General features: G+C 41.7%; 54 protein-coding genes and 1 tRNA gene (1 of these 55 only partly in view). 37 read left to right on the plus strand and 18 right to left on the minus strand.

What is annotated here, in order from left to right; all coding sequences use genetic code 11:
• Positions 1-58 precede the first annotated feature (58 nt).
• From BS333_RS15545 to BS333_RS15555, 3 genes are all read left to right on the plus strand, one after another.
• On the plus strand, positions 59-442 hold the full coding sequence (locus BS333_RS15545) for a hypothetical protein (RefSeq protein WP_033003340.1): 384 nt from the start codon (positions 59-61) through the stop codon (positions 440-442).
• 83 nt (positions 443-525) lie between these two features.
• Positions 526-990, plus strand: coding sequence for a hypothetical protein (locus BS333_RS15550; RefSeq protein ID WP_152428744.1), 465 nt, complete (start codon positions 526-528; stop codon positions 988-990).
• A 194-nt stretch (positions 991-1,184) separates the two neighbouring features.
• Positions 1,185-1,706 (plus strand): hypothetical protein, encoded by a 522-nt coding sequence (locus BS333_RS15555; RefSeq protein ID WP_021708525.1) that lies wholly within the window; start codon positions 1,185-1,187, stop codon positions 1,704-1,706.
• 272 nt (positions 1,707-1,978) lie between these two features.
• On the opposite strand, the gene BS333_RS15560 is transcribed toward BS333_RS15555, so the two are convergent.
• Together BS333_RS15560 and BS333_RS15565 are read right to left on the minus strand one after the other, a co-directional pair.
• Entirely contained in the window at positions 1,979-4,831 is a 2,853-nt protein-coding gene (locus BS333_RS15560; protein ID WP_021708526.1) for a DUF1565 domain-containing protein, read from the minus strand.
• 373 nt (positions 4,832-5,204) lie between these two features.
• Positions 5,205-7,346 carry a CHASE3 domain-containing protein gene (locus tag BS333_RS15565; RefSeq protein WP_021708527.1) on the minus strand — a complete coding sequence of 714 codons (2,142 nt, stop codon included), beginning with the start codon at positions 7,344-7,346 and terminating at the stop codon, positions 5,205-5,207.
• A 312-nt stretch (positions 7,347-7,658) separates the two neighbouring features.
• Here BS333_RS15565 and BS333_RS15570 point away from each other — a divergent pair, with 312 nt between their 5' ends.
• The 18 genes from BS333_RS15570 to BS333_RS15650 all read left to right on the plus strand — a co-directional run bounded on the left by BS333_RS15570 (position 7,659) and on the right by BS333_RS15650 (position 28,112).
• A complete protein-coding gene (locus BS333_RS15570; RefSeq protein ID WP_033003341.1) occupies positions 7,659-8,063 on the plus strand; it encodes a hypothetical protein in 405 nt (134 codons plus the stop codon).
• Positions 8,064-8,487: 424 nt separating this feature from the next.
• Positions 8,488-8,907, plus strand: coding sequence for a D-ribose pyranase (gene rbsD, locus BS333_RS15575; protein WP_021708529.1), 420 nt, complete (start codon positions 8,488-8,490; stop codon positions 8,905-8,907).
• A gap of 23 nt (positions 8,908-8,930) precedes the next feature.
• Positions 8,931-10,436 carry a ribose ABC transporter ATP-binding protein RbsA gene (rbsA, locus tag BS333_RS15580; protein WP_021708530.1) on the plus strand — a complete coding sequence of 502 codons (1,506 nt, stop codon included), beginning with the start codon at positions 8,931-8,933 and terminating at the stop codon, positions 10,434-10,436.
• Positions 10,433-11,416 carry a ribose ABC transporter permease gene (gene rbsC / locus BS333_RS15585; protein ID WP_021708531.1) on the plus strand — a complete coding sequence of 328 codons (984 nt, stop codon included), beginning with the start codon at positions 10,433-10,435 and terminating at the stop codon, positions 11,414-11,416. Before rbsA ends, rbsC begins: the two co-directional genes overlap by 4 nt.
• Before the next feature lie 105 nt (positions 11,417-11,521).
• Complete coding sequence (gene rbsB, locus BS333_RS15590) at positions 11,522-12,400, plus strand: ribose ABC transporter substrate-binding protein RbsB (RefSeq protein WP_021708532.1); 879 nt, start codon at positions 11,522-11,524, stop codon at positions 12,398-12,400.
• A gap of 92 nt (positions 12,401-12,492) precedes the next feature.
• The gene (gene rbsK, locus BS333_RS15595; RefSeq protein ID WP_021708533.1) at positions 12,493-13,413 is read left to right on the plus strand and encodes a ribokinase; all 921 of its coding nucleotides are present in this window, start codon (positions 12,493-12,495) and stop codon (positions 13,411-13,413) included.
• A 15-nt stretch (positions 13,414-13,428) separates the two neighbouring features.
• Positions 13,429-14,436: a substrate-binding domain-containing protein gene (locus BS333_RS15600; protein ID WP_021708534.1), complete on the plus strand. Its 1,008-nt coding sequence runs from the start codon at positions 13,429-13,431 to the stop codon at positions 14,434-14,436.
• A 347-nt stretch (positions 14,437-14,783) separates the two neighbouring features.
• On the plus strand, positions 14,784-15,569 hold the full coding sequence (locus tag BS333_RS15605) for a hypothetical protein (RefSeq protein WP_021708536.1): 786 nt from the start codon (positions 14,784-14,786) through the stop codon (positions 15,567-15,569).
• A gap of 387 nt (positions 15,570-15,956) precedes the next feature.
• Positions 15,957-16,238: a hypothetical protein gene (locus BS333_RS15610; RefSeq protein ID WP_021708537.1), complete on the plus strand. Its 282-nt coding sequence runs from the start codon at positions 15,957-15,959 to the stop codon at positions 16,236-16,238.
• Entirely contained in the window at positions 16,222-16,890 is a 669-nt protein-coding gene (locus BS333_RS15615) for a hypothetical protein (RefSeq protein ID WP_021708538.1), read from the plus strand. Before BS333_RS15610 ends, BS333_RS15615 begins: the two co-directional genes overlap by 17 nt.
• Before the next feature lie 3 nt (positions 16,891-16,893).
• Positions 16,894-17,955 (plus strand): WD40 repeat domain-containing protein, encoded by a 1,062-nt coding sequence (locus tag BS333_RS15620; RefSeq protein WP_021708539.1) that lies wholly within the window; start codon positions 16,894-16,896, stop codon positions 17,953-17,955.
• On the plus strand, positions 17,955-18,116 hold the full coding sequence (locus BS333_RS22100) for a hypothetical protein (protein WP_021708540.1): 162 nt from the start codon (positions 17,955-17,957) through the stop codon (positions 18,114-18,116). The genes BS333_RS15620 and BS333_RS22100 overlap by 1 nt, the downstream gene beginning before the upstream one ends.
• A gap of 46 nt (positions 18,117-18,162) precedes the next feature.
• Positions 18,163-18,375 (plus strand): hypothetical protein, encoded by a 213-nt coding sequence (locus BS333_RS15625; protein WP_021708541.1) that lies wholly within the window; start codon positions 18,163-18,165, stop codon positions 18,373-18,375.
• Between the two features lie 388 nt (positions 18,376-18,763).
• A complete protein-coding gene (locus BS333_RS15630) occupies positions 18,764-20,458 on the plus strand; it encodes a hypothetical protein (RefSeq protein ID WP_021708542.1) in 1,695 nt (564 codons plus the stop codon).
• A 2-nt stretch (positions 20,459-20,460) separates the two neighbouring features.
• Complete coding sequence (locus BS333_RS15635) at positions 20,461-21,570, plus strand: TolB-like translocation protein (protein ID WP_021708543.1); 1,110 nt, start codon at positions 20,461-20,463, stop codon at positions 21,568-21,570.
• A 635-nt stretch (positions 21,571-22,205) separates the two neighbouring features.
• Entirely contained in the window at positions 22,206-26,384 is a 4,179-nt protein-coding gene (locus tag BS333_RS15640) for an OmpA family protein (protein WP_237359117.1), read from the plus strand.
• A 126-nt stretch (positions 26,385-26,510) separates the two neighbouring features.
• Positions 26,511-27,887, plus strand: a complete 1,377-nt coding sequence (locus BS333_RS15645; RefSeq protein ID WP_033003361.1) for a leucine-rich repeat domain-containing protein — start codon at positions 26,511-26,513, stop codon at positions 27,885-27,887.
• Positions 27,888-27,899: 12 nt separating this feature from the next.
• On the plus strand, positions 27,900-28,112 hold the full coding sequence (locus tag BS333_RS15650; RefSeq protein WP_021708546.1) for a hypothetical protein: 213 nt from the start codon (positions 27,900-27,902) through the stop codon (positions 28,110-28,112).
• Positions 28,113-28,157: 45 nt separating this feature from the next.
• Here the strand turns inward: BS333_RS15650 and BS333_RS15655 are convergent, their stop codons facing one another.
• Positions 28,158-29,078, minus strand: coding sequence for a M14 family metallopeptidase (locus tag BS333_RS15655; RefSeq protein WP_021708547.1), 921 nt, complete (start codon positions 29,076-29,078; stop codon positions 28,158-28,160).
• Positions 29,079-29,260: 182 nt separating this feature from the next.
• Between BS333_RS15655 and BS333_RS15660 the strand changes: the two genes are divergently transcribed.
• A complete protein-coding gene (locus BS333_RS15660; RefSeq protein WP_021708548.1) occupies positions 29,261-30,172 on the plus strand; it encodes a DUF808 domain-containing protein in 912 nt (303 codons plus the stop codon).
• 154 nt (positions 30,173-30,326) lie between these two features.
• Here BS333_RS15660 and pyrC read toward each other — a convergent pair whose 3' ends face one another.
• Both pyrC and BS333_RS15670 read right to left on the minus strand, forming a co-directional pair.
• The gene (gene pyrC, locus BS333_RS15665; protein WP_021708549.1) at positions 30,327-31,355 is read right to left on the minus strand and encodes a dihydroorotase; all 1,029 of its coding nucleotides are present in this window, start codon (positions 31,353-31,355) and stop codon (positions 30,327-30,329) included.
• 155 nt (positions 31,356-31,510) lie between these two features.
• The gene (locus BS333_RS15670; RefSeq protein ID WP_081638570.1) at positions 31,511-31,675 is read right to left on the minus strand and encodes a YqaE/Pmp3 family membrane protein; all 165 of its coding nucleotides are present in this window, start codon (positions 31,673-31,675) and stop codon (positions 31,511-31,513) included.
• Between the two features lie 210 nt (positions 31,676-31,885).
• Between BS333_RS15670 and BS333_RS15675 the strand changes: the two genes are divergently transcribed.
• Entirely contained in the window at positions 31,886-33,703 is a 1,818-nt protein-coding gene (locus BS333_RS15675) for a hybrid-cluster NAD(P)-dependent oxidoreductase (RefSeq protein ID WP_021708550.1), read from the plus strand.
• 147 nt (positions 33,704-33,850) lie between these two features.
• Here BS333_RS15675 and nadE read toward each other — a convergent pair whose 3' ends face one another.
• The gene (gene nadE, locus BS333_RS15680; protein WP_021708551.1) at positions 33,851-34,681 is read right to left on the minus strand and encodes an ammonia-dependent NAD(+) synthetase; all 831 of its coding nucleotides are present in this window, start codon (positions 34,679-34,681) and stop codon (positions 33,851-33,853) included.
• A gap of 284 nt (positions 34,682-34,965) precedes the next feature.
• On the opposite strand from nadE, the gene BS333_RS15685 reads away from it, so the two are divergent.
• Positions 34,966-35,487 carry a nicotinate-nicotinamide nucleotide adenylyltransferase gene (locus BS333_RS15685; RefSeq protein WP_021708552.1) on the plus strand — a complete coding sequence of 174 codons (522 nt, stop codon included), beginning with the start codon at positions 34,966-34,968 and terminating at the stop codon, positions 35,485-35,487.
• A gap of 7 nt (positions 35,488-35,494) precedes the next feature.
• A complete protein-coding gene (locus tag BS333_RS15690; protein WP_227739110.1) occupies positions 35,495-35,998 on the plus strand; it encodes a hypothetical protein in 504 nt (167 codons plus the stop codon).
• A gap of 13 nt (positions 35,999-36,011) precedes the next feature.
• Here the strand turns inward: BS333_RS15690 and BS333_RS15695 are convergent, their stop codons facing one another.
• Complete coding sequence (locus BS333_RS15695; RefSeq protein WP_021708554.1) at positions 36,012-36,620, minus strand: hypothetical protein; 609 nt, start codon at positions 36,618-36,620, stop codon at positions 36,012-36,014.
• A 365-nt stretch (positions 36,621-36,985) separates the two neighbouring features.
• Between BS333_RS15695 and BS333_RS15700 the strand changes: the two genes are divergently transcribed.
• The 3 genes from BS333_RS15700 (at position 36,986) to BS333_RS15710 (ending at position 39,455) form a co-directional block, all read left to right on the plus strand.
• Positions 36,986-38,095, plus strand: a complete 1,110-nt coding sequence (locus BS333_RS15700; protein ID WP_021708555.1) for a 1-acyl-sn-glycerol-3-phosphate acyltransferase — start codon at positions 36,986-36,988, stop codon at positions 38,093-38,095.
• 252 nt (positions 38,096-38,347) lie between these two features.
• A complete protein-coding gene (locus tag BS333_RS15705) occupies positions 38,348-39,199 on the plus strand; it encodes a patatin-like phospholipase family protein (RefSeq protein WP_021708556.1) in 852 nt (283 codons plus the stop codon).
• A 1-nt stretch (position 39,200) separates the two neighbouring features.
• Complete coding sequence (locus BS333_RS15710) at positions 39,201-39,455, plus strand: hypothetical protein (protein ID WP_033003369.1); 255 nt, start codon at positions 39,201-39,203, stop codon at positions 39,453-39,455.
• 37 nt (positions 39,456-39,492) lie between these two features.
• Here BS333_RS15710 and BS333_RS15715 read toward each other — a convergent pair whose 3' ends face one another.
• Entirely contained in the window at positions 39,493-40,104 is a 612-nt protein-coding gene (locus BS333_RS15715) for a hypothetical protein (protein WP_033003362.1), read from the minus strand.
• Positions 40,105-40,227: 123 nt separating this feature from the next.
• Positions 40,228-40,527: a DUF406 family protein gene (locus BS333_RS15720; RefSeq protein WP_033003370.1), complete on the minus strand. Its 300-nt coding sequence runs from the start codon at positions 40,525-40,527 to the stop codon at positions 40,228-40,230.
• Between the two features lie 510 nt (positions 40,528-41,037).
• Here BS333_RS15720 and BS333_RS15725 point away from each other — a divergent pair.
• On the plus strand, positions 41,038-41,499 hold the full coding sequence (locus BS333_RS15725) for a TetR/AcrR family transcriptional regulator (protein ID WP_021708560.1): 462 nt from the start codon (positions 41,038-41,040) through the stop codon (positions 41,497-41,499).
• A 183-nt stretch (positions 41,500-41,682) separates the two neighbouring features.
• On the opposite strand, the gene BS333_RS15730 is transcribed toward BS333_RS15725, so the two are convergent.
• The 6 genes from BS333_RS15730 to BS333_RS15755 all read right to left on the minus strand — a co-directional run bounded on the left by BS333_RS15730 (position 41,683) and on the right by BS333_RS15755 (position 46,379).
• A complete protein-coding gene (locus BS333_RS15730) occupies positions 41,683-42,465 on the minus strand; it encodes a heme ABC transporter ATP-binding protein (RefSeq protein ID WP_033003371.1) in 783 nt (260 codons plus the stop codon).
• On the minus strand, positions 42,465-43,502 hold the full coding sequence (locus BS333_RS15735) for a FecCD family ABC transporter permease (RefSeq protein WP_021708562.1): 1,038 nt from the start codon (positions 43,500-43,502) through the stop codon (positions 42,465-42,467). The genes BS333_RS15730 and BS333_RS15735 overlap by 1 nt, the downstream gene beginning before the upstream one ends.
• Positions 43,503-43,510: 8 nt before the next feature.
• A complete protein-coding gene (locus BS333_RS15740; protein ID WP_021708563.1) occupies positions 43,511-44,347 on the minus strand; it encodes a heme/hemin ABC transporter substrate-binding protein in 837 nt (278 codons plus the stop codon).
• Positions 44,348-44,443: 96 nt separating this feature from the next.
• Entirely contained in the window at positions 44,444-44,863 is a 420-nt protein-coding gene (locus tag BS333_RS15745) for an ExbD/TolR family protein (protein ID WP_021708564.1), read from the minus strand.
• Complete coding sequence (locus tag BS333_RS15750) at positions 44,860-45,564, minus strand: MotA/TolQ/ExbB proton channel family protein (RefSeq protein WP_021708565.1); 705 nt, start codon at positions 45,562-45,564, stop codon at positions 44,860-44,862. The genes BS333_RS15745 and BS333_RS15750 overlap by 4 nt, the downstream gene beginning before the upstream one ends.
• Positions 45,564-46,379 carry an energy transducer TonB gene (locus BS333_RS15755; protein ID WP_021708566.1) on the minus strand — a complete coding sequence of 272 codons (816 nt, stop codon included), beginning with the start codon at positions 46,377-46,379 and terminating at the stop codon, positions 45,564-45,566. Before BS333_RS15755 ends, BS333_RS15750 begins: the two co-directional genes overlap by 1 nt.
• 324 nt (positions 46,380-46,703) lie before the next feature.
• On the opposite strand from BS333_RS15755, the gene hutX reads away from it, so the two are divergent.
• From hutX to choV, 8 genes are all read left to right on the plus strand, one after another.
• Positions 46,704-47,219, plus strand: coding sequence for a heme utilization cystosolic carrier protein HutX (hutX, locus tag BS333_RS15760; protein WP_021708567.1), 516 nt, complete (start codon positions 46,704-46,706; stop codon positions 47,217-47,219).
• Between the two features lie 22 nt (positions 47,220-47,241).
• The gene (hutZ, locus tag BS333_RS15765; RefSeq protein ID WP_021708568.1) at positions 47,242-47,775 is read left to right on the plus strand and encodes a heme utilization protein HutZ; all 534 of its coding nucleotides are present in this window, start codon (positions 47,242-47,244) and stop codon (positions 47,773-47,775) included.
• Positions 47,776-47,965: 190 nt separating this feature from the next.
• The gene (locus BS333_RS15770; protein WP_021708569.1) at positions 47,966-48,244 is read left to right on the plus strand and encodes a peptidylprolyl isomerase; all 279 of its coding nucleotides are present in this window, start codon (positions 47,966-47,968) and stop codon (positions 48,242-48,244) included.
• Positions 48,245-49,379: 1,135 nt separating this feature from the next.
• The gene (gene betB, locus BS333_RS15775) at positions 49,380-50,840 is read left to right on the plus strand and encodes a betaine-aldehyde dehydrogenase (protein WP_021708570.1); all 1,461 of its coding nucleotides are present in this window, start codon (positions 49,380-49,382) and stop codon (positions 50,838-50,840) included.
• Between the two features lie 13 nt (positions 50,841-50,853).
• The gene (gene betA, locus BS333_RS15780; protein ID WP_021708571.1) at positions 50,854-52,566 is read left to right on the plus strand and encodes a choline dehydrogenase; all 1,713 of its coding nucleotides are present in this window, start codon (positions 50,854-50,856) and stop codon (positions 52,564-52,566) included.
• Between the two features lie 56 nt (positions 52,567-52,622).
• Positions 52,623-53,558: a choline ABC transporter substrate-binding protein gene (locus tag BS333_RS15785; RefSeq protein WP_021708572.1), complete on the plus strand. Its 936-nt coding sequence runs from the start codon at positions 52,623-52,625 to the stop codon at positions 53,556-53,558.
• An 87-nt stretch (positions 53,559-53,645) separates the two neighbouring features.
• Complete coding sequence (gene choW, locus BS333_RS15790) at positions 53,646-54,488, plus strand: choline ABC transporter permease subunit (RefSeq protein WP_021708573.1); 843 nt, start codon at positions 53,646-53,648, stop codon at positions 54,486-54,488.
• Position 54,489: 1 nt separating this feature from the next.
• Positions 54,490-55,665 carry a choline ABC transporter ATP-binding protein gene (gene choV / locus BS333_RS15795; protein ID WP_021708574.1) on the plus strand — a complete coding sequence of 392 codons (1,176 nt, stop codon included), beginning with the start codon at positions 54,490-54,492 and terminating at the stop codon, positions 55,663-55,665.
• Between the two features lie 419 nt (positions 55,666-56,084).
• On the opposite strand, the gene BS333_RS15800 is transcribed toward choV, so the two are convergent.
• From BS333_RS15800 to BS333_RS15810, 3 genes are all read right to left on the minus strand, one after another.
• Positions 56,085-56,159: transfer RNA gene (locus tag BS333_RS15800), tRNA-Gly, on the minus strand.
• Between the two features lie 216 nt (positions 56,160-56,375).
• Positions 56,376-57,017, minus strand: a complete 642-nt coding sequence (locus tag BS333_RS15805; protein WP_033003363.1) for a murein L,D-transpeptidase catalytic domain family protein — start codon at positions 57,015-57,017, stop codon at positions 56,376-56,378.
• Positions 57,018-57,586: 569 nt separating this feature from the next.
• Positions 57,587-57,671: the 3' end of a putative bifunctional diguanylate cyclase/phosphodiesterase gene (locus tag BS333_RS15810; protein WP_021708576.1), read on the minus strand. Its footprint extends 2,276 nt past the window's final position; 85 of the gene's 2,361 nt are visible here — the last part of the coding sequence; its start codon lies beyond the right edge, outside the window; its stop codon occupies positions 57,587-57,589.

A 57,671-nucleotide genomic window follows, 5' to 3' on the forward strand; every position in this document is an offset into this window, starting at 1 on the left:
TTCGCTTTTATTTAATGTGATTAACTCGAACAAGTTTGATAGACAATATAGTGATGTAATGACAAATAAAAGAAATAAATCGGGTATTTATGGTAAAGCCATAAAATTCATCGAGCTAAGAGACTGGCTTAATAAAACATTCACTATGGGAGCCTATGATGATCCACAGAGCTCAATCAACTTAGTTGACGACAAAACATTAGCAATATCTTCCCCTATGCATATTGCAAGATTTGTCTATATTGCCCCTTTTGTATTGGCATTCTGGGGGGTGTTTTTTTCATTAGCCAGCTCTTTTGGTCCAAGCAAAGGCCAAATTGAATACGCAAATTACAAGGTTGGAGAGCGACAAGAAACTATAGATCAGGGAGGCGTCATTCTTTCAGAAAATTTATATTTATATTATGAGGCAATGGTGGGGGATGATGGAAAAGTTCATTAAAAGAATACATAAATGCGATTATGACTTATGGCTCTGAAGGTAGAAAAAGTGGGCTTTATGAAAGAATCTTTATGTTGGGATTTATGTTTATAATTTCTTTAGCCGCTACCATTCTTTTCCTTCGTATTCCACGAATGGCAGATCTCTATTTTGATCGTCAACGGCAGATCGTTTACACCTGGCGCAATGGGAAAGTCGCTGCCTGCCATTTTGATAATTTAGGTTATCGAGAGACCGTCTACGGTCTGGACCTATTTTTGTATAGGGAGCATAAAAAAAAGCAATATTGGCCAACGAGAGTAACCGTTCAGCCAACAGGTCGAGTCCATTTCAATAGAGAAGATGACAGTACCGCTTTTATGGTTCAAGTGTTCAATTTTATGGATAAAGGCAAAAGCGCGGTGATTACCGGTGATCGATTTGAACGCAAGCCCGCAAGATTTTATTTACGCGTTGATAAAAAACCAGAGAACTTTGAGCAACGAGTAGCAGAACTTTTAAAGCGTGATCATGAATTGCCAGAGCTTTATACTAAACACCTATTTTAAAGTCATTAGATTTACTTTGAATTGAAATCAGAAATAGAGCGGCTGTTTGGCCGCTCTCGTAATATTTTTTGAAGAAGCAGACAAAGGCTAGGTGATAAGCTGGTGAAAACAATTCTCATCGAAAATGAGGCCGTAGATTATTCCAAAGATGTGCCGCAATGAGTCTTTCTAGTTAAAGAGGGTATATATTTAAAATGGATAGCATGATCACATACATTGAAAATTGCAAAGAATTATCACTGACAGCACGAGTGTCTGTAGCGCTTAAAGTGTTTGAAAGTTATTGCCAAGAACAATCATTAGATCACCCAATGATTACTGAGTTTCTTGACTACTTATGGAAATGGCCATTGATCGACGACCCAGATCGGTTTGAACCTTGGGAGTCATCTAAACCTTTTTTAGTTAATTTCGGTTTTGGTCTTGAGCCAAATAGTGAATTAGAGCACTTGCTTTCCCAAGCAAACATAACTGAACGTGTTTTTCGTGAAATTGTCAGCGGTATCGTTGACATATTATGGGACAGCTTCTGGGGAGCAAGTGAAAATGAGCTCTCTTTGAACGCTTTGCATAAAGTAATTCTACATGCATCTATTAAAGTATTACCTAACATTACGCCTTTTAAGTTTTCGAGGTTTTCAGAAAATCATGGTTGGGGGATGAAGTTAACACCTGATGAAGTCAAGTATTGGAGACTGTGTGCTAATGATGTCTAAGTCATGAGATATCCAATTGTGGTGTGGGAGCCATGATATTGTAGGTATCGTCCCTGAAAGAGTGTCCTTACCAAGCATCTGATTTAATCGCTCAACGTAAGAACGAAACATTTAAGTAAAATATAGGGCTGCGGTTTGGCCGCTCTCGTAATATCTTTTGAATAAGAAGACAAAGGCTAGGTGATAAGCTGGTAAAAGCAAGGAAGCTTCAGTGGTAAGTCGTTTAACGCCACCACATCCGCTCCCCTTATTGTCAAACATCTACGTCGATATTATTTCGCTTGCGTGGTGAACGACCAAATTGGCCCTCTCATTATTTGCTCATCTTGACGAGTATCAACACGCCAGTAATATGTTGTGCTGTTCGTGAGACCACTGATTTTATAGCCAGAGCCTACAGGAGAAACCGGCTTCAATGATGTGGGAGTTGTACCTAAAAACACCGTGATATTCTGGCTGGTTGCTTTCACGTTAAAGCGTAAATCTAAACTTAATGGAACATCTTTTGAATCATTAAATGGCACAGGGTTACTCGGTGTAATGCTTTGATGACCAGGAAGCCAGTAATCAAGGGCATTTCTCTCGTAAGCGCCGATATCTGGCGCATTACCCACATACTCTAATGTCATAAAGCGAGTGTTGCTTGAACCCGCATCGACAATAACACTGTTTTCCGTTGGTCTAAAATCGCCCCACAGCGGACCTTCTAAATTGTCCAGTACAGCACTCAATGAACCAGTGAGATTTGAGTCAGTGACACCCGGTACCAGAAGTTGTTCTGGTGTACCTGATTTTCTGCCCACTAAACTCCCAACCAAGTTATTCATAGTTTCTGAATTGTGGTTTATGCCTCCAGCATTTTCTTTGTTAAAAATAATCAGATCAGAGGTATGGTTATTAAATGCTAAGTTATTATAAGTGCCTTGGAAGTCGCCTTTAATGATAGAGAAGTTCGTATCCCAAATCACATTATGATGGACAATGCCGTCGTGCCCAGTCGTTGCTGCGCCCTCCACACCATCAAAACGAATCCCTGCTTTGGGCGAACTATGTACCCAGTTATAGGCAATTTCAGTACCGGCTTGCTCATTGATACCGACATTAATGGCAGCACCATCATGTTGCAAGAGACTGGTATTGTAGACGTGATTCCCTATCACTTTCGATTCGGCTCCAACTCTGACACCTTCAGAATTACCTGCTGTATGGAATGTATTATTGCTAAAGGTAATGTCACGACTCTGCTGAGCCATGTTGATTGAGCCTTCACCACCTGTGCCTAAATTGGAGTAATCAATGTCATGAATAAGGTTATTATCAATCAGGTTTCCTTGTTCTTTGATCATTTCGATTGCAGGGCCGTCAGTATACGCAAAGTAACTGTTAACAATGCGGTTGTTGGTCTGAATGATATTCTTGTTATTATTGATGAATTTTATAGTTTCTGGACGAGTCAAACTGCCCAGCATTCGCTTTGAATAGGCGTAATGCGTTGCTTCTATATCGTCAAATGTTATGTTGTGTGAGTTGATGACTGTAAACGCTGTTGCGAAGAAATCTATATTCTTCATCAAAATATGACTTGAGTTACGTATTGTTAGGCCATAGGTTTGCGTTTTTCCTCGAATGACGAGTTGATTAGGGTCCTGACCATCGGGAGCCCATAAGTATAAGGTTTTGCTGAATCGGTCAAAGAACCATTCATTTGGGCTATCAAGTAGCGCCAGTTTACCTTCTAAGTAATAATGACCCTCTTCATATTTAACACTTTTGTTTTGCCAAAATGACGCGTTAGTTAAAATATTAGCGGCATTTTTCATCGCGGGACCAGAACCAGAAAAATCATGACTGTAGGTGAATGTATTACTACCGGGTGTATGCTCAGAAATGACCTGTGCCCAATTTAGCCAAGAACCGATATTAAGAATCGCAATAGCACCTGTGGCATCTATCCCTGAAGCTGCCAATGATTGCTCATTCACACCTACAGGCAAATGAACGTATTCTTTGCCCGAGTTTTTTACCGAAATGCTCTCATATGGACGCTCATCAATCATGACTCCAAGTTGGCTCTGAGGTGATTGATGACGCCATGTCGCTTTCATATCCCACAAAGAGCCATCACTTAACTGCGCATTAGGCCAACGTGCGGGCATGACGACTTGATCGTCAATAAACAGTTGCCAAATGTCTTGTGTTAATTGCGTTTTGTATATTTGCCCGCTATGAATCGACCATGGTTGCGTTATTTCAACGCTGCCATCCAGTACCGCACCGTTTCCTCGGACAATAATTGGTTGACTTGCCGTAGCATGAATTTTGTCGATGACCTGAGCGTGTTGATAGCGGCCCGCCATCATTTCTATTGTTTGCCCTGGTGAAGCTTGATTGAGCGCCTTTTTTAAAGTGAAGAAGGGGGAAGTAAACGAACCATCATTTCCGTCATTGCCATTTGGACTTACATACCAATTCGCGGTGACATCTGAGCATAACTCTGCACTCTCAACTAAAGAGCCGTCTGGGCACTCAATGATAGGCGGTTTTACAGGGCAGTCGTTTACTGTGTCAACAACAGATCCATCATCACAAATAATCGGTTCCGTTGGTGGTGTGATTGGACATGCTACCCCCTGCCAGAACCAAGAGCCGTTTGAGGGTGTCTCCCAGACTCCTGGGCTGTTTTTGGCTTCAAAGCATTGATTAAGATAAATAACCACATCACCATTCTCGACCTGGGTTTCACCTTTCACCCACGGTATGGCAGTTGTGTCTGTAGTCGGAGAATCATCCACACACACGCCATCGATAAGCTGCTGATTTTCATTACAGACTGGCGGCTCTGGTGGTGTGACGCATTCATTATCAATTAGCTCTGTTCCATCAGGGCACGCTGGTGGAACCGTGGGGGATGAGCAAGAAACGGAAATCCAAAACCAAGTAGACTGCTTTGAAGGCGTCTCCCAAGGGCCAGGGCTATTTTGTGCTTGATAACACTCACCTTGATAGACCACCACATCGCCATCATTAACTTGAGTTTCGCCTGCTACCCACTCTATTTCAGCGGAGAGAGCTGGCAATGTGAATAGCCAAATCAGAAAGATTAAATTCCTTATTTTACTTTTCATAACAATCCCTATTATTAATTTCTAATCATGTATTTGTTTGAGTGCTAATTAATAAGTTAGCTAATGATCTATTGGTCAATAGGTGAAGTAATTGGCAATGCGACGTACCTCTAATCACAACGACTCAGGCTGTGACCTTATTTCCATAACATCCTTTTGTAAGCTCTCATATCCATCCCCAAGTAACATATCATCAGGACTCAAGTAACCCCGCTCTGAATCAAGTATCTTGAAGTCACTTGGGTATAGAGAGCATGGGGGCATTGTGACAGGTAAAGGGAGGCTTTGCGGTGGCATAGTATGCGCAAAATACAGAAAAGAGTATGAGAAGGGATTGAACTGTCATAAATTGAATTTTTTATCAATATTGACTTCAACGTGATACTAAAGTAAAGCGAGAGAGTATGTGCTCCAGTGTTTTTGCTTGTTGTGCTAGTTGTTCCGCTGCTGCAGCACTTTCATGTGCAATACTGTTATTTTGTTGAGTAACCGTATCAATGTCGGAGATACCCCTATTAATCTCTTCCGCACCAATTGCTTGCTCTCGACAGGCACCAGCAATTTCCGAGACAAGTTCAGTGGTTTGCTGAATACTTTCAAAAATATTGTCCAAGCTCTGAGCGGTTTTTTGAGCAATTTGACTGCCATTAGCGGTCTTGTTTACTGAACTAGCAATTAACTTTGAAGCTTGCTCAGCAGCTTCACTGCTGCGTGATGCTAAATTTCTAACCTCATCTGCTACCACTGCAAACCCTCGTCCTTGCTCACCCGCACGAGCTGCTTCTATCGCTGCATTTAATGCCAGCAGATTGGTTTGTTGTGCAATATCATCAATAGTACTGATGAATTCTGATATGATTTCACTCGCTTTGGAAATCTCACCCATTGCATGAATCATATTTGACATGTTCGATTTACCTGTATTTGCTGCTTCTCTAGCACTCACAGTTAGGTTTTGAGCCAGCTCGGCATTACAAGCGTTACTACTAATCTTCGTCACGAGTTCGTTCAGTGAGATCGCTATACCCTCTAGGCTTTGAGCCTGTTTGGATGTGCTTTGGGAAAGATTAAAACTTGTTTCTGATACTCTTTCATTGCCTTGTGTGATGGCACTGCTGACGTACTGTGTTTCGGAGAGCACTTCATTTAGGTTGTCGTTCATCTCTTTTAAAGCAACGCCAAGCAAATCGTCATTCGATGCCAAATTAACATGATGGTTTAAATCGCCAGAGGAGATATTTTGAGCGAGATGTGCTTTATCATTCAGTGATTTCACCATATTCAGCATTTCTGCATAAATCCCTTGGGCTTTGATATCGGAATTGGTATCAATGTTGAGTTTCCCAAGTGCTACAGATTTAACCATCTCTGCAATAAAAGTTGGTTCTCCACCAAGCACGCTCATAACATGTCGAGTCAGCAAGAGTGCAACAACTATTCCAATAAGGATTGCGAAGATCGTGCCTACAGTAGATACGAAGATTACTAGATGTTGCGTACTTTCTAGTGACTCCATTCGACTTGCCATTAACGTATTCTCTCTCTCTTTGAAAAGCTTTATCTGTTCACGAAACTTATCAAAGTAGACCTTCCCCTTGGCTTGACCAACAATATCAGCCATATCGTCCATTGTTTTGGCATCACCAATTTCTCGACGAAGTGTTATCTGGGGCTCAACGACACGACTCATCCACTGATCAATGGTCTGCTTCGCTTCCCTTAATAATACGACTTGTTGAGGGTTATCAGATACTGTCTGAGAAAGTTCATTCATAAGATGATAAAACTGAGACTTGCCCTGATTGAGAGGCTCTAGGAACTGTTCATGTCCAGCGAGTAGAAACCCTCGCATTCCTGTTTCCATGTTAACAGCGGCAAGTACTATCGATTTGGCTTTACTTATGACTTTATAGGTGTGCTCCACCCAGTCATTTAACGTTGTTACTTCATTAAAATTACTACTATTATCGGCCTTTGTTCGACGTTGTTGAAGTAGCACTTTCTCTCGTTCAATAAAGGTGTCCATTTGGCGTCGGAATTTATCGAAAAATGTCTTGCCTTGTGCCTGCTGGATTAAGGTTGCCATGTCATTCATGGTTTGCGCATCACCAATCGTTTGTCGTAGCTCAATTGTCGGTTCGGTGACATTCAATTGCCATTGTTTAATCGTATCGGCAATTTCGCTGAGTAAAAGAACCTGTTGAGGGTTATCTGACACTGTATTACTGAGTTTTTTAATCAGTGCATTAAATCTTTCGCCACCATTGACGTATGGCTCGAGAAAAGATTTTTTTCCTGCAAGTAAATAACCATGTACTCCCGTTTCCATATCAACGGCTGCAGCTTCAAGACTTGATGCTTCGGCAAGTACATTGTGAGTGTGGTTAACCCATTTCAAATCATCATTAAGTGATTTAACACTAAAAAATACGGTGGTTGTAACTAATAGCATTAAACCAAGGATTATTGCATAGCTAGAAAGCAATTTAGCTCTGAAGCTGAAGGGGTTATTCATATATGCTCTCTTTTTGATAGATTAGCTATTTTGGATTTAATGTTAGTACAGTAATTAGGGTGTTAAGACTATCTGGATCAAGCTTTTGAATGTAATTGAATAGCAATATACTCAGCATCTTGAGGTTACTTGGGTAGAGCGGTTGTGAATTGAATTCCGAAATCGGTTTCAAGCCCGTTTTAACGTGACGTTATTTTACAAATTTTTCGATTTTTATCACGTTACTTGGCTTATTTTTTGTTGGTTTTTGTTTAGCCATTTACACTCTTTTATCTTTCTATTTTTGTTTAAGTTATTGATAAGTTGGGTTTTATGAGTGTTTTGAAAATTCTGTGCTTCGGTGTGTTCAGCCTGATGTGGTCATTTTTTAGTATGGCCGAATCAGATACAACAGACGTCTTCTGTGCTTCAATTGATGGTAGGGAGTGGGACTGGCTTTATGAAGACGATGGTACTTATACCAGCGTGGAAGGAAAATGGGGTAAACACACATTAGACCCTGTCCTTACACCTTTTCCACTTACCAGCTTTGGTTACTTCGATATTCATTACAATCGTTATCAAGCACTGCAAAACCGCTGTGATGTTATGGGTATGGTTGCCCAGCCGGCCTTGGATCGTTTCAGCGATTGGAAAATATTTCGGATTGAGATGCCAAGCGGTGAAAAGGTATTCGCTCAAGGTTTTTACACGATAAATTATGACTTTCGACTTTAGCGCTTTGCAGGTTGGTTGAGTATCTTGAGGTCATTTGAGTATACCCAAGTAACCTCAAGATACTGTGTTCAGCGAGATGACCTTAGCTCTCAGGCGCGGCAATGATATCGAAGATATAGTCGCTCTGAATCAAGCACCTTGAAGTCACTTGGGAATATATTCTTGCTTATGACCTCACTCATCTTCTTTTTTTGCGAGAAAATATCGAAACGTTTCGATATTAAACTGTGACACCCATAACCTTTTATAAAAAAATTATTACTCTATAACAGATCCTACTCACACCTTGCTGTTCTGATTCTAGCGATTTCTGACAATCATTTTATTATGCCATCGAAACGTTTCGATGAGCTTTATGTCAATTACCAATGGGCCAAGATAGACACTCGAAATTCTATAAACGTGCCAATGAAAGGTCGATGAAATGAAAAAAAGCACCCTGTTTAACTCAGAAATCTCTTATTTGGTGGCAACCTTGGGCCATTCCGATGAGATAACCATTTGTGATGCTGGTTTACCTATTCCTGAACATGTTCAACGTATTGATTTAGCTTTAACTCACGGTGTTCCTGGCTTTTTAGAAACGGTTCGCGTGATTTTGTCTGAGTCCCAAATCGAAGGGGTCATTATTGCTGAAGAGTTTGCCACCGTTAGCCCTGCTCACCATGAGGCGTTGCTCGCGGAGTTAGCGGTAGAAAGCTCCCTGAGCGGTAAGGAAATCAGCATTAATTACTTATCGCATGAAGACTTTAAAGCGCGCACACAGCAAAGTCGTGCCGTGATTAGAACAGGGGAGTGCACACCTTATGCGAACGTAATTTTCCAAGCTGGTGTGGTGTTTTAAGTCACAATCTTTGAGGACCAATTATGACTCAAACCATATTACAACTGAGTGAAATCGAAAAATCTTTTCCTGGTGTTAAAGCTTTGGATAAAGCCAGTCTTAATGTTTATTCAGGCCGAGTGATGGCGCTTATGGGGGAAAATGGGGCAGGTAAGTCGACCTTAATGAAAGTGTTAACGGGCATCCATCAAATGGAAGGTGGCAGCATTCGATACCAAGACCAACCTCGTGCATTCAAAGGCCCACGTGATTCCCAAGAAGCGGGCATCAGCATCATTCACCAAGAACTGAATTTGATCCCTGAGCTTACGATTGCCGAAAACATTTATCTTGGGCGTGAGTTCACGAGTGCAATGGGGCGTATTCAGTGGGATAAAATGCATACAGAGGCCGATAAGCTACTAAAACGCCTCAATGTAAAACATTCATCGAGAACCTTACTCGGAGATTTAAGTCTTGGTGAGCAGCAAATGGTAGAAATTGCTAAAGCGCTGTCGTTTGAATCTAAAGTCATCATTATGGACGAACCCACCGATGCGTTGACAGACAAAGAGACTGAATCTCTATTCAAAGTCATCAACGAATTGCGTGGCCAAGGCTGCGGTATTGTTTACATCTCGCATCGACTCAAAGAAATCTTTGAAATCTGTGATGATATTACGGTGTTACGTGATGGTAAGTTCATTGCGGAATGTCGAGTACAAGACACCAATGAAGACGACCTAATCGAGATGATGGTTGGCCGTAAATTAGAAGAACAATACCCACGAGTGGATGTGCATTATGGTGACGTGTGCCTTGATGTGATCGGTTTAACCGGATGCGGTATTCATAATGTCAGCTTCACACTCAAACGTGGTGAAATCCTAGGTATATCTGGTTTGATGGGAGCTGGACGCACAGAATTGATGAAAATCCTTTATGGGGCTTTACCGAGTGAGCGTGGCGTTATTCGTTTGAATGATAAAACCATTAACCCTACTAGCCCACAGGATGGTTTGGCTCATGGCATTGCGTACATTTCAGAAGACCGTAAAGGGGATGGCTTGGTCTTGGGTCTGTCGGTCAAAGAAAACATGTCTTTGTGTGCTTTAGATAAGTTCAGCAAGGGTCTACACATTCAGCATGATGCAGAAATCACTGCAGTGGAAGACTTTATTAAGTTGTTCAACATCAAAACCCCAACGTGCAATCAAATTATTGGCAATCTATCTGGTGGTAACCAACAAAAAGTTGCGATTGCTAAAGGGTTAATGACCAAACCTAAAGTGCTTATTCTGGATGAGCCCACTCGTGGTGTCGATGTCGGTGCTAAGAAGGAAATTTATCAACTGATCAATAAATTTAAAGCAGCAGGTATGAGTATCATCCTTGTTTCCTCTGAAATGCCAGAAGTACTGGGGATGAGTGATCGCATCATGGTTATGCATGAAGGCCGAGTGACAGGCGAATTTGATGCAAAAGACGCCGATCAAGAAAAACTACTTGCTTGTGCCGTAGGCAAAAAGATAAATGAGGAAGCAGCATGAGTACCAATACTATGAGCAAACCAAACGAGATGGGCAGTAAAAAGCGATTGACGAAAGAATGGCTCATTGAACAAAAGTCACTGATTGCGTTGCTATGTTTGATTGTCGTGGTGTCATTTTTAAACCCCAACTTTTTTACAGTGGACAACATTCTTAATATTCTGCGCCAAACCTCAGTGAACGCGATTATCGCAGTAGGTATGACGCTCGTTATCCTCACTGCTGGCATCGATCTGAGCGTGGGGTCGGTACTGGCGTTATGTGGTGCTTTTGCAGCAAGTATGATTGCTCTTGAAGTCCCTGTTCTTATTGCGGTCCCAACGGCTTTGTTTGCTGGAGCGGCACTTGGTGCGATCAGTGGGCTCATCATTGCTAAAGGTAAGGTTCAAGCCTTTATTGCCACTTTAGTTACGATGACATTATTACGAGGTGTGACCATGGTTTATACCGATGGTCGTCCAATTTCAACAGGCTTTACCGAGACGGCAGATGCATTTGCCTGGTTTGGTACTGGCTATGCGCTCGGTATTCCGGTTCCAGTTTGGCTAATGGTGATGGTGTTCGCAGCGGTGTGGTATTTACTTAATCACACTCGTTTTGGTCGCTATGTGTATGCGTTAGGTGGAAATGAATCTGCGACGCGCCTTTCTGGAATTAACGTTGACCGAGTGAAGATCGGTGTCTACGCCATTTGTGGCATGTTAGCCGCACTCGCGGGGATGATTGTGACCTCTCGCCTATCTTCTGCACAGCCTACCGCAGGTATGGGTTATGAGCTTGATGCGATTGCGGCGGTTGTGCTTGGCGGTACCAGTTTAATGGGAGGAAAAGGTCGTATTATGGGGACACTGATTGGTGCACTTATTATCGGCTTCTTAAATAACGCGCTAAACCTGCTTGATGTGTCTTCATATTACCAAATGATTGCCAAAGCCGTGGTTATTTTGCTGGCGGTATTGGTAGACAACAAAAACAAATAATCTACAACAATGAATCCACAACGACGAATACATTAAAACTACATCCTGAATACAAACTGAGCCAGAGGATATGTGCTGGCTCACCCTACGCAAAGGACTAAAACGATGAAAAAACTCGCTACTTTTATTTCTGCTGCTCTGATTTCTTCAACTATATCGGTGGCGGCGCAAGCACAAGATACGATGGCAATCGTGGTATCCACTCTGAATAATCCGTTCTTTGTGACGATGAAAGATGGCGCAGAAGCTAAGGCCAAAGAGTTGGGTTATGACTTAATTGTCTTGGATTCGCAAAATGACCCAAGTAAAGAACTTTCCAATATAGAAGATCTTACCATTCGCGGTGTAAAAGCGATTCTGATCAACCCAACAGATTCTGATGCTGTGTCGAATGCGATCCGCATGGCCAATCGTTCTAATATCCCAGTGTTGACTTTAGACCGAGGTGCAAGAAGAGGGGAAGTGGTGAGTCACATCGCTTCGGATAACGCTGCTGGTGGTAAAATGGCAGGGCAATTCATCATGGAAAAAGTAGGCGAACAAGCCAAAGTGATTCAATTAGAAGGCATCGCAGGGACTTCAGCGGCACGTGAACGTGGTGAAGGTTTTATGTCTGCGGTCCATGGCAGCAAGATGAGGTTACTCGCCAGCCAGCCTGCTGATTTTGACCGGACGAAAGGTTTGAATGTGATGGAAAACTTATTGGCAGCGAACGCAGAGGTTCAAGCCGTTTTTGCTCAGAATGATGAGATGGCACTTGGTGCGCTTCGTGCAGTGCAAGCGGCGGGTAAAAAGGTCGCGATTGTCGGCTTTGATGGCACCGAAGACGGCATTGCTGCGGTTAATCGAGGTAAACTGGCTGCGACTATTGCGCAGCAACCCGAGCTTATTGGTGCTTTAGGCGTAGAAACGGCAGATAAAGTATTAAAAGGTCAGAAAGTGGAGAGTTACATCCCTGTTCCACTAAAAGTGATAACTCAGTAATTTTTCTAATGAAGCGACGAGATGATCCAATAAATGGGTTGGATTATCTCAGTCTAAAAATAAAAGGTTCGTTGAGAACCAAGGATGACAATATGAATAAGTTAGTGGTGCTAGGTAGTATTAATGCTGACCATGTACTTCAAGTGCCTTCTTTTCCTCGACCTGGTGAAACGCTACATGGTCGTAACTATCAAGTTATTCCGGGTGGTAAAGGAGCGAATCAAGCCGTCGCTGCTGCACGATTAAACGCTGATATTGGATTTGTCGCAAGCGTTGGGGATGACGCGTTTGGCATTAACATTCGTGAGAGCTTCAAAATAGACGGCATCAATATCACGGGCGTAAAAATGCAGCCAAACTGCCCAACAGGAATGGCGATGATTCAAGTCTCAGACAGTGGTGAGAACAGTATTTGTATTTCAGCAGAAGCCAACGCCAAACTGACCGCTGAAGCGATTGAATCGGATCTCGACCGGATTCGTCATGCAGACTACCTACTCATGCAATTAGAGACACCAATGTGTGGCATAGAGCAAGCCGCACGAGCAGCCAAAGACGCCAAGACCAAGGTGATTCTTAATCCAGCACCAGCGCGTCAACTGTCTGATGCGTTGCTGACCTGTATTGATATGATCACGCCCAATGAGACGGAAGCTGAAATCCTCACAGGCGTTACGGTATACGATAATACCAGTGCTCAGGAAGCCGCCAACGTTTTGCATGAAAAAGGCATTGAAATCGTCATCATTACCTTGGGTGCCAAAGGGGTTTGGTTAAGTCAAGGAGGCTGTGGAGAGCTTATTCCAGGCTTCTTCGTTGATGTCACGGACACCACGGCAGCTGGAGATACTTTTAATGGCGCATTAGTTACTGGTTTATTAGAAGATTTACCTTTAGAATCAGCGGTTAAGTTCGCTCATGCTGCTGCCGCTATTTCGGTCACTCGCTTTGGGGCACAAACCTCCATTCCAAATCGTGCAGAGGTTGAAGCGTTTTTGAATCAACATTCATAACTAAGGAGCCATAACATGGCAACGATGAAAGACATCGCAAAACTTGCAGGAGTTTCCACTTCAACCGTGAGCCATGTTATTAACAAGACCCGTTTTGTCAGCGAAGAGATCTCAGCTCGAGTAAATAACGCGGCAAAAGAACTCAATTACTTCGCGCCATCGGCATTGGCGCGAAGCCTCAAAGTGAACCGAACCAAAACCATTGGCATGCTTGTGACTACGTCGACCAATCCATTCTTTGGTGAAGTCGTTAAAGGTGTTGAACGCAGTTGCTATAAAAAAGGCTACAGTCTGATCTTGTGTAATACGGAAGGCGATAATGAGCGTATGAGAGACTCGATCAACACTCTATTGCAAAAACGTGTTGATGGCCTGATTTTGATGTGCTCTTCGTTGGAAGGAGAGCGCATCGATGTCTTTGAGCGCTACCAAGACATTCCTGTTGTTGTGATGGATTGGGGGCCTATGCTGTTTACAAGTGATAAGATTCAAGATAACTCCTTGCAAGGAGGTTACTTGGCAACTAAATACCTGATTGATTGTGGCCACAAAAAGGTAGGGTGTATTACTGGGCCATTGGTCAAGCATCAAGCTCAAATGCGTTATGAAGGCTTTAAGCGTGCAATGGTGGAAGCAAAGCTGGAATTTAACGCAAACTGGATTATTGAGTCTGATTTTGAATGCGAAGGAGGTTATCAAGCCTTCCATAAAATGCGAGATAACGGCCCGTTACCCAGCGCGATTTTTGTCTCTAATGATATGATGGCAATGGGCGTTTTGAATGCAGCAAATGAGTTAGGTATTCAAATCCCACAAGAGCTTTCAATCATTGGCTACGATGATATCCATATCGCGAAATTTATGTCGCCCGCTTTAACCACGATTCATCAGCCTAAATATCGTCTAGGACAAGCCGCAGTCGAAACATTGTTGCGTAAATTGGAGCAGCAGTCTGAACAAGCCCAAGTGTTACAATTAGAGCCTACTCTGGTTGAGCGAAAAAGTGTGAGGCGTCTTATTTAAGAGTCCTATTATACCCAAGTGACCTCAAGCTGAACACAGCATCTTGACGTTTTCTGAGCATATTAGGCTGTTTGGACATATTAGACGATTTAAATGTATTAGGCCGTTTGGATGCATTAGAAAGATTAAATGTATCAGAAAGATTGAATGCATTAATCTACGGGCGCTATTCTGTTCAAATAACTCAATATGAGCGGTGTCTTTGTTATTTTTTGTTGTATTTTTATAAGTTCCCTTCTTTTTTTGTTTTGTAAGTGACTTGGGTTTTGAGTTCGAGTAGATTGACCTCGTGAATGCAACTGTTGCCATTTCATATTTAAAAATAATCAAAATACTAGGAATTTATTATGAAGCTAATAAATAAAGCCCTCGCTTTTTCGATAACGTCAGCACTCTCATTTAGCGCTTTGTCTGCACAGTGTGATTTTTCAGCTTTGATACAGGAAGTCTCATTAGGATCAGAGCAACAAAACCTTTCACAATATTTTGCACCAGCATTGCTGCAAGATTTTAAAAAAGCCAAAACACGCGAATACAACATGATGGTTTATCTGCAAGAGTCGATGGAGCAGATAAGTTCGGAGGGCAAACAGCCTTCTACTGATCTTTTCATGAGTTTTATTTCTGAACATATTGCAGGTATTGCTCAAAGCTCTGAAACAGATCCATTCGATCTACAGTCAGTGAATGCTGCTGCCGAGCGTTTTAAAGCTTATATTGGATCGATTCACTCACTGGATGATGCTGCATTTTTTGATGCCTTTATGTCTGGTGAGTATCGTCAAGAAAGTTACTATTATGACTTTTTCCAACAAGCGGTGAATAAACTAGACGATACAATTAAAAATAATGACATTAATGATTGTTCTGTTAATTTCGAACTTAATCTTGAATTGCCTGAGAATATTGGCAGCCAATATCATTATGATCAAACATTACAGGTAACGATGGATGATTCGACAAACAAGATTTCTAGCTCGGATCTTTTGAAGGTTATGTTTGATTTTTCAGGCGCCGCTTACGATGCATTTGAATTGCCAGAAGAGGCAGATAATGGAGTCGACTTTAGTTTGTTCCCATCTGAGCACCTTTATACGGACTCTAATAGTTGGTTTCCTAGTACAGGATACTAATCAGTAAATAACATTCAGTAGCATGTTCTAAAATGCATGTTACTGAATACTATCCTTAATGTGATATCCGTCCAGAAGGTATAAAAAAGCCAAACGCACTGGTAGTGATTATAACTACCGTTTGTTTCGAAATGGCTATTGGTTTGGTTTTAATGACACCCTTTTGTGTTTTTTACTAGTTTTAATGATTTTTATTACTCATCTTCTTTTGTTTTTCTGGCACTCGTTCTAAATAATATTACTGAAAAATATTGCCTTAATGATAGTATTGTTTTACCCCATCTTGTGGGAACGATTACTAATTACCAAGTCGTTAAATTTAAGTCTAATCAGCTTAACTTATCACCGTGGCCTTTTTATTTAATGATTTGGTCACGGAGGTTTTTCATGAATTCTAACATTCGCTTTATTGCCAGCAGCAAGCTTTCACAAGCTGAACTGCCGTTTGTTCTCACTCCTGACGAGTGTATAGAGCAGTTTTCACGTGTTCGAAACCCTAATGATATCCTAAAAAGCTTGCCTAATGCGCTTGCGCAGCGAATTTCTTTGTCGGCCAAAAAGTCCACCACAGGACTGCTTCAATCGATGCAGACAGAATTGGCGAAGGTGGAATGGATTGCGATCTCGCTTTCACCACGAAGAGGTCGATATCTTGTTTCCTACACTTGAAATTGACCCTATTAAAATAAAAACGGTAAAAAGTCCACATAAAGCTGGACCGGAAGGTGGAAGACTCGCTCAAGGTTTTCCTCTACCAAATATTTGGATTCCTTATAAAGTATCTGGAGAAGTACAGGACGGCATTTACTTATACTATTCACCACAGCAATTATCAGAAAGTGAGTTATCTGATTTAGAAAATGATCCTGATTCTATCGGTACCAAGCTCAATGAATTGAAAATCTATAGTAAGACACAAAGCTTTGACAATGTAGGCAAGTCAGTTATCGCTATTACAGAAACACAATCAAATGCTTTTGAAGGAACATTAATTAACGATTACAAAGCAAGTAATATCGCTGGGCTTAAGTTTACGCCTCGTGATGCTCTACCTAGCATACGTTATCTTCATGAACCATGGACGGACCAGCCTGATGACTTCTTTGCCCTTCGTAATATTGAGCACGATTGGATATCCAAAGTCGCATTTTGTTCCACCAATAAAGATGAAGAGGGATATATGACCTTTCGTTTTTCTTTTCCGCCAGGTGAAGTAGAAACTGTCGATATTATCAGGGGAGTTCATACGAACCATTCGACAGGCAGTCAGCGTATATCCGTCCTCGAAGAGAATGTTCCGATTAATGAATTAATAGGCTAAACCATGAAAAATTTGTTTTCATTATTTATCGCAGTGTTCGCACTCACTGCTTGTACAGATGATGGCCGTATCTACGTTGGTGATCATAATTATTATACCATTGAGCCGACTACTATTGCGAAAAGCCCTTCGACGACCTATCAACCTGGTGAGTTCCCACGTTATAGTATTTTTCGTGCGAAAGAATGGCCTCGTGAAGATTTGAGTAATGCAAATTCATATGACTTACCGCGTGTACAATTTACGTGGGCTAATCTCGCAGATGAATCTGATCCGATGTACACAAAATACGAGGGTAAGGTCAAAATATGGAGTATGAAGACAGACGGAACCGATTTACGTTTGGTCACTGATCTCCCATATTTAGGTAAACGCCATAGTACACGATATAAAACTAGCCGTTCTCCTAATAACCGATATGTGGCATTTAACTCAGGTACTGATGTTAAAGTATTTGACTTAAAAGAGCAGCAAATGACAGATTTACCGCATCGATTGAATGGAATACCTGCTTTCCTTTGGGCAGAAGATAGCAGTTACCTTTATTACCGAACGGGCTTAGCTGGTCGGACTGTATATAAGTGGGATGTTCAAAGTGGGAAAGTGGAAAAAACGAATACAAAAATCCCTGTAACGGGTTTTATTCGAGATGGTTTAATTTATTACGTTGGGACTGTTGGAGTTGGAATTGATAACGAGGAAACGGGTGAAAGTCTAAAGTTGGTTAATTGGGGTAAGGACTTACCCATTAATCGTGCTAAAACCAAATATCAAGCCATCAGCCCTGAAGGTGATAAAGTTTGGGCTTCAGGCTCTGGTAATGTGTTTTATGTTGATTTTAAACAAGGCCAAGTAAAACCGAGAGAAGGTGCGATGCAATACGCTATTGGCTTAAATAGTCGCTATTCCTTAACTAATTACAATGTTATGCATATGTCAGTACAGAAAAATGATACAAAGCAGACTTGGGAATGGCAAGCGCTACGAAATAGCGGGACTCGTGATCCCGCAATAGTCTATAACATTTCAGCCAACAAAGGTAATTGGTTCAAGGAGGGATACTAATGGGCCGCTCATATGATCAGGAAATTTATTTATTTGGCGCTTTTTTTGAAATTAAGAATAAAGATGGTGAAAAAATTGTCCCAGATTGGCATCGTCAAAGCGATTTAACTTCAAAGAAGGAATTAGAACAGAAAATTAGGTCTGTTCCTATCACTCCATGAGAATATTGGCAGCCAATATCATTATGATCAAACATTACAGGTAACGATGGATGATTCGACAAACAAGATTTCTAGCTCGGATCTTTTGAAGGTTATGTTTGATTTTTCAGGCGCCGCTTACGATGCATTTGAATTGCCAGAAGAGGCAGATAATGGAGTCGACTTTAGTTTGTTCCCATCTGAGCACCTTTACACAGACTCTAATAGTTGGTTTCCTAGTACAGACTCTAATAGTTGGTTTCCTAGTACAGGATACTAATCAGTAAATAACATTCAGTAGCATGTTCTAAAATGCATGTTACTGAATACTGTCTTTAATGTGATATCCGTCCAGAAGGTATAAAAAAGCCAAACGCACTGATAGTGATTACAACTACCGTTTGTTTCGAAATAGCTATTACTTTGGTTTTAATGACATCCTTTTGTGTTTTTATACTAGTTTTAATGATTTTTATTACTCATTTTCTTTTGTTTTTCCGGCACTCGTTCTAAATAATCTTATTGAAAAACATTGCCTTAATGATAGTATTGTTTTACCCCATCCTGTGGGAACGATTACTAATTACCAAGTCGTTAAATTTAAGTCTAATCAGCTTAACTTATCACCGTGGCCTTTTTATTTAATGATTTGGTCACGGAGATTTTTCATGAATTCTAACATTCGCTTTATTGCCAGCAGCAAGCTATCACAAGCTGAACTGCCGTTTGTTCTCACTCCTGACGAGTGTATAGAGCAGTTTTCACGTGTTCGAAACCCTAATGATATCCTAAAAAGTTTGCCTAATGCGCTTGCGCAGCGAATTTCTTTGTCGGCCAAAAAGTCCACCACAGGACTGCTTCAATCGATGCAGACAGAATTGGCGAAGGTGGAATGGATTGCGATCTCGCTTTCACCACGAAGAGGGGGAATCAGCGACTCGCAGCTCAGTCGATACCCCAAACTGAAAGCTTATATTGATTCGGTGATTTTCACAGGCAAAGCCAGAACTCGTAAAGCTGGTTATCAGCCTGTTGTGGACGATGTAGTGCTCGCTCGCGAATACACACACGTACCAGTTGAGCCCAGCCCTGAGCATAAAATTGTTGTGGAGTTTGCTGGCCAGTGGTCAAGCAGTGCCGCTTGTCTTCTGCTGAGCAAAACCGACAATCAACACGAAAAAATCACCGCACCAGCGGCGGATAAAGAAAACGCCCACCGCAGTTTAGCCACCTTCAAAGGCTTAGAGCCAGAGGGCAAAACGCTCTACATTAAAATCCCATGTAAAGATCAACCAATGCCCATCTTGTTGAAATTGGCGGAAAAGATTGAGCCTGTGGAAAAAGACACCAAGATGACCGAGTGGGATAACGTTTTGGTGCCGGTGTTACCGCTTTGTTACTCAGGAGACGCATGGAGTCCTTTCACTACTGGAAGAGTGTATGTTTTGTTAAATGGTGAACTTTGGCGAGAATTAGAAGTTCTTGAGACAGGCTACTTCTCTGATGTCGATTTTTCCTATAGCCGTGACAAGCCTAAGCAGACAAGGCATGTCAATATTGAAGGCTCCGAGCTCTTCCCTGAAGATAATGTCTCCTTCGAACGCTTTGCCATATTGCAAAATGGCGCTGAAGTTTATCAAGGTGTCTTAGATGTTAACCAGCAAGAGCGCGTTTTTGGTTTTACAGAAGAAGAGGTCGACATTAAGTTTCTTGATTTTGACCATGACACAATCACTTTACCGACCGTTTTAAGTCCACTCAAAGCTCAAGCCGGCTCAAGTGAGGAGGTGCAAGGCTTTCCTCAGCAGCATATTTGGGTGCCTTATAAGATCCAAGGAGACACTCAAGAAGTGTATTTATATTACTCATCAAGTTGTCTCAGTGATGAGCAAGTGTCGGAGCTAGAGAGCAACTACACCACCATGGCTATCTCTCTTGAGGAAATGTCGGAATATAGCAACAGCCAGGCTTTCTCGAATGACACGGTCTTTGCCGTGCCACCTATCGAAAAAAATAGACAAGGGCAGGCCATGGTTAACGCTCAGGTAGATTGTAATGTGGCCGCAGTATCAGTCCCGCTTCAAGGAGGCGACATTACTTTACGTTATCGTGTCGTGCCAAGTGTGGATCAGCCTGATGACCATTTTATGTTGCAAAATGAGGAACATAATTGGTCTCAAAAAGCTTATTTCAGAAGCGCTAAAGTGGATGAAGAAGGCTTTTTAAACTTGCGATTTAATGGTTGGCCAGCAGAAGTCAAAGAGGTCGATATTATCAGAGTGTCACACTCATCAAGAGGAACGGGCTCTAGTGAATCCATTCCGCTAAGAACAAAAGTAAAAATAACAGACTTATTAGGCTAACAATGAAAAAAACAATTTTAATTACTCTTCTCAGCTTTGCGTTTTACGGTTGCGACAGTTCGTTGCAATTAAATGAAGCGAATGAGGAGAAAGAGCTGACGTTACAAGAGCAATACCCCGAACGTACTTACGTAGGTGAACATAATTACTATGTTATGAAGTACAGCGATACCGATAATTTTAAACAAACGGCTGAAGGCTTAACCTACGTTTCTAGACTCTTTCCTCAGTATCACATTCAAAACGCTGACGAGTGGCCGAGAGAAGACATCGAGGATCCAAGCTCTTATGACTTACCACGCTTTCAATTTGCCTGGTCGACTGACGATAATCGATACAATTTAAGAATTTGGAGTATGAAAACGGACGGTACCGATTTGCGATTGGTCGTGCCTAAATCGGATGTTGATGGCATTGAGCTGATTAGACGCTCACCTAACTTGCGGTATGTTTCATGGGTTAATAGAGCAAGCTCAAAATATGTCTATGACCTAAAAACTCAACAACAGACACGTTTACCAGGTGGCGCTCGACCAGGGATGGTTTGGTCTTCCGACAGCCGCTATTTGTACTTTCAGACATCAAAAGTCAGTTCTAATTCAACGAGTGCTCGATGGGATTCTGAAACCGGCGAAATTACAGAATTGAATTTTAGTGTTGCTTTTGGTGCTGTTCTCAATGGCGACAACCTTACTTCGGTGGGCGTTACTGCTTTATTTAAAAGAAATATTAAAACGATGGAAGTCGAGAAGGTTAGCATGAAACCAGGTCAAGACATCATGGAATATGAATGGTTAACATTTCGCTCAGTTAGTCCAGGGGGACGTTTTGCATGGGGCGCTAATGAGGATTTTGATTACTATTTCGATGTAGAAAAAGAAACTGTCGAAGAAATAAAAGATAAGAATTTTAGAAGTCCAATGGTTTTTGGTAAGGATGCCAAATTTAGTGCGGGGGCTGACATGTCTCCTCTGTATGTTGCCGACCGAGAAAAACAGCTAAATTGGCGCTGGAGGCCCCTTGGTAACGGCTCTACAGGATTAAACTCAAACCTGAGCTTATATAACGCATCAGCAAATAACGGTCTGTGGTTTAAGGAAGAAGAAAAATGAGTGAATTAACCGATTTTGATAACCAGATATATTTGCTGGGTGTTGACTTTAAAAGCTACAAACTCAGTAGCGATGATGAATTAATAAATTGGTCTAATCAAATAGAGTTAAGTAATAAATCTAATGTGAGGTACGTAAGACCAATCCCCTTTACGCCCATATTGGTTGACGGCCTCAGTGAAAGTGCTGATGTTGAAGCCAGGTTTTGGGGGACGGATAAAAATGGCCTCATATACAACCTCTCTTATTTAAGTGAATCGAAAGGTAATAGTGCACAGGTACTGCTGCGCCATAATAGCCCTATCACAACAATCACTAACAAAGACTACGATTTGCTTTTTCCTCCTGCTTATATCATTGGACAGTTAACCCAAACCTGTCCAAGTATAAGTGAATTAAAAGATAAGCTAAAACCACTCTATATTAATCTCATTAACAAAATTGAGCCCGTAAAGTTTAAGCCATCACGTATTGCAGTTTCTCAATTGGCCCCACTGTACGAGGGTCAAGAGCTGTCAGATTCTGAGAAAGATTATAATGAATGGCATGAAAAAATTACCCAACGTGGCCAACAACATATCAAAGGTTTTGCTATTCCTTCGGTTAATACGGTCAGTGTGGTGTTCAGCAGTGATATGTATATCGGCGCTCAAGTATCGCTGATCAAATATCAAGTTGATTTTAACGATAAGCAACAATCACCGGAGTTAGTGTTAGCAAGAGGGATGGTGACTCAACCATTTCATGATAAAGAAGACAGAAACTCAGAATCTTACGTTGGCACGTTACCATCGGCAACCATGCATTTACCGACGGCATTTGATAACCGTTCATTAAAAAACTTGGCAAGAGGCAGGAAGCTGATTGTTAAAGACGGCTATTACATACTCAGGGTGCAGTTTTATATTGATGATTATTTTAACGAAAATAAAAAATTAAATGATAAAATACCCGAAGCGATTCAATCAGGACGTTTGAAATTTGAGCAAAACCAGACCTCTCCTTTAACCAATAAAGAGAACCAGGACGTTTATACATACGAGTTGAATGAAAAAGTTACCTTTAAAACCATTGGGGGGTTTGGCAAGCTGGCGATTGTTTGTGGTGACCTTATTACGCTTGAAGAATGCCTGTTGTACCAATTTCCTCAAGCTTTACCATCGAGTTATATGGACTTTATGACTAAAAGTGCCAAGCCAGAAGCATTAACAGGCACTGGGGTGAATTCACTTGGCCTTGCTGCTGCAGTCAAGAAAAATACCGTGGGGTTAGCTGAGGGGTTTATGCATGGTGGCAACCCACTCGCAGGTGGTCTGCAAGATACGATGTTCAGTGTTTCTAAAGGGATATGGTCTGATATTGAGCAGAAAATGTTGCCCCCTGCGATCACAAGTGCTGCCGCTTTTGCTTTTGCCTTGACGGCCATTAAAGAGCAAAAAGATGCCTTTAATAAGTCTGTGCAATTTGCCCAATCAGGTAAAACAGTGCTGGAAATGGCCAAAATAGGATTTCGCAAGTCGATTATCGATCTGCCTTATCTCAAGGAAGTTTTTAATACAGCAAGACAAAATAGCTTTAGTCACAATGCAAACAGGCTCGGAGTGCTTTGGTTCAGTGATAAGTTGTCCAAAGTGGCCACGAAGGCATTGCCTATTATAGACGGTGCTGCAAACCTTTATGAGTTGTATGAGCTGTATGAGAAAAAAGGAGAGTTGGAGAAAAAGTTTCTAAAAGACCAACATGACTTTGACACGATATCGGAGAGTTACTTACAGACAATATCTGTTGTTAAAGTCTATCACGACTGGACTACTTCGATAAAGCAGGTACAAGAAGCTTTCAATTATACGGAAGGTCAAAAGGACACGGAAGGTAAAAAGTTAGCTCAAATTATCTCCGATGGGTTAGGTTTAACGATTCATATCAACTTCAAATTTAATAAATGGGAATACGGTGATGGTAATAAAAGTAAAGAGTACTATACAGATCTATGGGGAGTATGCGAAAAAATTAATGGATTGATGATCAAAAATCCTAGCTATAAATTAATTATAGATGGGCATGCCTGCCGGATTGGTACTCAAGAAGCCAATGAAAAGGTGGCCGCCGAGCGTGCAAGGACAGTGACAGGGCTGATTATGGCTCCATACCCTGATACTGATCCAGACCCTACTTTACATGAACGCATTGTAACGAATTCATACGGTAATAGACGTCCGATGTCGGCAGACGAAATTCAATCTGATATGAGTCAAACGGGTGATATGGTGCCTGCTGCGATGAATCGCCGTGTTGAAGTGCGCCTCATTATTCCAAATTATGACGTGGCATTACCCGCAAGTCGATCGGGCATGACAGCGCTTGAAACATCACGGCAAATTCAGCTATCCAATGCAGTTGAGAAAGATGATATTGAATCTGAACAAATAAAGGCCGTTTTGTCTATTGTTAATAGTGCGCTTTTGTTTTCTCCCTTAGCCCCTGTAGCTGCTGGGATAATCTTATTGAAAACCGGTGCTGAAGCTGCGGATTTACTCTTCTCCTTTATTGATGAGTGTATTACTGAAAAAGTCTATTCAGATTTCAAGGCACGATGTAGCAATGTGAGTGCCTTGACACAACTGGATAAAATGCATAAAAAAATCCTTGAGGCTTATCGAAAAATCAATAAGGAAATAGAAAGAAAGGAATTGAAGACAACGGAGGAAGTGACGCAGCATCTCAAAGACGCCAACACCGTTAAAGAGCTACAAAAAAGATATCTCTTAAGAGCATTAGCCCTTAATGGGCTTGTCGAACTTTTAGCGAGAACCTCTCTCTTTAACCAGGAAAAAACCGATCGTGCTGAAGTGCTGGAAGAATATAAAGTACGAGAATTTATTGTTACGTACATTATCAATGATAACTGGGACGTTCCGTCCAGCACATACAATACAATGGCACAGAATTGGATCCAACGACAAAATGGCATCAAGCGGCGAAAGAATCAGGTAAAGGTTGCCAATGCACAAGCTGCAAGAAATAGTGCACGAGAACACCGCAGTGATAAGGGCTTATCTAAACTCGCCAAAAGGGCACAAATTCATGGTGAATTTAATAAAGGGTTCCCTATTCAAGCACGATTATACCAAAATGATCTTGCCAGTGGTTTTGATGACTTTGCCAAAATGTTTGATAATAATATTGAGACATTACAACCTTCACATATTGGTTTTAGCCGTCTTCTCATTAATGTTGATAATGATGATAACCGTTGGGTCCCACTTATAGATTGGGTTAAAAAAGACAGGTCGAACAGAATAACGCCCTTTACCCGAGTTAAGCTGCAACTTATTTTGAAAAAATCAGAGGCACAAAAGAAGAAAAAGCTCTTTAAAGCGCAGGTTGAGTATCGTTGTGATCGACTCTTTTTTGATAGTGATGGCCCTCAATTTGAAGTGTTAATGGCGCCAAGAGAAATGGATTATTTCACTCTTTCTGATGGAAGACTCAAACGGTACTTTGATTCTAATTCGATTGATGGCTATGTAACCGCTTGTGAATTTGAACCAACCTATTGGTTCGGTGAGTATGAAATACCAGGGCTAAAACCATTATTTGGAGCTAATCCATGGACGAGCTTTGAAGATTGGAAAAAGAATGGTCAAGCACGCATGATGCGTTACTACTTTGTTATTAGTGGAAAAACGTTGGATTTATCCGGGAGAGTATATAATAAGCGCACTGAATCATTCATTTATGGTGTTGATGACAATAATACATTGGGCAGTCAGTGTCGAATCAATGAAGAGGGCAAGATTGAAATAGATGGAAATCAGTTCGCCTTATACGATGGCTTAGCAAATAGGAAAGTATTGCTTAACGAGCATGACCTGCTCATTCAAGAGTTTGTAGAAAGTACCTCAGCTAAAGAGCATAGTGGGATCCCCAAATATCTTAAAGGAGACGTAAAATCCTTCTTTGCCGCTGGGGACGGGAATCGTTTTGATTGGTTTGAAAAATCGGCACCAGAATCCTCGATATTAGAATGGACCAACAATAAACCCAAAGCCGTTTATGTTGCGTTACTATCTGAGGGTAATGAGAAGGAAAATTACGCAAAAATGCTACCAAATGATATCCCGATGCTTTTAACTCTTTCGATAGAAGAGCAAGATTCCTTTTTTAAAAATGAAAGTGCGGTAGGACCAAGTTTTCTATCAGAACTAAAAGAAATCGGTGAGTTTTCATTTAAACAATATCCTAACCGTAGTGGCGCCGCGATTATTACTGATGTTAAATTTGCTTTTAATAAATCAGAGGCAGATCAGGAAGTAGAGTTAGCGAAAGACATAAAATTATTTGCCGAAAGCTTTGTTAATAAGGTGGAAAAGAAACCTCAAGGTTACCTCAAAGCTAATGGTGTTAAGAAAACATTATACATCTTGAAATTTGAGCTGACTTACACATCCCCAACAGGAAGTCGTATTAGAGGTTTACGCCCATTTGGCCCAATTATAGACAAGGATAAGGGTGAAATTTTCCCAACAGAATTGACCATTTCATCTTTATCACAAGTAGGCTTGGAGCCGTCTGTGGGTAAATACGACATCAAGGGTGAGCCTAAGTTAGCGCTCAAGGGTAACAAGAGCTATCAATCTACCGCTTTGCCATGGATGAAGATTACTCATGACATCTCAAAAGTAAATATTTCTGCGCATAACTATTGGAATAGTGAATTAAATGATAAGCCGAAAGAAAGAAAGGCTTGGCTTGAAGAATGGATTACCGATAGTCCAACGATTCTAACGGCTCCAGAGCCCAAGGGAGTATAATTAGGTGAGCATGTTAAAAAATTAATATAAATAGTTGGGGCTTATACAGCCCCTTTCTTTCATTTATTATATAACTAACAGTTTATTGAGTAGCTAAAAATGAATACTCCCATAAAGATTAAAAGTATGTTCATCGGCTTATTAATGTTATGGCTAAGTTTGCCTGTATTAGCATTGACAAAGCAGCAAAAAGCAGATGCTATTATCCAAGCTTCGCCAGCAGCACAGCAGCTGATCAAATATATAAAGCCTAACCACGGTGAACTCAGTATCTATGTTGATGGATTAACCGGTAAGATGGGGCCTGATATAACGGAAAAAGATCGAAATAAGCAAAGTTTTACACCGGGTATTTGGGATTATAAATTTACTTATTATGGCACTACAAGAGCCCACAGAGTGATTGCTTTACTTGATAAAGAAGGCCGGATCATCCATTTCATTGCGGAAAGAGATACCATAATTCCAGTGAAGGTGATTCCATCACTTAGCACAGTCAACCACCTGATGTTAAAATGGTCTCAAGTAGAGGGGGCAGTGTTAGATATGAGTCAGTTTAATAACCTTGAGACCATCACTTTAACTCTTAATGGTTTACAGAATATTAAGTTACCTAAAAGTGGTAAACTTATTAGAGCCCAAGTAGAAGAAGAAGACACCATAAATATCGATGGTTTAAGTGATCATAAAAACTTAGACTCTTTGATCCTTTATACAGGTAAGGTAAAAGATTTATCCGGCCTGAACAATAACCCTAATTTAGAATACTTATTAGTTGCATATACGGAGCGAGATGGCAAAGATACAGGTTTAAAAATAGAAACATTTAACAATCTTAAAACACTCATTGCTTCTACACCTTCATATCATGATATCGATGATCTCTATAAATTAGAAAATTTGACCAAACTAAGGTTATTCAGCATAAAGGGAAAAGAAATGCAAGGCTTAAAGTTTCCACCTAATATTGAAGATTTATCTTTATTATATCCCGACGGTGAAAATTTTCCTAACATTAAAGGGCTACATCAATTAAAACGATTGTTTGTTAAGAATACCGATGGGAACTTTATAACTAAGTTATCTGATCTACCTAATTTGATTAAACTGGAGGGTAATAATAACAATCTGCCTAATTTGGAGGGAATAGAAAGTATTCCTAGCTTAAAAGAAATTGATTGTCAGTATTGTAAAGTCGTAGATATTTCTGCTGTAAGGAAGTTACCTAATTTAGAAAATCTTTATTTATATGATAATGAAGTGTATGATATCGCTCCAGCTTTGCTTGCTCCTAAATTAAAGTCGTTATTATTACCTGATAATAAAGTAATAGAAGTGCCCAATTTACCTATTGGTAGTCATTTGAATCAGCTTAATTTATCTGGGAATCCTTTATTACATATAGATGATGAAACAATAAAAACTTATGAAAATGTAGAATTTAGTATCTTTAGAACCCATTTTTATAAAATCTTACCCCGCAAGAAGCAGTTACTTTTTTAAGGAGTGTTTTTGATGAAGCCTAAAGCCAATAAAACCTTATTTAGGATTACGGGGGCATTATTGTTATTACATCATTTACCAAACTTGTGGAGTCGAAGCTGTGATGCGCTGTCGGATGGTGTTATTAGTAACATTTATGATTACATGGCAATTGCGTTTTTCACCACAATGATTTACTGCACCATTCAATGTGTGCGTAATTTTTATAAGACATTTATGACGTAACGGTTCGATAACCCAACATGCTGTGAAGAGCATGTTGGGTATACTTTATGCCAACTGCCCAATCACATAGTCCAGACCGCCGACAATCGCTGCTACCTGTGCATCATTGCACTCTTCATCAGTGACCTTAGGACTGTCAGGGTAGACTTCAGTTGTCGTGCCATAGGTACAACGAGTCACCCCACCACATAAACCAAGCTTAACCATTGGGTATAGGATCACCCCATGTTGAACCACTGCGGAACCAATGATTTCTCCGTTGTGATCAGCAGGTGCAATGTGAGTCACTTTGGCGACAGAATCAATCACAGCCTTTTGAAAATCCAGTTGAGGGTTTTCAGAGTCGCCGACAGTATAAAAACCATCTGGTATCAAACCTTCACTGTATTCAACACCATCTCTTGCAGACAAAGCTGGGCGGAATTCTGTTTCGTCGGTGTCGGTTGTTTCATGCAAATCAATATGCATTAAGATATCACCCAGAGTCGCAACCAGTTTAATTAAATTTGCTGACTCTTCAGCAGGGCTGTCTGCATAGAAAGAACGGTTAGGATCGATAGCATTTGGGTTCCAGCGATTGATCACTTCATAACCCCATGGACTAACACATGGCGCAATGACGATGTTAAAGTACTGTTCATAGCGTTCTGCTTGTGTATCCGCGAATTTTAATGCGCCATGCACACCGCTGGTTTCATAGCCATGAACGCCACCGGTCACCAAGATTGTTGGCTTCGCTGGGTCCCAGTTTTGCGTCTTAATACAAAATAATGGGAAGCGCGATTCGTCGTAAGAAAGAGCACCGTATTGTTCAACGTTAAAACGACCATCAAGCGCTTTAATTTTGCTGACTACTTCCTGCTGATAGCTGCGTTTCACCTCACACTGCTTAAACCAAGCCAAACGTTCTTCTTCTCCCCAAGGCTGGCCTGGGTTTCCAATTGGGTAGTGGTGTTCACTTTTCATCTATACTTTCTTCTGTGTTCTTGGAAATGTAGGCCAAGACTAGACGTGTATAACGAGTAGAGCAACCGAAAATTCCTAGTAATAACAAATTTGTCATTATTTGAGTTGCTGGGCATAATCAGGTAAAACTGTCGTATTTCATTCAATTCAGATACATAAAACAACGATAAGAGATTAATTCAATGGCAGGAGCAAGCTTACTGACGTTATTAGATGATATTGCCGCCGTACTCGACGATGTCGCATTAATGTCAAAAGTCGCCGCAAAAAAAACGGCAGGGGTGCTGGGTGATGACTTAGCCTTAAATGCGCAGCAAGTCTCAGGTGTGTCAGCTGAGCGTGAGATTCCCGTAGTGTGGGCCGTCGCAAAAGGCTCGTTTAAAAATAAGCTTATTCTGGTGCCCTCTGCACTGTTGATCAGCGCTTTTATTCCATGGTTAATCATGCCGCTTTTGCTGTTCGGTGGTCTGTTTCTCTGTTTTGAAGGCGCAGAAAAAATCGTCGAGAAACTGTTTCATCATCCAGCCGATTCAGAGCAGGGCCAATCTTCTGGTGAAGAGATTAGTGAGGGCGAATCTGTTGAAGAATATGAAAAAAGAAAAGTCGCAGGCGCGATCAGAACCGATTTTATCCTCTCAGCAGAAATCATTGTAATTGCTTTAGGCACCGTCACAGGAGCAAACACCCTGACTCAGGTCTTTGTGGTCAGTTTGATTGCAGTGATCATGACCATTGGTGTTTATGGCCTTGTTGCAGGTATCGTAAAGCTTGATGATCTTGGCTTTTATTTGGAGCGAAGTTCAAAAGGGGTAGGAATGAAAGCCAAACTTGGTGCCGCTTTAGTTGCATTTGCGCCCAAACTGATGAAACTACTTGCGGTAGTGGGAACAGCTGCGATGTTTTTGGTCGGAGGCGGCATCATCGTACACAATGTGCCTGCTATTCATCACCTGATTGAACCAATTATTATGGACTTTTCGTCTCATACGTTACTGACGGCAGTGATACCAACGGTTTTAAACGGGTTGATTGGCCTCTTCGCGGGGCTAATCCTAGTTGCTGTGTGGACGGCAGTTGAAAAAGTTCGTCAGTGATAATAGACGGCAGGAGACAGGGCATGCTCCAGTGATGAGAGGTTACTTGGACGAGAGTTGATTTAGGTAAGTAGCGACATAAATAGGCCATTGAATATCAAAGATGCGTCTTCAATGGCCGAACGTAAGAATTTAACTTAGCTGGATATGACGTTTATTTCACTTGCCACTCGATTTTTTCATTGGCACGGATTGGAACCACAATATCTTGACCAAAAGGCATCGATTCTGCGACGTCCCAAGACGCTTTTTCTAATGTAACGGTGTCGCTATTACGAGGAATACCGTAAAAGTCTGGGCCGTTAAAGCTTGCAAACGCTTCAAGATTTTCTAATTTGCCTTCATTTTCGAACACTTCTGCGTAAAGCTCTAGGGCTGCATGAGCAGTGTATGACCCCGCACAACCACAAGCCGACTCTTTTGCTCCTTTAGCGTGTGGTGCAGAATCGGTACCAAGGAAGAATTTTTTACTGCCGCTAGTGGCTGCCTTGATCAATGCTTGCTGGTGGGTATTGCGCTTCAGGATAGGTAAGCAGTAAAAATGCGGTTTAATACCACCGACGAGCATGTGATTGCGGTTAAACAATAAATGGTGAGCCGTGATGGTGGCTGCGACGTTATCAGAAGCGTTATGCACAAATTGAGCAGCGTCTGCAGTTGTTATGTGCTCTAGAACAATTTTTAAGTTCGGGAAGTCGTTCACAATTGGAGCTAATACGCTATCAAGAAACGCTTTCTCACGATCGAAGATATCGACGTCATGATGGGTCACTTCGCCATGAACTAACAGCAACATACCCACTTCTTCCATAGCTTCCAGAACATGGTAGATATTTTTAGCGTCAGTGACGCCAGAATCAGAGTTAGTCGTGGCACCGGCAGGGTACAGTTTAGCTGCAACAATGTGGCCAGTGGCTTTTGCTTTGCGTATTTCATCTGGCGTTGTGTTATCAGTCAGGTACAGTGCCATAAGTGGCTCAAACTGTTCTCCGTGCTCTTCAGCGAGGATACGATCACGGTAGGCTAATGCCATCTCAGTATCGGTAACGGGTGGGACGGTATTCGGCATGATCAGTGCTCGACCGTTGTAACGGCTAATATCGCGAACCGTATCTTTAAGAACTTCGCCATCGCGAAGGTGAACGTGCCAGTCGTCAGGACGAGTAATTGTCAGTGTTGTCATTGATTGCTCCCACCATGTAAGAATTGTGATTGGAGCCAAAACGCCGCTTTTACCTCAAGAGCAAACGCTTGCGCTTAGGCGACAGGATGATAGAGGAATTCCCTTATAATTTCATCACATTTATTGACTTTTATCGTTGCTGGGAGCGTAAATGCCTATTTCATTGTCAACCAAAGGGCGTGAATCGTCCCGGGAAGGAAGAAAAAGAAAGTCAGTATCAGATTGATAAAGAAGTCTTTTTCTAGACCTTTTTCCATATATACCGCGACTGGAGGAAGAATAAGGCAAAGTAGGATAAGTATCAGTTTTCTGTCCACGATGATGACCTCTGTAAATAAATTATCATAAAATAATAAGCGCCGTGCATGCCGACATAAACAATGAGTCGAGGCTGTCTAGCGTTAGTTGTTAACCTTAATAACTAAACATGTTGATTTTATTGTTTATGATTCGGTTTATAATCCTTGGAAGCATCGGGCTCAGAGCATATGATAGTTCAACATTTAAAAAGTACCTTAAGGAAGCGGGTTATGTCGTCATTTACTTTATCGCAAATTAATGTTTTTCCAGTTAAATCCATTGGAGGAGTGGCACTCTCTTCTGCATGGGTAGAGAAACAAGGTTTGAGTTTTGATCGCCGTTTTATGGTTGCTAAATCCGATGGGGGAATGGTGACGGCGAGAAAGTTTCCTCAGATGGTGACGATAAAGTCTGCTCTTGTTGCTGATGGGATAGTGTTTAGCAGTATTGGTGAACAGCCACTAAAGATACGCTACCAAGATTTTAAAATGCAAGAAGCCCCAGCCACGGTTTGGAAAGATAACTTTGTTGCCTACACGACGACCGATGAAGCCGATGATTGGTTCAGTAAAGTCTTGGGCCAACGCGTTGAGCTTTTATTCACGGGCGAACAATCGAATCGTATCCGTGAAAAAGTGGGCCATAATGTCAGTTTTGCCGACGGTTATCCTGTCTTGGTAATCAGCGAAGCGTCACTAGAAGAGCTTAACCGCAGAAGCTCAGAAAAGCACAGTATGGATCAATTTCGTACCAATCTGGTGATTGCTGGGACTCAACCTTTCGAGGAAGACGCTTGGAAGCGAATCCGTATAGGTGAAGTAGAATTTAACTCAGTCAAAGCCTGTGAGCGTTGTATTTTAACCACTGTGAACACCGAAAGAGGCACACTCCGTGAGAGCAAAGAACCGCTTAAAACCTTGCAGCAGTTTCGTGCCAATGAACGAGGCGGAGTGTTCTTTGGTCAAAACCTAGTACCGGTCAATGAAGGGATGATCCGCCAAGGTGATGTGGTTGAAGTACTGGAATATAAACAGCCTGAATTTTATGCCGACAATTCACCAAAGCGCATGACGTTAACTTGTGTCGCACGAGAAGAGATCGCCCAAGACTTTGTGACGTTTTGGCTAGAGAGTGAACAAACGGATCTGCCAAGTTATCTGCCAGGGCAACATTTGCCGATCGATATTGAGCTCGAAGGGAAAAGAGTTCCTCGTCGCTACACATTATCTTCTAGCCCATCTCGACCTGAACGTTATGGGATTTCCGTCAAACGTATCCCGGATGGCCATGTTTCAAACGCGTTACATGACCAATTACAAGTGGGGCAAACGCTCGACGTTCAAGCACCAGAAGGGCAGTTCTACCTTGATCCTAGTCGAGAACAGCCACTCTTGTTGCTATCAGCTGGCAGTGGCATTACGCCGATGTTATCTATGGTGCGTTATTTAGCCGACCACGATCGATTAAATGACGTTGTGTTCTATCACCAGTGCCGCAGTGAGGCAGACATCCCCTGTCTAACGGAGTTACAAGAACTACAGCGCTTGCATCCTGGCCTTGATGTACAAATTTGCCTTACTCAGCCTAGTGATGAATGGCAAGGGTTAAAAGGGCGACTTAGCCTTTCTCATATCAAACAGATTCAGGCGTTAGAGCAGAGACAAGTGTTTGTATGTGGCCCTGATGGTTTTATGCAAAAAGCCAAAAACTTATTGCTTAAAAAAGGCTTACCAGTTGATAACTATCATCAAGAAGCGTTTGGTGTCGCCTTCACTGCACCAAAAGAGATCAAACAAGTTGAGCTTGAGTTTAATGGGACTAAGTTTGTTGGTAACAATCAAAAAACATTACTTGAGCAAGCAGAGGATGCAGGGAAGAGCATTGTGCATAGCTGCCGTGCAGGTTTATGTGGAGCGTGTAAAGTGAATGTAGTATCTGGACAAGTGGATCAACCTGAAGTATTGGCGTTAACAGAAGAAGAACGTGCGATGGGTACGGTGCTCGCTTGTTGTGCCGTGCCAACCACGGATGTGACATTTACCGACTAAGCGCTAGTTTGTAAATATACCCAAGCCTCTTAAGGTGGCTTGGGTATCATTCCCATCACCTATATTATCCATAAAAAGTGGCGGTAAACTGACCGCCACTGATGTTTGTTGCTAAGGCCACAACAGAATGTTTAAACGTAGAACGTTTTAATCGTAGATCGTCGGGATGGGTTGACGTTTGTGCTGCGTGGCTTTGTAAATGGCAATCAGACGCTCACTGACTTGCTCTGATACGGGCTTACCTTCCAGAAAATCATCAATTTGGTCGTAGCTGAGGTTAAGCGCATCTTCATCGGCTTTTTGTGGATCAAGTTCTTCTAAATCTGCTGTCGGTACTTTCTTCACTAACTGTTCAGGCGCACCTAATGTGGCGGCTACTTCACGAACTTGACGCTTGCTAAGGCCAAAAAGCGGAGCAAGGTCACAAGCGCCATCGCCGAACTTGGTGTAGAAGCCTGTGATATTTTCTGCTGAGTGGTCAGTGCCTAAAACTAAACCACCTACATAACCCGCGATTTCGTATTGAGCCACCATACGCGCACGTGCTTTAACATTGCCTTTAACAAAGTCGACTTTTGCGTTATCCGTTGGCAGTAAGCCTGTGCCTTCAAGAGCGGCATGAGAAGCGGCATGTAGGCCATCAACACCGGGCTTGATATTCACAGAAACCGCGTGAGAAGGTTGAATAAATGAAAGTGCAAGCTGAGCCTCATCTTCGTCTTTTTGTTCACCATAAGGCAGGCGAACAGCGATAAATTGATAAGTGGCTTCACCTTCGCTGTCGTTAAGTTGGTTTACCGCAAGCTGTGCTAATCGGCCACACGTTGTTGAATCAACACCTCCACTAATACCCAGTACAAGCGATTTACAACCAGAGGCCTGAAGCTTCTGTTTAATAAAATTAACGCGGCGTTCAATTTCAAAATGCGGATCGATAGAGGGTAATACTCGCATTTCATCACGGATGGATTGTTCCATTACGGTTTCCTTTTCCTGAAAAGAGGGACGACATCAAATCTGTATTTACTTTGTTTCTGTACCCACATTGTTAATGCTGTGGGGCGTCACTTCAAGAGAAAATCTCAGATAGCTCCCCAAGAGGCACGTCAACAATGGTCCCCGGCTGGTTAATTGATCAAAAACCACTCATTTAAACTCAGCCATTATCAATTTGATGCCAAAAAGCACTAAAGTTACTTGGGTATAGTATCATACCCAATTGATCGGATTAGAACACTCCCAACCACAGGAAAGTCTCGGATATGAAAAAAATCGCGGTTTTTGGTAGCGCATTTAACCCGCCTAGTTTAGGTCATAAAAGTGTGATCGAATCACTCAGTCACTTTGATCATATTTTGCTCGAACCGAGTATTGCTCATGCTTGGGGTAAAACCATGTTGGATTACCAAGTTCGGTGTAAATTGGTGGATGCATTTATCGAAGATATGGGGCTTTGTAAGGTGACTCGTTCCCATTTTGAACAAGAGTTACTTAAACCAAACCAGAGTGTTACGACATTTGAGTTGTTAGAAAAAATTCAAGAAAACCATCCAAGTGCCGATATAACTTTTGTAATAGGACCTGACAATTTTTTTAAATTTGCTAACTTTTACAAAGCGGAAGAAATTTTAGCACGTTGGAGTGTGATGGCTTGCCCTGAAAAAGTGAAGATCAGAAGTACCGATATTCGTGGTGCTTTGCAAGCGAGTCAAAGTATTGAACACCTCACTACGCCAACAGTACGTGCACTTCTGCTTGATGAGGGGCTGTATCTAGAGGAGTAAAGTGATTGTGTGCATCAGAGTGTGGTTGAAACCCATCCTAGCGTTACTTTTGTTGATCACTCATTCGGTCATTTCATCGGCGTTTGCGTGTATTGTTTTTACCGAACGGTCCATTCTCTTTGCCGATGACTCAATGATGATGTGCGACCTCGATGGCTTTGTTGCTGCGCCAGACTCGTTCTTATCAAGCATAGAAGCCCCATTCAGCCCTGATGTCCCTAATGAATATAAAGACAACTATTGGGAGCAATGGGCACTGCCCACCAAAGACAACCCGATTCTGACCAAAAAGCACAAGAGCCAGTATTTTGGTTTGGGTTTTTGGTTACCCGAGTCATTACAAAGTGAAGAAACCCCTATGGGGAGCGAAGAGTGGCTTCGCAATCATGGCTTAATGTTCAGTTTCGGTTTTGGTGATAAACACGATGACTCGCCGAGAATTCGATTTGACTATCGTTGGCATGTTCAGCATGATCCGGATTGGAGAATGCAAATAGAAGTTCCCTTCTGAGCATCTTTCCCTGCTAAAGCACTTCACCAAACACAAGCAAACAGAGCTGTTCGTACTCTTCGTTATTACCGTTAAATAGTGTGTCGACGATCACTTGCTGTTTTTTGCCAGAGAGCTTCATTTTTCTCGCTTCTCTCAACGTCAGTATTAAACACAGATCAATGGCGATTTGGGATTCACAGTTAGGGTGCCATTGGTTAATCGAATCTGTAAGAACAGAGCTGTTCAACATTGGTTTTAAAGTGAGTACTTCATGTTTAACGACAGTCAATAAGTCGAGTTGTTGCGCAGAACGGCTTTTCACTTCGGCCATCTTTTCAATTAACGCCACCAGCAAAGCAGAAGGTTTGATGAAACCGGCTTGCTGAGCAAATTTTTCTTGGAGTCGTAGGGAAAAATCGCAGCGCAGAATCTGGGTATTTGGTACACAAGTAATAGAATTCAAACAACCTTGAGGAATCCAAAAGTATTGGCCAGGCTCAATGGCATACTCATGTTTGCCTAACTTAACGATAGCTAAACCTTCTGAAACGGAGAGTAAACTGTGTTTCAACGCCTTCTTTCGGGTTGAGACGGTGAGGAAAGGAAAGCGGTTACTGTTAAATTCAATTGCGTAGTTCATTGTATATACCAAAGTTCTGGACCGATAAGAGTACCGTTAATCCTGAGTAATGCCAACTAGGTCGAGGATTATTTTCATAACTTATATACCCAAGCATCTTGAGGTCACTTGGGCATATACCCAAATGACCTCGAGGTCAGGCTCGCTGAACAGGGTACCTTAATGTGACTTGGGTATATCTATTATGTTTGAAATAAAAAAAGAGTTGAAATAAACATTATTGATATAAAACAACATTCTTAATGTTTATCAACAAAATTGAGTGCCAAGACTGGTATGACCATGTCAAAAGTCCAGTATGAAGTGCTGCGGGGGGACAAAACTATGCGTAGAATGGCCTCGTCCTTTTTAACTCGAATCAAATAATGACTGCGAATACTGACCCTTATATTGAAATTCGTCCTTATAACGATGACGAAATCCCAGCTGCATTGGATCGCTTGATCCAAGATGATGAATTCATCGGCGCTATCTTAGAGCATCGATTTGCCAATAAAGCGAATTGGTTCAAGGCGTTAATGAGCCCTATTTTGCGTTTTTACTTGAAAAGAAAGTGGAGCAAACTGAACTCAGTAGAGTCGATTCAATTTGAGGTGAAAAAATATCTAAGGGATACACTGCGTAAAACAACAGACGGTGTGACTTTTTCTGGTTTAGATAAATTGGACAAAGACAGTGCTTATCTCTTCGTGTCGAACCACAGAGACATCGCCATGGATCCTGCTCTCGTAAACCTAGGTCTACACCAATATGGGCATAAAACGGTACGGATTGCCATTGGTGATAACCTGCTGAAAAAGCCCTGCGCGACAGAGCTGATGAAACTGAATAAAAGTTTCATCGTAAAGCGTTCAGCAAAAGGCCCACGAGAGATGATGAAAGTGCTTGGGCAGCTTTCTGGCTATATTAAGCACTCATTGGAGACGGGCAACTCTATCTGGATTGCTCAAAAAGAAGGCCGAGCAAAAGACGGCAATGACTTTACCGACCCTGCCATCTTAAAAATGTTCCATGTTGAAGGACGCAAACAGAAATTAAGCTTCGGTGAATACACACGCTCACTAAAAATTGTGCCAGTTTCTATCTCTTATGAAAATGACCCTTGTGATCTCGCCAAAGCCAATGAGTTGTTCCAGAAAGCTGAACATGGCCATTATGAAAAAGGTGAGTTTGAAGATATCGAAAGCATTATCCAAGGCATCATTGGTTATAAAGGCCGAGTAGACGTCGTTTTTGGCGATGTGATTGATCAAGAGTTTGAATCACCTGAAGAGTTAGCAGCCGAGCTTGACCGTCAGATTCACCGTAATTATCGACTATTCCCGGTTAATTTACTTGCATCAGGTCATGAAGATGAGAGCATTACTGAGCAAGTTAAATCCCAATGGGCAGATAAGCTTGCTCAATTGCCAACGGGTGCACAGCCTTTCTTAACCGCGAGTTACGCGAACCCAGTAAAAAACCACGATTCATAGTGGATCAGGCCTAAGGCGTATACATCGTCTTAGGCCGAGCTAATGACAGTGCCAGATAAACGCACTCTGAGTTAAGCATTGTAACCCTTCAGGTTAGTGAATATTAGACGACACTCATTCCCAAATTATAACCTCCCGATCATTCTTCAGATTCTTGAGTAAATAAACCAAACCTATTCCAGTGATAAGCATAACCGATTGTTGTTGTAGCACGAAGATCAGTAACCTTGTCTGATATTTAGGAGAGGAAACATGGTCAAAAAAGCAATTGTCGTTGAAGGTGGAGCAATGCGTGGTGTCTTTGCCAGTGGAGTATTGGATGCATTTTTAGCACAAAGCTACAAGCCGTTTGATTTTGCCATCGGCGTTTCGGCAGGAGCATCGAATTTAGTGGGCTATTTAACCGATTACCCGCATCGCAGCATTAATGTCATCACTCAATTGGCAACCAGCAAACGCTTTTTTGATCCGAGTCGTTTTTTGAAAGGCGGAGACTTGATCGATGTAAAATGGCTATTTGAAGAGTCCAATCGCCTTTACCCCATCGATGAAGAGAAATTGTTTGATGGTATTCCGTTGATCGCGACAACGACAAACATAGATACTGGTAAAGCAGATTACTATCATGTGAATCGACATAATTTTAATAGCACAATGGAAGCGACAACAGCATTACCTATTGCTTACAAACAAACTCCCTGTTTTTCTGGCGGCTGCTACACTGATGGTGGACTTGCCGATTCCATCCCGGTAAGAGAGGCGTACAGACGTGGTGCCAGAGATATTACGGTTATCCTTTCGCATCCCTTGGACTATGAGAAAAAGCCAGTAAAAACGCCTTGGTTGATTAAGAAACTGTTTTCCGAGTACCCAAAAATGGCACAAGCTATGCTGCAGCGAGCAGAAAATTATAATGCGTCACTGGATTTTATTCGTAATCCACCCGAGGATCTTAATATTCATGTTATCGCACCACCAACGGGATTTAGTGTACGACGCTTGTCTATGCGACAATCTGTATTATTAGAAGGTTATGAAATGGGGCTCGAAGCGGGGCGTGTACACCTTGCAGAGCACGTCTACTCAGGCACGCTAGATGACTAATATGAATCGTCACACTACCACAGGGGTGCTCTTTTCGCTGTTATCGCTGAGTACCTTGGTGTATATCATGATGAATGGCTCCAATATGTCACTACTTCGATGGCCTTATGAAGCTTTCCAAGGCCTGGCTTTCGCTTTAGTTTGGGGATTTGGTATATCGGTAGTAGCCGGTTATTCAACTGCCATTATTTTTGTTATGAGCGTCGTGATAGGAAGCTTCTTGTTAGGGCGTAAACTCTCTCGTTATTTTGGATAATATGGGCAGCGTTACTTTTTCTGTAGTATCACTTTCGCTATGGTGCTACTGCTCCTCCTAAGGTCAGGTTGCTCGGCCATTGGCTAATTCTATTGCCGCCTAAAAATAGATTTCCTTTAATTGTCAATGTATCAGGAAAGGTTTTAATCTGAGAGCCACCAATATATAAATCGCCTTCCACGATGAGCCCTTCAGGCAGCTCGTTCAAGGGCGTTCGTATAACACTCAGGTCGCCAGAAACTCTTAGGCCTTTTGGTAAGCGTTTTAGTGGTGTATCGGTTAAATTTAAGTACCCACCGAGCTTAACACCGCGTGGCCAACGTTCTATCTGGCTACCTAATAAGTTTGCATAGCCTTTGATTTTAACCCCTGGCTTGATGATCTTTAACGCGCTGTTGGTTGCTTCTAGGCTACCTTTTATTTCAACACTTTTTGGTAAGACCGTAATCGGAGTTTGAGAAATGTTTAGGTTGCCTTTAACGAGTAGGCCTTCAGGCAGGGTGGTATAAGGTTTATTGCGTAAATCAACGTTACCGTAATTATCGGTATGTCCAAACTTAGCATAGTAATCGAGATCATAAGCCAGTGATGAGCATGAGAAGGCAAGTAAACTCAATAAATAAGCTGATAGATAAAGTAATTTACGCATAATCTTAATAATAGTCACTAAGAGGATATAAGAGTAACTTAACCGTTAAGCTAGAGATAAGTCAAAAAGGCTTTAACAGGAAGAGGAAAGCAAGCCGCGAGAATTAAGGCTTGCTTGGTCTGTTTAACGGGCAAGAGAGCGAGTTTTTAGCTCAAAAATTAACTTTTCAGCACTGACGTCAAACTTAAATTGTACGGTCAGTGACTTGGATTCTGAAGTCATCTCGGACGCTTGGTATTTAACCTCAGGGCAAATCGTTTTTGCGACTTCAATGTACTTCATCATTTCCACTTCGAGTTCGGCTGGAGTGTTTGCAAAAAGTGTTACTGCTGCGACGTCATCTCCTTCTTTGATGATGTAGCCCATTTCACCTGCGCATCCACAAGCATCACAAACCTGATTTTCCTCTAATTCTTTATTCATCATTAATCCTCTTATAAAAAATAAGGTTATTTTAGCAGGTATTCGTTTGCTATCTAGAAAAATGCGAGAGTTTGGCCAAAAATCACGCAGCATGCTATGCTGTTAACATTGTGTTAACCGCAGAATGAGAGATAAGTCGAGAATTTAGTGTGATATGTATCAACATTTAAAATCATTTCGCAATTATATTTAAGAGATTTCTGTTTAGTTGTTGAAGTGAAAGGCAATTTATAAGAGTATCACCGCATTCATAATTTTTTACAGAATAGTCACTCTGATGCGCATAAGAAGTGTAAACAATCCTGTACATATATTGGCGACTTTAGTCTTCATTTATATCAGGAAAGTGAAACATAAAGCATCAATGTGAATATGCATTACGCAACTAAATATAATGACCATTTGGTCCCTAACGTCACTTTGGGACACACAAACTGTATTACCAAGGATAATTTTCTGCAGGTCATATGGATGTGAGTGAGATGGATTTACAAAGAGAAGAGCCTAAATATGCCAAAGCGTAGCAAAGAAGATACCGAAATCACTATCCAGAAAATCATGGATGCCGTTGTTGACCAATTGCTTAGACTTGGTTACGACAAAATGTCTTACACGACACTGAGCCAGCAAACTGGCGTATCTCGTACCGGTATCAGCCACCACTTTCCAAAGAAAACAGATTTTACTGCGGCATTGGATGGCCGTATCTTTAAAATGTTTGTTGAACATCTAGAGTTTGAGAAAGGCTTAGAAACATTTTCACAAAGCTGGATTAAGGCGCTAGAAAACAAAGAGTTTCTTGCAATCCTACGTTTGCTTTTTCACCATATTGTTACTTCAGAAAGTGCCCATGAATTTACTGCAAATGGTATCGACCGTTTGTATAAAATGGCAGACAGTCAATTTGGTGCAGGCAGCGACAAAGAGATCGAGTGGCTAATCGGTCGTTCTTTGATTCAAATGAGCAAATAGCAAATTAGTAAATTGACTGTTGCTCTGAGCTGGCTCTATAAAGTCTTAGTAAATCGCAGATTGAGTACTCTGCAGACCTATAAAGTCCCGTTTTGAAACGGGACTTTTTGTTTTTATCGCCGAGCAGATTCAGGTTACTTGGCGATGTACCTTTGTGGTGTTTTCAGGGATGTACCTCGAGACCTAAGCGGCAGCGTGGACTTGGGGAAAGCCGAGTGTTGGGTGCTCTGCAACTATGGCTTCATACCCATACGCTTGTTTAATGTAGTTAGGAGTTAACGTTTGCCAAGGAGAGTCATCACATAAAATCTTCCCGTTGTGCAATAAGATAATTCGATCAGCGTACTGAGAAGCCAAATTTAAATCATGTAACACCATGATTACGGCAGCGTTATTCATGGCGGCTGTCTCGCGGATCAAGTTGAGTGTTTTATGCTGACAAGCTATGTCGAGTGCGGATGTAGGCTCATCGAGCATTAAAATTTGCTTTCCCTCGGCTTGATGCAATTGAGTCAGAACCCTTGCAAGATGTAATCTCTGCTTTTCACCACCAGAAAGAGCAGGGTAAGGTTGTTCAGCTAAATGCAATACTCCGGTTTTCTCCATGTAGTGTAAGGCTAAATCGGTATTCTCTTTGTGTGATGTCGTGAGGGGAAGCGTGCCCAATTCTACGACTTCTTTGGCTAAAAAAGGAAAAGACAAAGCACTGTGTTGAGGAAGTAAAGCCACATGTTTAGCGAAAATTGCTGCTTGCCAGTGTTTTCTTTCTTGACCAAAGTATTGAATCGGCTTGGGAGGGGTAAGTTCACCACTGAGCGTTTTGAGTAAAGTACTTTTTCCTGCCCCGTTTGGCCCTAGAAGTGCCGTGACCTCACCGGCTCGAATATCAATATCGATGTTATCTAAGATAGTACGAGCACCAAACTGAATGGAAATGTTTCTGCCGGAAAGGACAGCTGTATTGATCATAATGCTTTCTCTTTCTGTTTGTACAAGAGGTAAATAAAGAATGGAGAGCCAAATAAAGCCGTAATAATACCGACAGGAAGCTCTGCAGGTGCGACAATGACCCGTGATGACATGTCTGCCAAAGTGAGCAAAAGAGCCCCTAGAAAGGCTGAGACAGGTAAGAGGGTACGGTGATCGGGCCCAGTAAGCATTCGACCTAAATGTGGGATGACGAGTCCAATAAAGCCTATGATGCCGCACAAACTCACACTTACCCCGACTCCCGCAGCAGACAATAAAATCATCCGTCTTTTGAGTTTTTGTACATCAATCCCCAAGTGCTGGGCTTCTGAATCCCCCAAAAGAAGGGCATTAAGTGGCTGGGCATCTCTAGAGAAATAAAAGAGCAGAACACATAGGATAACGGCAGCGAGCCCGACTCCGCTCCAATTGGCTCCTGCTAATGAGCCCATCGACCACATTGCTAGGTCGCGAAGCATTTGATCGTTAGCCACAAAATTTAAATAACCAATAACAGCTCCTGATAACGCTGTGATAGCAATCCCTGCCAGAAGCATGCTGGTCACTGAGGTGCCAAACTGGTTTGTACCTATTTTATAGGCGAGGACTGTGGTTAATGCACCACCAACAAAAGCAAAGAATGGCAGAGTCAGCAAATCCATGAAAAGCGGGAAGTGTTGGCTAAGATCGGCAAAAACAACAATCGCTAATGCACCACCGAGCAGGGCTCCTGCAGAGACTCCAATCACACTCGGTTCGGCTAATGGATTACGAAATACACCTTGCATGACCACTCCACACACAGCAAGGCTGGCTCCAATCAGTAAGCTCAGTAAAGTACGAGGTAAGCGTATTTCATTAATAATCAGTTGTATATTGGGCGCGAGATCAGTGTCATAGCCAATCAAACTGCGCAAGCTGTCTATAAAACTGATATCCATAGGGCCAATGGTTATGGATGCTACCATCGCAGTTAACAACAGCAAACACAGCACAGATAAGGTGGTTGATAAGGGCAGTCTCTTCAACGGCATAATAGTCTCTATGGGTACAGTAGTTTGTTGATACGAGTCGCTTCAGATAGGCTTTTTAAGCCAATACCACCGATGAGCGCTTGTCCATCAATAGGGTAAATCTGTTTGTTTTTACCTGCGGGCGTCGCTTTCAGTAAAGGCATGGCTTGTAAAATGTTATTGATGTCTGAAGGTTCGCTGCTATTCCGGCCACTGATCAGGATGACATCGGGTTGAAAGTTAATGATTGACTCGCTGGAAAGCTGTTTGTAGGACGACAGCTGTTTTGCGGCAGGGTTTGTTCCACCAGCTAGGGCAATCAGTGTATCAGGTGTGGTGTCCGCTCCTGCAACTTTAGCAGGCCTTCCTTCGTGGATAAGAAGAAACAGTACTTTCTTTTTTTCACTATTGGCAGGGTGACGTTTTTTTAAGCTATCGACTTGTTCTTGAACATTTTGCTTCACTTGGCTGGCTTGCTGCTGGGCCTGCACAAGATCTGCGATTTGATCAATACGAGTCAACAAACCATTTATGGATAAATCTGAGTTAACGACATTGATACTTACTCCTGTTGAGGCGAGTTGTTCCAGTACATTTTTAGGCCCCATTTCACTTGAGCCAATCACCATGGTGGGATTAAGTGCTAAGAGCCCTTCACTTGACAGTTGGCGATGATAGCCGATTTTAGGAAGAGTCGCGGTTTCTGGCTGTTCACTGGTGACATCAACCGCAATCAGCTTCTGTTCGGCGCCGAGCATGATAAGCAATTCCGTAATGGCACTGCCTGCACTGACGATCCGTGGTGACAATGCATTGTCACTCGTTGCGTTGGACAAATTCGCAGTCAGTAACACGACAGTGGCCATTAAGGTCCTAAAATAAAGCGGAAGTTTTATTCTCATACACTTAGATCTTCTATTCTTTGTTTATTGTGATTCTTTGCGTCTACAACGGTTTTCTGGTTAATCTGTTTCGGAGGATTCAGTCAGCAGTTGAGTTGCCTCGATACCATTTTTTTGTAGGAAGCTCAGAAGTTGAACCAATGATTGGATTTCAGCATTTTTTTCAGCACCGATAATGATGGGCTTTTTGTTTGCACTGTGCTCCTCGAGCAAAGCGAGCGTGAAATTCTCCCAATCGATGTACTTTTTTCCATTAATTGCCCAATAGGGTGCCTCTCTTAAAACATTGACGGTGATGGCGGCTTGGTCGACATCTGACACTGAGACGTTATCTGCCATCGGTAAGGTGATATCCAATGATTCAAGTTTGACGGCTGCGGTTAACATCAAAAACACCATGACGATAAAAATGATGTCGAGCAATGGCGTTAAATCTAAGCTCAGCGCCGACTGTGGGTGTTGTTCGGTAACTTTTATCATGATTGAACGACTTTGCTTGGTTGTAGATGAGCGTGATCAGGACATGCTTTTCGGTCGGATAACGTATTCACGCGAACCCCTTCCAGCCAAAGGTTGGCATAATTGAGTTGATGTTCTATCTTGGCAATAATTTGGTCGGCCCAAATCCCTAATAAATGAGAACCGATGATCGCAGGGACCGCGATGATAAGGCCTGCGGCGGTGGTTCGCATAGCAAGCCCTAAACCCTGAGCTAAATCGCTTGGCATAATATTGCCTGTGGTTGTAGCCATTGCTGCAAACATATCAATGAGGCCAAGTACGGTACCAAGTAGGCCCAATAACGGACTGATTACTCCGATTAGGCTGAGCAATTTTAGTCCTGAGCGTAGTTGGCGTCGCTTTTCTTGTAACCAAGTTATAGCTATATCTTCTCGTAAAGCTTGATTGAAAGAGTGATGTGCAAGAAGCATGGCGACACCTTGATATTGAATAGGACGCTGAAGACGGAATTGCTCGCTTAAGGCTTCTATTGCAACATTATTACTTCTTTCAATGCCATTGAGTTGTCGATTGATATCATGTTGAGTATTGGAAGTGCGAATATTCAGCACAAAATGCACCAGCCTTTCAGAGATAATCATCAAGGTGAGCAAAGAGCTTATTAATAACGGCCAGGACATCGGGCCTAATTGAGTTTGTATCTGTTGTAGTGTTTCCATTATCCATCCAACCTAAAACGTACGGGGATTTGAATTCGATGTGCAATACGCTGCCCATCGGAGATATAAGGTGAAAATTGCCACTGTTTAATGGCTTGCAAAGCTGAACTATCGAGTACTTTGGCTCCGGAAGACTGAATCAGAACTTGCCGAATTTGCTTGCCGTTTTTATCGAGCCACACTTCATATAAAGCCACGCCTTCAATCCCACGTTTACGGGCAGAACGAGGGTAGCGCGGTTGAACCGGCTGAGTGATAAATTTAGGTTTTTCGATCAGTACTGGCTGTGAAGGTGTAACGTTTGACTGAACCGCTTTTTTTGATGGGGTGATTGTTGATCTCTTGTCAACTTGTGACGGTTTTTGATTGTCTTTTGTTTGATGTGATGGCTTTTGGCCTGCCTGAGGATGAGCGACTTTTTTTGTCACAGGTTTTGGACTAGGCTTTTGTTTTGGCTCCTCTTGCTTACGCTGCGGCTTGCTCTTTTTTTGGTCAAGCGCTTTACTATTTTTAATTTCGGCAGGAGCGCTGCTTGTTTGGATTTTTCTAGCCGTTGTAGGTTGAGTTACTACAGGAGCGGCCTGAGTTTTTTTCTCTGGCTGAACGTCGTTTGCTGGTGGTGTTTTTGCGAGTTCCGGCTTTTGTCCTAGGGTACTATCGGCAGCAGGTAACATTGCGACAATATTGAGTGTAACCGATGGATTAGGATCTTCTAATGACATGGCAAATACTTGAGTGCTTTCAGATGCCGATAGCAGTAAGCCGTGAAGCAAAATGGAAGCACTACCAGCCAGAATATATCTTTGGACGTTCACGATGAATCTCTATCAATTAAATCTATCTCTATCGAATGATGCTTTAAATACTACCTGAAATAAAAATGATATCAATTATCAATTGCATTATCATTGCTATAAATTTATCATTTTGACCTTGTTGGATGAGTTTTAAACAACACATACCAAAGTATCTTGAGGTTATTTGGGTATAAATATGACAACTTGGGCATATCGCTTCAGGTTTTTGAACTCATCTGGGTATAAAGTTGGTCAGTAAAGTGTTAGCAGTGTTGAACTGGGGATGTTTACCACCCCGGTCCCGTTTACTGCCAATCAGTACAATTAAGAATCGGAAAAAATATGAACTTAATAAAAGAGCAAGTAGCAAAACTGTTAGTCGAAGAGCCACGGCTACTCCCAGCAGCGATAGCAGAAAAACTCGACATATCTGAATTCGAAGTCGTGGCGGCATTTCCGCAAGGCAGCGTCGCGATTGTTTCTGGAGAGTACGCCCAAAGTATTTTAGAGCAGCTAGTGGATTTTGGTCCTGTGACAACAATTATGCACTCGTTTGGTTCGATCTTTGAATTCAAAGGACCAATTCCAAAAGGAAAGGTTGCTCGTGGCTATTACAACTTGATGGCAAAACCAGGCCAATTAGATGGCCACTTGAGTCTTGATAATATAAAACATGTTGCTCTGGTCAGTAAGCCATTCATGGGTAGGGAAAGTCATTACTTCGGTTTCTTTTCTGAGTGCGGCAGTAACATCTTTAAAATTTATTTAGGTAGAGATGAAAAACGCGAGCTTATTCCATCTCAAGTAACTGCATTTCTTGCCATGCAGTCAGAGTTTAATCAAGCAAGAACCGTATAATAGAAAAAGTTTAGGTAGACAAATGGATCAGCAAATAAAACAAGAGCGTTTACAAGGGCGCTTAGAACCAGAAATCAAAGAGTTTCGTGAGGAACGTCAGACATTACAGCTGGCGACAGTCGATGCACAAGGACGACCTAACGTAAGTTATGCTCCTTTTGTGCTGAATCAAGAAGGGTATTTCGTTTTGATCTCACAAATCGCCCGTCACGCTAGAAACTTGTTAATAAACCCGAATGTATCTTTAATGATGATTGAAGATGAGGACTCTGCAAATCAGCTGTTTGCTCGTAAACGCCTCACTTTTGATGCGTTAGCGAGTGTGGTAGAACGAGACTCCCAGTTATGGCATCAAGTGATTGAGCAAATGCAAACGCGTTTTGGTGAAGTCGTGGATGGACTGAGTCAGCTAGAAGACTTTGTTCTATTTAACTTGAAGGCTGAACAAGGGCTCTACGTAAAAGGGTTTGGACAAGCCTATCAGGTATCAAATGACGACCTAGTTGATTTTGTTCATCTGCAACAGGGTCACAAGAAGATCGAAAAAACAAAATAGTATTCGTGACTGTAATGTGCTTAATTCACGAAGTGATGTTGCATCCAAGTATCTTGAAATCACTTGGGTAAAAAAATACCCTCAAGTCCAGACAGCGACTTGGGGGTATTTTATTTAACGTTCTACATGCTTGGTGATACTCGGTGATTTCGGTACACTTGTACGAGTACAACCAAGCAAGAGACAAATCATGGCCAACACAGCACATGCACTTCACATTCTGGTGAAGCATAAAGAACAAGCAGAAGACATTATTAAGCAACTTAAAAAAGGCGCGAAATTTCAAACTCTGGCTAAAAAATATTCGACTTGCCCATCTGGTAAAAAAGGCGGTGACTTAGGTGAGTTCCGCCGAGGTCAAATGGTGCCGCAATTTGATAAAATTTGTTTTCAAGGTGAGGTTCTAACGCCACATTTAGTGAAAACAAAGTTTGGCTGGCATGTTGTTAAGGTTCTTTACAGAACTTAGGGTAAATACAGCCTAGAAATTGTGGGTAAGAAAAAGACCTAGTAGCGGAGATGGCAAGGAAAGTTGCTACTAGGTTTGTTGTGACAAAGCCTATCAAAATGTGCTTCAAGGCTGGTTACAAAAGTGTAAATAATGGATTAACTTAAGATGATGTTAAGCTCAAGCATCTTGAAATTACTTGGGTATATAAACCAATCGCAGTTGACATAAATAACAACAGAGAGGTTGACATACTTTTTTTTTAATGTCTAACGTACTGCTTATTTTGCAGAATTCACTCGCAGAATAAATAACAACGACGTGGTAATTTACTTTTTATTACAAATTTATTGTGTATCATGAGTTAGTTATTATAATGACTTATTGATTTTATATAACCTTAGATTTATCCGTTGGTTATATATTCTCATTCTTTTGGAATGAATTTAATTATTTTTATTAATAGTGGTGGCTTTTATTTATTTTGAGTTGACCTTTATTTTTAGTCTGAAACAATTTCTAACCCTGTCTTCTGTTTGAAGTCGAACGATTAAAAATAATTCGTACTTTTTCTCTTTTTAATATTTTTAATCTGTAACTAGCTGAGTGTAACCGCTGGGATAGAGATTAAAAGTTATATCTAGGTAAGATAATGTTTATTGAATTCTTGTGTAATACCGCTTTAACCTCGGTAAAAGTAGGTGTAAATTTGACTTCTAGTGCGCAGTTCTAATGCCTTTATTCCCTATCTAAGATATCTTAAAAAGTGTGATTCATTTCAACTGTTTGGAATAATACTCTAATTACCTATTTATTTTTTTAAGCTTATGTATCTTATGGTATTTATCTTGGGTGCATTAAGGTTTTTATTTATATTATTATCCTTTAATTTCATTAAGTTTATGTTTTTTATAGATTTAAATAATTTGATTTGTTATTTGTAATTTATGCCCTATATTTTAAAGTCAATTAACTTTTGATTAGTGCCATAAAAATTAATTTGAGTTGGAACAAAAAATAAGGCATGTTGTTTATATTGCTCTTAATCGTATTTATATTTAGTGTTTTGGAGTGTATATACCCAAGTGACCTCAAGATACTTAATTCAGAGTGAAGTTACTTGGGTATGAATGTTGACATAGGAATAAAAATTAAAATGGATATTAAAGCTCACTTCATAAATGGTCAGCACTATTGTGGTAACTCTGAAGAGTACTTTGTCAGTTATAACCCTGCTAATGGCGAGCCTCTAGCTCAGATAAAACAGGCATGCCAAGAAGATCTAACAGTAGCCATTGAATCGGCAAAAGCAGGTTTAGCCGTTTGGTCATCGATGACGGCAACAGAGCGAAGCCGTATCTTGTTAAAAGCGGTTGCGTTACTGCGTGAAAGAAATGACCAGTTAGCGGCACTTGAAGTGGCTGATACAGGTAAGCCAATTCAAGAAGCTCGAGTGGTTGATATTGCAACAGGTGCTGATGTCATTGAATATTATGCCGGACTCGCTTCAGCTCTACAGGGGGAGCAGCAGCCCTTGAGTCAATCGCAGTTCTTTTATACTCGAAGAGAGCCTTTAGGGATATGTGCCGGGATCGGTGCCTGGAATTATCCAATACAAATCGCAATGTGGAAGTCAGCGCCGGCTTTAGCTGCTGGAAATGCCATGATTTTTAAACCATCAGAAGAAACGCCACTTACGGCATTAGCGTTGGCTGATATTTATACGCAAGCTGGTGTACCTAACGGGGTTTTTAATGTTCTACAAGGTGATTACAGAGTTGGGCAAATGCTGACTGCACACCCGGACGTTGCCAAGGTGTCTTTTACTGGTGAGTCAAGTACGGGACAAGCGGTAATGAGAGACAGCGCAAGCACACTTAAGCAGGTCACAATGGAGCTTGGAGGCAAATCTCCTTTGATCATCTTTGATGACGCTGATCTCGAGAGTGCGATATCTGCTGCGATGGTTGCCAACTTTTACACCCAAGGTGAGGTTTGTACACACGGTACGCGGGTTTTTGTTCATGAATCTGTCTACGACGATGTTGTCAGCCAACTGAAACATCGAACGGAGCAGTTAGTGATAGGGGATCCTTTGGATGAGAAAACTCAAATTGGTGCGCTCATTTCCAAACAGCATGAAGCCAAAGTACTTGCGTCTATTGAGCAAGCCTTGGCAAGTGGAGCGACGTTGCTTACTGGTGGTGATAAAGTCACTGAGAAGGGCTTATCGAGAGGGTGCTTTGTCAGGCCAACCATTTTTATTGATTGTGAAGACACGATGCCCCATGTTGAGCAAGAAATTTTTGGTCCAGTGATGTCGGTTCTTAAGTTTTCGACCGAGGATGAAGTGATTGCACGCGCCAATAATACCAATTATGGCCTAGCCGCAGGGGTATTTACACAAAACTTAGCCAGAGCACATCGAGTGATTCACCAAATGCAAGCAGGAATTTGCTGGATAAACACGTGGGGTGATTCTCCTGCTCAAATGCCAGTAGGAGGTTATAAACACTCAGGCATCGGCCGTGAAAATGGTATTGAAACGTTGAAGCAATATACGCAAACCAAAAGTGTTTTGGTGAATTTGGACAAGTTTGACAGCCCATATCAGTAAAGGAGACGTTGATATGCAGCGACAATATGATTTCATTATCATTGGTGCGGGCTCTGCTGGATGCGTACTAGCCGATCGTCTCAGTGAAAATGGACAACACCAAGTTTTACTGTTGGAAGCGGGTGGCTCAGATAAAAGCCTGTTCATTCAGATGCCAACAGCGCTATCTTATCCGATGAATTCTGACAAATACGCTTGGCAGTTTGAAACGGTTTCGGAACATGGACTCGATGGACGTCAACTTCATTGTCCACGCGGCAAAGTGCTGGGTGGCAGCTCTTCCATTAATGGTATGGTGTATGTGCGAGGGCATCCTTGTGATTTCGACCAATGGGAGGAAGAAGGGGCGAAAGGATGGAATTATCAAGCATGTTTACCCTATTTCCGTAAAGCTGAAACATGGCGAGGCGCTCCAAGCTCTTATCGAGGTAATGTCGGGCCACTTGGAACCTGTACGGGCAATGATATGAAGCTTAACCCTCTGTATTCTGCATTTATTGAAGCAGGTAAAGAAGCCGGTTACCCAGAGACAGCTGATTATAATGGCTATCAGCAAGAAGGCTTTGGTACGATGCATATGACGGTTAAGGATGGGGTGCGTTCATCGACCTCTAATGCTTACCTAAGCCGTGCGCGCTCACGTTCCAACGTGACGATTTTAAAAGGTATTGTCGTTCAGAGAATATTACTCGAAGGTAAGAAAGCTTTTGGGGTGGAGTTTAAACAATCGAATCAATTGATCCAATGTTTTGCTGACCAAGAAGTCATTTCCAGTGCGGGTTCAATAGGTTCAGTACAACTGCTGCAGCTCTCTGGTATAGGCCCAAAGGCTGTGCTTGAGAAGGCTGGTATTGAACTACAGCATCAATTAGAAGGCGTGGGGAAAAACCTTCAGGATCACTTAGAAGTCTATTTTCAATATCATTGCAAGCAGCCTATCACGCTCAATGGCAAATTAGATCTTATCAGTAAGGGAATGATTGGTGCTGAGTGGATCTTGACTCGCAAAGGGCTTGGCGCGACTAACCATTTTGAGTCTTGTGCCTTCATTCGCTCTCGTAAAGGCCTCAAGTGGCCAAATATCCAATATCACTTTTTACCTGCTGCTATGAGGTATGATGGAAATGCAGCCTTTGAAGGGCATGGTTTTCAAGTGCATGTAGGTCCAAATAAGCCGCAAAGTAGAGGCAGTGTTGAGATAGTGAGTGCCAACCCGAACGATAAACCCAAAATTGAATTCAACTACCTATCTACTCCTCAAGATAAGCAGGACTGGCGCGACTGTATTCGTTTAACTCGAGAAATTTTAAGTCAACCAGCCATGGACACGTTTCGTGGTGAAGAGATTCAGCCGGGAGCTGATATCACTAGCGATGAGGCCATTGATAAGTGGGTAAGAGAAAACGTAGAAAGTGCTTATCACCCCTCATGCAGCTGCAAAATGGGGGCTTCTAATGATCCTTTGGCAGTAGTGGATGAAGAGTGCCGTGTACGCGGTATTGAACATTTAAGAGTGGTTGATGCATCGATTTTTCCGACGATTCCTAACGGTAATTTGAATGCTCCAACGATCATGGTGGCAGAACGAGCAGCAGATATGATTTTAGGTAAGACACTGGAAAGTCCAGATAATCAGCCGGTATGGATAGCCTCTAACTGGCAAGAGAAGCAGAGAACTAACGCTCCAAAACGGGTCATTTGGGATGAAGGATTGATACCGAGCTAACCTCACTGATCATAGGCAAACTAAAAAACTTATAGCTAATTATTAAAGGATTAATCATGGCGAAAAGAACAACCTTATTAACGATGCTGACATTGTGCTCAGCAACAGGCGTATACGCAAACTCTTGCGATACCGTGCGATTTTCTGATGTCGGTTGGACTGATATCACCGCAACAACGGCGTTAACAACCGAGTTATTGAAAGGCTTGGGCTATCAAACTAAAACCCAACTGCTTTCTGTCCCGGTAACATTTTCAGCCATGGCCAGTGGTGATGTTGATGTATTTTTAGGTAACTGGATGCCAACGATGGAAGCTGATATCGCGCAGTATCGTGACCAAGGGACGGTTGAAACTGTGCGTGCCAATCTTGAAGGGGCAAAATACACGCTTGCGGTACCTAAATATGTCTATGATGCTGGTGTTAAAAGCTTCGCTGATCTTGCGAAACACGCAGACAAGTTCAAAAATCGTATTTATGGCATTGAGCCTGGTAACGATGGAAATCGCTTGATTCAATCTATGATCGACGATAATACCTTTGGTTTGAAAGACTTTAAGCTGGTGGAGTCGAGTGAAGCTGGCATGGTCTCGCAAGTGACTCGTTTTGCCCGTCGTAACAAATGGATTGCATTTCTTGGTTGGGCTCCTCATCCAATGAATAACAAGGTGGAAATGGCATATCTTGATGGTGGCGATGATATTTTTGGTCCTGATTACGGAGGCGCGAATATTTACACCAATGTTAGGCAAGGCTACCTCACTGAATGCAAAAATATTGGACAGTTGTTAAAAAACCTTGAGTTTAGCCTAGAGATGGAAAATGAGTTAATGGAGGCGATCTTGAATCAGGATCAGACGCCATCAAGAGCGGCGATTAAATGGATGCAACAACATCCAGACAGCGTCAACCAGTGGCTGAATAAGGTAACGACTCGTGATGGAAAAGATGCGCAAACCGCTTTACAAGCTTATCTAAATTCAAACGCATAAATACGGGTTCTACCTAAGTGATCTCGGTATGAATCACGTGCTTAAGATCACTTGGGTATAGGGTGCTAAAAATACAAGGAGTATAAGGTGAGTTTTGTAACAGACAATAAGTTGCCTTTAGGCGATTGGTTAGAAGCAGGTGTAGAATGGTTAACTGATAATGCAGCCGGTTTCTTTGACTCAATTTCAATTTTTCTAGAAACAATCATTCTTTTTTTTGTTGATGTTTTTAAATGGATGCCACCAGCATTACCGATTGTTATCACCGCCGCATTAGCCTGGTATCTTCATCGAAGTATGTCTTTGGTGGTTTTTATTGTTTTAGCACTATTACTCATCTTAAACCTTGGTTACTGGCAAGAAATGCTAGAAACCTTTGTGCTCGTATTTGCCGCGACCACGCTTTCGGTGTTGGTTGGTGTTCCTATTGGGATTGTCGCGGCGCATCGTCCTTGGCTGTATGCTCTATTACGCCCAATTCTGGATCTCATGCAAACGGTGCCGACTTTTGTGTATTTAATCCCTACATTAGTCTTGTTTGGCTTAGGAATTGTTCCAGGACTGATTTCAACCATTATTTTTGCTATTGCTGCGCCGATAAGACTGACTTACCTAGGCATCACAAAAGTGCCGGAAGAGTTACTCGAAGCAGGTAAAGCTTTTGGTGCTAGTCGATTGAAGTTATTGATGAAAGTTGAACTTCCTGCTGCTTTACCCAGCATCATGGCAGGTATTACTCAATGTATTATGTTGTCCTTATCGATGGTTGTCATCGCTGCTTTAGTTGGCGCTGATGGCTTAGGAAAGCCGGTTGTTCGAGCTTTAAATACCGTCAATATCTCTCAAGGGTTTGAAGCGGGTTTAGCCATAGTTCTGGTTGCTATTATTCTTGACCGCTTATGTAAAGCACCAAATCAGAAGGAAGTGTAAGATGGATGCGATCACTATTAACAACCTTGATGTCGTGTTTGGTCACAAGCAGAAAGAGGCATTGGCTTTGCTCGATAAGGGGTATTCAAGACAAGATATTATTGATCAAATTGAGCAAGTCGTTGGTGTTAATCAAGTCTCTCTAAATATTAAACAGGGTGAGATTTGTGTACTAATGGGGCTATCAGGCTCTGGTAAGTCTAGTTTACTGCGGACGGTAAATGGATTGAACCGTATCTCTCGTGGGTCTTTGAAAGTAAAAGATGGAGATAATATGGTAGAGATCAGAGGCTGTAGCGAGCACACATTACGCCACCTCCGTACTCATCGTGTTTCTATGGTCTTTCAAAAGTTTGCTTTAATGCCTTGGTTGACGGTATTAGATAACGTGGCATTTGGCTTAGAGATGCAAGGAATCGACAAATCGACTCGCCGAAAAAAAGCACGTCAGCAACTTGAGATGGTTGGCTTGAGCGAATGGGAGAGTAAGTATCCTCATGAGCTTTCCGGTGGCATGCAACAACGGGTAGGGTTAGCGCGAGCATTTGTAATGGATACGGATATTCTACTGATGGATGAACCGTTTTCTGCGCTCGACCCACTCATCCGAGCGCAATTACAAGATGAACTCATACAACTGCAGAAAACATTGAATAAAACGATTTTATTTGTCAGTCATGATCTGGATGAAGCGTTAAAGATAGGTAATAACATCGCCATCATGGAATCTGGGCAATTGATCCAGCATGGCAAACCAGAAGAGATCATCCTTGCTCCAGAGAATCAATATGTCGCCGATTTCGTTTCACATACCAATCCTTTAAATATCCTCAAAGGGCGTTCGCTCATGCAGTCTAAAGCTGAATTAGAACAACAAGAAGACCGTGTGTTGGTCTGTGATGATAAACAGCTTTGGGTAGAACAACATCAACAAGGGTTGTCATTAGTGGATACTGATAAGTCACTGGTTAACTGGAAAAGTGAGTTAGAGTGTATTGATGAAAATACGGTCGTACTAGCCAGCCCAGACATCACAATGAGAGAAGCGATAGAATTAAAGCATCGTAGCAACCTACCCATACTTTTGGTCGAAAATGATAAATTGGTTGGAGTCCTCAATGATAACGAGCTTTACCAAGCTTTGTTAGGCAAGTATAGATCTAAGCAAGTTGCATAAATAGGAACCGTTGTTCAGTAACAAGTGCCCAAAGGACGAGCTCCCTTAGCTATCAGACTTTGTTAACGATTCTCAATTTAGAACCACATATCTATGAATTGTTGCCGCTCCTGAGTGCTAAGGTCAGTCTCACTGAAAACCGCATCTTGAGGTTATTTGGGTATATAGGGAAAAGACATCGCAAAGAAGGCAACACTTTGGCGTTCAATTGAGTATAATTCGGGTAAATCAAAAACAAGAGATGAATCAAAATGAAACAAGTTGCACTAAGGTTGGTGAAGTTAGCGATAATTTTCGTAATATTCTTGACGATCTTCGACATGATTGCCTATGGAGAAATTACGTGGACACAACGATGGTTCAATTTCTAAAAGACTGGAGATAATGGTTTTTTAAAGCAGGACATGCTTGCTGGAACTTGGAGCGGGCAGCGGGAATCGAACCCGCATCATCAGCTTGGAAGGCTGAGGTAATAGCCATTATACGATGCCCGCGCATCGAAAGGACACGCTCACTATGCCACAACGGCTCAAAAAGAAAAGCCTTTTTTGATCATATGTTTGCCGTGTGTTTAAATAATGCCCAAAACGTTGCATAAGTAAGCGCCGGAGTGACCTCGCTGTCACTCCGGTATATTTTTCTGGCTTGAGGGCTTATTTGCTAGCTTGGGTACTTGCTTGCCGTGGTTTGATTAGGCAGCAGAAACTAGATTAGGCGCTTGCGTAGATAACACTTCCGCCTTTTATTGTATCGATGATCGCGCGAGATTCATTTTGAGGTAAGGCTGGGCATCCCCAACTGCGCCCAAGGTAACCATTTTTTTTGATAAAAGATGGATTTGCATAATCAGCGCCATGAACAACAATATAACGTTCTCGTGCTTTGTCATTCTTACCATTACTTAGCCCGTCAAGTCTCAGTGAATAGCCATTAGAGCCGTAATAGGTTGAATCGGTTAAGAAAGTACCTAGTGACGTTTTTTTCGAATTAACGATATTAGAAAATTGTGTGGCGATTTTCTTACCGCTATTGACACCATGAGAGACGTAAGTGTTGAAGATAAGCTTATTGCTTTCTAAATCAACGACATAGAATCTTTTTTCTGTAGATGGTTTACTGTAGTCGATGATCGTTAGAAGAGATTTTCTTCTGTTTGGCGTTTTTTGGTAAGCCAAATAAGCATCTCTGAATAGTTGAAAATCGATAATACCTACTAAATTTGCTTCTATGTAGGTATTTTCAGCAAGCCGTTCAATGGACTTAACATGGGTTGATTTAAGTGAATGATGAGCAAAAGTGGTCATCGGTATGGAGAATAAAATCCATACAAAAGTTAAAAATAGCTTTTTCATTTAAATTAACTAAACTCTACGTGATTAAACCGCTGTCACTATTCAGTACATCCAAGAGTTAAAAGTGAATAGCTTGCAAATAGTTTGTGCAATTATCATTTGCGGATAGGTCAGCCGCTGAAATACAAAAAGTACTTGCATTCAGACAAACATGAGCTAACACACTGAAATAAATAAGCTCAGCGCCGATTATTGATAATTTTACAAATCCTTTAGTACAAATATTAGCCTATTCTCACTATTAATAAAACTATATTTAATAACATTTATGATGTTAAATTGTTAATTTATTATTAATAAAAATATTTTTTGTTTGTTTATCATGTGGTTGCTTCAGCGGTTTTGATGAAAAAAAATATGTTTTCATCTGGCAAGAATTACGAATTTTATATTGTTAATTTTATGTAACAATTAATGTGTTATTTTAACAAATAAGAAGTGGGCGTTTAGGGGCAGTTATATTATATATCCAAGCACCTTGAGGTTACCCGAGTATAGTCCCAAGTGCCTTGAGGCCATAGGGATACACTCAGTAACCTCAAAGTCCTTTGAGGTTACTGGAGAGTAAGTTAGTTTGCTGATTCTTGACGCTTAGCGTGTTGACTATTTAGTGTTTGCCTGTTTGCGGAATGCCACCAAATAGCTAATTGATTT

Source organism: Vibrio azureus (assembly GCF_002849855.1).
GTDB classification, from domain to species: Bacteria; Pseudomonadota; Gammaproteobacteria; order Enterobacterales; family Vibrionaceae; genus Vibrio; species Vibrio azureus.

What these genes read in the sequence shown, in the direction of transcription:
- BS333_RS15550 (WP_152428744.1), top strand. Translation starts at nt 526, where the DNA reads ATGTTTATAATTTCTTTAGCCGCTACCATTCTTTTCCTTCGTATTCCA.
- BS333_RS15805 (WP_033003363.1), bottom strand. Translation starts at nt 57,017, where the DNA reads ATGAAAAAGCTATTTTTAACTTTTGTATGGATTTTATTCTCCATACCG.
- BS333_RS15545 (WP_033003340.1), top strand. Translation starts at nt 59, where the DNA reads ATGACAAATAAAAGAAATAAATCGGGTATTTATGGTAAAGCCATAAAA.
- BS333_RS15655 (WP_021708547.1), bottom strand. Translation starts at nt 29,078, where the DNA reads ATGAAAAGTGAACACCACTACCCAATTGGAAACCCAGGCCAGCCTTGG.
- BS333_RS15685 (WP_021708552.1), top strand. Translation starts at nt 34,966, where the DNA reads ATGAAAAAAATCGCGGTTTTTGGTAGCGCATTTAACCCGCCTAGTTTA.
- choV (WP_021708574.1), top strand. Translation starts at nt 54,490, where the DNA reads ATGGATGCGATCACTATTAACAACCTTGATGTCGTGTTTGGTCACAAG.
- BS333_RS15705 (WP_021708556.1), top strand. Translation starts at nt 38,348, where the DNA reads ATGGTCAAAAAAGCAATTGTCGTTGAAGGTGGAGCAATGCGTGGTGTC.
- BS333_RS15700 (WP_021708555.1), top strand. Translation starts at nt 36,986, where the DNA reads ATGACTGCGAATACTGACCCTTATATTGAAATTCGTCCTTATAACGAT.
- pyrC (WP_021708549.1), bottom strand. Translation starts at nt 31,355, where the DNA reads ATGACAACACTGACAATTACTCGTCCTGACGACTGGCACGTTCACCTT.
- BS333_RS15560 (WP_021708526.1), bottom strand. Translation starts at nt 4,831, where the DNA reads ATGAAAAGTAAAATAAGGAATTTAATCTTTCTGATTTGGCTATTCACA.
- BS333_RS15785 (WP_021708572.1), top strand. Translation starts at nt 52,623, where the DNA reads ATGGCGAAAAGAACAACCTTATTAACGATGCTGACATTGTGCTCAGCA.
- BS333_RS15645 (WP_033003361.1), top strand. Translation starts at nt 26,511, where the DNA reads ATGTTCATCGGCTTATTAATGTTATGGCTAAGTTTGCCTGTATTAGCA.
- BS333_RS15710 (WP_033003369.1), top strand. Translation starts at nt 39,201, where the DNA reads ATGAATCGTCACACTACCACAGGGGTGCTCTTTTCGCTGTTATCGCTG.
- rbsA (WP_021708530.1), top strand. Translation starts at nt 8,931, where the DNA reads ATGACTCAAACCATATTACAACTGAGTGAAATCGAAAAATCTTTTCCT.
- BS333_RS15650 (WP_021708546.1), top strand. Translation starts at nt 27,900, where the DNA reads ATGAAGCCTAAAGCCAATAAAACCTTATTTAGGATTACGGGGGCATTA.
- rbsD (WP_021708529.1), top strand. Translation starts at nt 8,488, where the DNA reads ATGAAAAAAAGCACCCTGTTTAACTCAGAAATCTCTTATTTGGTGGCA.
- betA (WP_021708571.1), top strand. Translation starts at nt 50,854, where the DNA reads ATGCAGCGACAATATGATTTCATTATCATTGGTGCGGGCTCTGCTGGA.
- BS333_RS15635 (WP_021708543.1), top strand. Translation starts at nt 20,461, where the DNA reads ATGAAAAAAACAATTTTAATTACTCTTCTCAGCTTTGCGTTTTACGGT.
- BS333_RS15570 (WP_033003341.1), top strand. Translation starts at nt 7,659, where the DNA reads ATGAGTGTTTTGAAAATTCTGTGCTTCGGTGTGTTCAGCCTGATGTGG.
- hutX (WP_021708567.1), top strand. Translation starts at nt 46,704, where the DNA reads ATGAACTTAATAAAAGAGCAAGTAGCAAAACTGTTAGTCGAAGAGCCA.
- BS333_RS15600 (WP_021708534.1), top strand. Translation starts at nt 13,429, where the DNA reads ATGGCAACGATGAAAGACATCGCAAAACTTGCAGGAGTTTCCACTTCA.
- BS333_RS15745 (WP_021708564.1), bottom strand. Translation starts at nt 44,863, where the DNA reads ATGATAAAAGTTACCGAACAACACCCACAGTCGGCGCTGAGCTTAGAT.
- BS333_RS15610 (WP_021708537.1), top strand. Translation starts at nt 15,957, where the DNA reads ATGAATTCTAACATTCGCTTTATTGCCAGCAGCAAGCTTTCACAAGCT.
- BS333_RS15675 (WP_021708550.1), top strand. Translation starts at nt 31,886, where the DNA reads ATGTCGTCATTTACTTTATCGCAAATTAATGTTTTTCCAGTTAAATCC.
- BS333_RS15620 (WP_021708539.1), top strand. Translation starts at nt 16,894, where the DNA reads ATGAAAAATTTGTTTTCATTATTTATCGCAGTGTTCGCACTCACTGCT.
- BS333_RS15695 (WP_021708554.1), bottom strand. Translation starts at nt 36,620, where the DNA reads ATGAACTACGCAATTGAATTTAACAGTAACCGCTTTCCTTTCCTCACC.
- BS333_RS15720 (WP_033003370.1), bottom strand. Translation starts at nt 40,527, where the DNA reads ATGAATAAAGAATTAGAGGAAAATCAGGTTTGTGATGCTTGTGGATGC.
- BS333_RS15750 (WP_021708565.1), bottom strand. Translation starts at nt 45,564, where the DNA reads ATGGAAACACTACAACAGATACAAACTCAATTAGGCCCGATGTCCTGG.
- BS333_RS15740 (WP_021708563.1), bottom strand. Translation starts at nt 44,347, where the DNA reads ATGGCCACTGTCGTGTTACTGACTGCGAATTTGTCCAACGCAACGAGT.
- BS333_RS15770 (WP_021708569.1), top strand. Translation starts at nt 47,966, where the DNA reads ATGGCCAACACAGCACATGCACTTCACATTCTGGTGAAGCATAAAGAA.
- hutZ (WP_021708568.1), top strand. Translation starts at nt 47,242, where the DNA reads ATGGATCAGCAAATAAAACAAGAGCGTTTACAAGGGCGCTTAGAACCA.
- BS333_RS15735 (WP_021708562.1), bottom strand. Translation starts at nt 43,502, where the DNA reads ATGCCGTTGAAGAGACTGCCCTTATCAACCACCTTATCTGTGCTGTGT.
- betB (WP_021708570.1), top strand. Translation starts at nt 49,380, where the DNA reads ATGGATATTAAAGCTCACTTCATAAATGGTCAGCACTATTGTGGTAAC.
- rbsB (WP_021708532.1), top strand. Translation starts at nt 11,522, where the DNA reads ATGAAAAAACTCGCTACTTTTATTTCTGCTGCTCTGATTTCTTCAACT.
- BS333_RS15625 (WP_021708541.1), top strand. Translation starts at nt 18,163, where the DNA reads ATGGATGATTCGACAAACAAGATTTCTAGCTCGGATCTTTTGAAGGTT.
- nadE (WP_021708551.1), bottom strand. Translation starts at nt 34,681, where the DNA reads ATGGAACAATCCATCCGTGATGAAATGCGAGTATTACCCTCTATCGAT.
- BS333_RS15555 (WP_021708525.1), top strand. Translation starts at nt 1,185, where the DNA reads ATGGATAGCATGATCACATACATTGAAAATTGCAAAGAATTATCACTG.
- BS333_RS15640 (WP_237359117.1), top strand. Translation starts at nt 22,206, where the DNA reads ATGTATATCGGCGCTCAAGTATCGCTGATCAAATATCAAGTTGATTTT.
- BS333_RS15660 (WP_021708548.1), top strand. Translation starts at nt 29,261, where the DNA reads ATGGCAGGAGCAAGCTTACTGACGTTATTAGATGATATTGCCGCCGTA.
- BS333_RS15605 (WP_021708536.1), top strand. Translation starts at nt 14,784, where the DNA reads ATGAAGCTAATAAATAAAGCCCTCGCTTTTTCGATAACGTCAGCACTC.
- rbsC (WP_021708531.1), top strand. Translation starts at nt 10,433, where the DNA reads ATGAGTACCAATACTATGAGCAAACCAAACGAGATGGGCAGTAAAAAG.
- BS333_RS15715 (WP_033003362.1), bottom strand. Translation starts at nt 40,104, where the DNA reads ATGCGTAAATTACTTTATCTATCAGCTTATTTATTGAGTTTACTTGCC.
- BS333_RS15565 (WP_021708527.1), bottom strand. Translation starts at nt 7,346, where the DNA reads ATGAATAACCCCTTCAGCTTCAGAGCTAAATTGCTTTCTAGCTATGCA.
- BS333_RS15725 (WP_021708560.1), top strand. Translation starts at nt 41,038, where the DNA reads ATGCCAAAGCGTAGCAAAGAAGATACCGAAATCACTATCCAGAAAATC.
- rbsK (WP_021708533.1), top strand. Translation starts at nt 12,493, where the DNA reads ATGAATAAGTTAGTGGTGCTAGGTAGTATTAATGCTGACCATGTACTT.
- BS333_RS15630 (WP_021708542.1), top strand. Translation starts at nt 18,764, where the DNA reads ATGAATTCTAACATTCGCTTTATTGCCAGCAGCAAGCTATCACAAGCT.
- BS333_RS22100 (WP_021708540.1), top strand. Translation starts at nt 17,955, where the DNA reads ATGGGCCGCTCATATGATCAGGAAATTTATTTATTTGGCGCTTTTTTT.